Raw genomic sequence first — 57,671 nt, forward strand, 5'->3', positions numbered from 1 at the left:
TTTTTTCCCCCGCACCCCGCCATCCGCGATTGCGTCGTGTCTCGTGGGCTCGGAGAGGTGTAGAAGAGACAGCCATACGGCAGCCGTGGTAACATCCGATAGCTGGACCAGACCTTATAGCAGACAAAAGGCCGCCTACCCGCTGCCCTATATCCGCGAAGCGAAGTTCTGGCCTTCTGTAAGCCGCGTGGATAACGCTTACGGCGACAGAAACCTTGTCTGCAGCTGTCTTCCCATTGAAGAATACACCGGCAAACCCGAGCCGTTGTCTGTATAACTATAAAAGGATGACATCCTTCAAAAAGGATGTCATCCTTGAAATTCAATTACAATGAGAAAGCTTGCAGTACTGATATCGTGTGTCTTTTTATCCCTGGCGGTACACGCACAGAAGAATTCCTATAAAGGTTTTCCTTCCTTGGTCTGGCCGAAGCTTTATGACATTGAATTCGTGAAGTCCACTGACAAACTTGGCGAGTATGACAAGCCTGTGTTCAGCGCAGCCGCAAAATCGCTCAACGGCAAAACCGTCACATTACCCGGCTACATCGTTCCGTTCGAAAATGGTATGAAGAGCAGCCACCTCATGTTATCATCCATGCCGCTCAACGCCTGTTTCTTCTGCGGTGTGGGTGGCCCCGAATCGGTGATTGAGGTCTTTTTAACGAAAGAGATCGCTTACACAGATAAACCCATGGAGGTAAAAGGTGTGCTGAAGCTCAACGACAAAGATCCCGACAAGATGATCTATATCCTCGAAAAAGCCGAGATCACCGGTCCCGCCGAGTTATAAATACCTTCAACAAGGTGATGTTATTGTGTCGGCGTTGTTAGTTCCTTTGCCAGGATTTTACATAACACTCAAACCGATATGAAGTACGTTCTGAAAACCTGTATGTTCCTGTTACTGGGCATTGGCGTCTGTCATGCACAGGAGTTTTCAGATAAGGACCTGCAAAGCCTTGTCGAGGCAGAACGCACCTTCAGCCAGATGGCGAAAGAAAAAAATACCCGCGATGCCTTTATCACTTTTTTCAATGATGATGTGATCACCTCCGCTCCTGGTAAGGGCCCGATCAAAGGTAAAAAACACCTGGAAGAACAAGCTCCGAATGAAACCTGGCTGTATTGGTACCCCGTGTACTCAGACATTGCCGCCTCCGGCGATTTCGGATACAACACCGGGCCGTGGGAGTTCAGACCCAAGCGCACGGATGAAACGCCGGTGGCCTTTGGCGAGTTTGTCAGCATCTGGAAAAAGAATGCCCAGGGAGAATGGAAGGTAGCCGTTGACATCGGCATCTCGCACAAAGCACCGAAAACCACGCCGTCGTTAACAACCTCTGCCATCAAATTAAAGCCTTCGAAGCGCGTATCAAAAACGGGAAAAGATGAATTGCTGAAAGTTGAACAGAAGTTTATCAGCGACCTGGCCCAAAAAGGAAATGCTGCCTATGAGAAACAACTTTCTAACGAAGCACGACTCTATCGCGCAGGCCGGGAACCCATTACAACCAGCGCCGAAGTGCAACAATTTCTCCGCACGCAACAATCAAAAGTAACATACACTTTCGTGGATGGAGAGGCAGCATCATCCAATGACCTCGCCTATGTCTACGGTAAAGCCTCCGTGGAGCTTGTTGTGGATGGCGTCACCAAAACCAGGCAATGCAGCTACATGCGTTTCTGGAAGAAAGAAGACGGCAAACACTGGAAGATCGTACTCGACCTGCTCTCCGACTGATCTTCTCGAAGCCAGCAGCTCACAACTCAAAACTATTCCACTACTCCAGCCCCATCTGATCGATCAGGTAGGTCAGGGCAGCCATGGCGGCAGCACCCAGCTCCAGCTCGCGTTTGTTCACCTTGTCGAAAGTGTCTTCCACCGTGTGGTGATAAGAGAAGTACCGCTGTGAATCCGGGAGATAGCCGATGAGCGGAACATTCAGGTTGGCCAGCGGGCCAATGTCGGCGCCACCACCTTCCTGGTCGAAGTCTGTGAGTCCGTAGGGCTCGAGCCAGGGTTTCCAGCTTCTGATCTTTGCTTTCACATTTTCAGGTGCGCTCATGGTGAAACCTCTCGGTGTAAATCCGCCGCGGTCAGACTCCATGGCCGCAATGTGTTTTTGTTTTTTACCACCTTTCAGTGCCTGTGCCTTCTCGGCCTGCTTTGCATATTCCGTGCCGCCGCGCAAACCATTCTCCTCGTTCATGTACATCACCGCGCGGATGGTGCGTTTGGGTTTGTAGCCCAGCACTTTGAAAAGTCTCAATACTTCAATTGCCTGCACACAGCCGGCGCCATCGTCATGCGCACCCTGCCCCAGGTCCCACGAATCGAGATGGCCGCTCACCACAATGATCTCGTCAGGGTGCGTGCTTCCTTTTATTTCTCCGATCACGTTAAAGGAAGGCGCATCGTCAAGCGTTACACAGTGTGTTTCGAGATACAACTGCAGGTCTTTTTCTTCTTTCAGCAATCTGCTGAGCAGCTCCGCGTCTTTGGTGCTGATGGCTACTGCCGGAATTTTAGGAATGTTGGGAGCGTAACGCAGTCCCCCGGTATGAGGATAAGCTTCGATGCCGGAGCCCATAGACCGCACGATAGCACCCACGGCACCGTACTTCGCTGCTTCAGACGGTCCCGCAGCACGCTGATCTACGGCGCCCATATACGCTGAGAATGTATTGATACGGGTGGCATCGAAGGCCCTGTTGAAGAACACGATCTTGCCCTGCACCCGCGTACCCAGCTGCCTGAGCTCTTCGAAATTCTTTACCTCCACGATGCCTGCGGTAACACCCGAAGGTCCCGTTCCAACGGCACCGCCCAGCGCACACACTGAAAGTTCGAGGGTGCCCTGCTTTTTCGAGTTGATGACCCTGGCGATCTCCTGCTGTCCCCGTACCCAGTGCGGCACCATCACCGGCTGCAGCCAGACCGAGTCGACAAAATCTTCCATGGTATGACGCGACCACTCCACCGCGGCGGCGGCTCCGGGTGAGCCACTCAACCGGGCACCGATGCGCGTGGCAAGATATTCGAGCATGGAGTACGATTGCCCCTGCGTGAGCTCAAGGTCATACAGCGATTTGATGGTACCTTCATATTGCGATGAAGATTGGGCGCAGACTGAAAGACTGGAAGTTAAGACCAGCGCATACAGGAAGATTCTTTTCATGGTATCAGCGAAGCGGATTTTAAAATGTAAATATGATGATCGGGATCACGGTCGTTGAGGAACAGAACGCCTTCCATGACTATCTGTTTTGTAGTGAATTTGATGCTCTGCTGGATCTCCGTTTCCACCACCGTCTCAGGCCCTGCTGCTCCGCAGAAATAGCAGATGTTAAAAGGCAGGGCAGACAACATGAACTTTCCCTTGCCTCCTGTTTCCTCCAGCGGTATCATATATCCTTTCAACCTGACCTTTTTGCCTTGAAAAGACTTCAGGTATTTGCTGAAGACCGGCCTTTCCACACTATAACCGTTCTTGTCGGTCTCGTTCACAAAGTGTACTTCCGCCAGCACATGCCAGAAGTTCTGCGGCTGGCCGGAAGCGTGGGCAAACCAAAAGAAGAGTGCGGGCAGAAGCAGATTTTTCATGAAGCTTCAATAATAGCGATAAGGTTTTTGGCTGCGATCAGGTGAACTAAATATTTTATTCAATCGTTTGAACTGAAGCAAAAAGCTTGTTTGGAATATTTTAATGATCGTACTTCGCCCCTGTAAATCACTGAATTGTTATGGCCTTTCTGTTTGAATCGTTCGAGGATTGGAAAACCTACTGCCAGGAAAAGAACTTGTCGCTGTCGGCGGTGGTGATCGAGTATGAGCGCGAACAAAAGAACCGCACCGAAGCTGAGATCTGGGATGGCCTTGCCAAAGCCTGGGACGTGATGAAAGACGCTGTGCGCACGGGCCTTGAAGAAGACATGACCTCGCGCTCGGGTATGATCAACAACGGCGCAAAAAAAGTATTTCGTTATCCCACCCCGGTGTTGTCAAAAGAATTCCAGCAGCTGATCGCCAGGGCGCTGGCAGCCAAGGAAGTGAACTCCTGCATGGGACGGATCGTAGCCGCACCGACGGCAGGCGCCAGTGGAATCATGCCAGGTGTGCTTTACACGCTTCAGGATATTCACAAGATCGATGACCGTAAAATTCTCGAAGCCATGCTGATCTCCGCGGGCATTGCGTTGATCATGGAGCAGAAAGCTTCCATTGCAGGTGCTGTAGGCGGATGCCAGGCAGAGACCGGAACAGCCGCCGCCATGGGTTCGGGCGCCATCGTTCACTGCCTCGGCGGCAACACAGACCAGGTTTTTAATGCAGTGGCCATCACCGTGCAGTGTATGCTCGGCCTGGTGTGCGATCCCGTGGCGGGCCTGGTAGAAGTTCCTTGTGTGGTACGCAACGCCAGCGCTGCCGCCATTGCCAACAGCTCGGCACAAATAGCCCTCGCCGATGTGAGCAGCGTGATCCCCGTAGACGAAGTGATCGAAGCCATGGGAGAGATCGGCGCCAGCATGGAAACCCGTTATAAAGAAACTGCACTGGGTGGTCTCGCCGCGACGAAAACAGGTCAGGCCATCGCCAAAAAAGTACTGATCAGAGACATCGAAGTACTACCTGACGAAACAACACAGTAAAAAATCCAGGTTCCCGCAGATGCCGCAGTCCCGATAGCTATCGGGATACGCAGAAGCCTTTATTAAGTATGATCTGCGTTAATCAGCATGATCAGCGGGAAATGCATTTAAACTCACCCTGGTTTGATAAAATCAGGCAGCACCTCGTTGCCGAAAAAATAAATGGCCACGCTGAAAACCACTGACCAGACGGCCGCGCTGATGAACATATAAAAAATGATCTTTTCCTTGGGGCTTCCCGAGCTCACGGCCAGTAATGTACCTCCGATAGGTGTAAGAATGAGGGGAGTCAGGAACGCGACACCCGGCAGGCCATACTTCTTCCAGATGGCAGCAAAGCGCTGATTACTGGCAGCCGACCTGTTCTTTTTTTTGATAAACCTGTTGAGCACTTTTTCACGAAGCCAGTTTCCTGAATAGGTAAACAGGAACACCACCGTCATCATACCAAACACCGTAGTGAGAATAGTGGTAACAAGGTTCAACCCGGCAGCATATCCACCCGTGGGCCCGAGTATGAACTTGAGCATACAGAAAAAATAAATTGGTATCGCTTTGAGGATCTCTTCCCACATAAAAGTTCGTTAAAGCCAAACAAGACTTTTTACTTCTCAGAGTTTTGTTCCATAACTCAGATCACCTGCATCACCCAATCCCGGCACAATGTAATACTGGTCGTTCAGCTTCTCATCCACGGCACAGGTCCAGAGCGAGAACGGGAGCATGAGATGTTTCTTCAGGTAAGCAATGCCCTCCGGCGCCGCTACCAGTGAAACAATATGCAGGTGATAAGGTTTCCCGTTCCGCAAAATAGCGCTGACGCTGTCTGCAACTGACCGACCGGTGGCCAGCATCGGATCGATCAGGATCACGGTCTTACCTTCCAGTGAAGTAGTCGCAACATACTCCAGTTTTATTGTCAGGTGATTTTCATCTTCTTTCCTGAAAGCGCCGATAAATCCACTGTCGGCCTGATCAAAAAAATTCATGAATCCCTGAAAGAACGGGAGGCCTGCACGAAGAATGGTGATCATTACCGGCTGTTCCTTTAAAATGTTAATACGGCTTTTACCCAGTGGTGTAACAGCTTCGTGCGATGAATAGGTTAGTTTTTTTGACAGCTCGTACGCCATGATCTCTCCCAGCCTTTCCATGTTCTTTCTGAAGCGCATACGGTCTTGCTGCATACCGGCATCCCGCAATTGTAGCAGGAACTGGTTGGCGATCGTATCCTGGTCGTTGAGTATAAAGATCATGCAGTATCGTTTTTATAATAGAATTTTAATAAAGATAAAAAGAACCCCCTGCCGCAATCAAATTTTCGAAACATTGTTTGCATCAATAAGCGCAAAAAACAAGATTGCGCCGGTATGGAATTATTGAAACAGCTTTGCGAGATCCATGCGCCTTCCGGCGAAGAGTATCGCATGAAAGATTTTTTACTGAAATACATTCAGAAAGAAAAAAAACACTGGAAAGTGAAACCCGAGATCTATCACGGAGACGATTTCCAGGATTGTATCGTGCTGGCGTTTGGGAAACCACGCACGGCTGTGTTCGCGCACATAGACAGCATCGGATTCACGGTCCGTTATTTCAACCAACTATTGCCGGTAGGAAGCCCCGATGCCGAAACAGGCACCATGCTTGTTGGCGAAGACTCGCTGGGACCTATCGAGTGTGAGCTCGACTTCGACAAAGACAATCACGCATTTTATAAATTCGGAAGGCAGATCGAACGCGGCACAACCCTCACTTACAAGATCGATTTTCGCGAAGACAGATCCTTCATCCAAACACCTTACCTCGATAACCGCCTCGGTGTTTACATAGCGCTGAAGCTCGCCGAAACCCTGCAAGACGGTGTGATCGCCTTCAGTTGCTGGGAAGAGCATGGCGGAGGCTCCGTTCCTTACCTGGCCAAATTCATCTACGAAAAATGGCAGGTGAAACAAGCCCTCGTCTCGGACATCACCTGGGTTTCAGATGGTGTCGAGCACGGCAAGGGTGTTGCCATCTCCATGCGCGACCGCAATCTTCCCCGAAGACTTTTTGTGAACCGCATCATCGAGATCGCCAGGAAAAGAAAGGTCGACTTCCAGCTCGAAGTAGAAGGTATGGGCTCCAGCGATGGCCGCGAGCTGCAGCTGTCGCCTTATCCGATCGACTGGTGCTTCGTAGGCGCACCGCAGCACGGCGCACACACCCCCGATGAGAAAGTGCACAAGAAGGATATCAAAAGTATGCTGGAGCTCTACACCTGGCTGATGAAAGACCTCTGAGCCTGATACGCCTTCTTCTTAAATTGTGATTCAACGTCCTTAAAACCGTAAGCAACATGAAACCATCACGCAGATCGTTCCTCAAAACAACCGCCATGGCCGGTGCCGGTATTTCCATCATACCCTCCGGCGTTCTCTTCTCCAAAGACAAAGATCCCAAAGTGAAGCTCGGATTCATCGGCGTGGGCCTGCGCGGGCAAAGTCACCTGGAGCTTGCCCTGAGAAGAAGCGATACCGAAGTGGTGGCGATATGCGATGTACAGCAACGTATGATCGACATGAGCAAAGAGCTTGTGAAAAAATCAGGAAAGCCGATGCCGCAGATCATCATGGATGGACCTTACGGATACAAGAAGCTGCTGGAGAACAAGGATATCGATGCTGTGGTGATCGCCACTCCATGGGAATGGCACACCGTGATGTGTCTCGACTCCATGAACGCGGGAAAATATACAGCCTGCGAAGTGATCACCGGCATGACCGTGGAAGAATGCTGGCAGCTGGTGCATACCTCCGAGCGTACACGCAAGCCGTTGATGATGCTGGAGAATGTCTGCTACCGCCGCGATGTGATGGCTGTGCTGAACATGGTAAGACAAAATGTATTCGGTGAGATCATCCACCTGCAGGGCGGCTACCAGCACGATCTGCGCGAAGTGAAATTCAACGACGGCAACAAAGCTTACGGAGGCGGCGCCGAGTTCGGAGAGAAAGCGTTCTCCGAAGCACAGTGGCGCACACTGCACTCCGTAAACCGCAACGGAGACCTCTATCCTACCCATGGCATCGGGCCCATCGCCTCCATGATCAACATCAACCGCGGCAACCGTTTCACCGAGCTCGTTTCTTTTTCCACCAAAGCACGCGGCCTTCACAACTACGTGGTGAAAACCGCGGGCGAAGATCACCCCAACGCCAAAGTCAACTTCAAGCTCGGCGACATCGTCACCACCATGATCAAGTGCGCCAATGAAGAAACTATTTTACTGCAGCACGACACCAATCTTCCGCGGCCCTATTCGCTGGGCTTCCGCGTGCAGGGAACGAAGGGAATATGGATGGATGTGAATAAATCCATTTACGTTGAAGGCGAGAGCAAGGAAGCGCATCGCTGGGAAGACGCGAAGGCGTGGCTTGACAAGTACGATCACCCGCTCTGGAAAAAATACGGTAACGATGCTGCCGGCGCCGGCCATGGTGGCATGGATTGGTTTGTGCTGAACGCCTTCGTCGAAGCCGTGAAAAGGAAAGCGCCCACACCACAGGATGTCTACGATGCCGTGACCTGGAGCGTGATCACACCGCTGTCTGAGACCTCCATCCGGCTGGGCGGCGAAACTGTTGACTTTCCTGACTTCACGCAAGGCCAATGGATGTACAGGAAGAATGATTTCGCGTTGGACGACACGTATTGAAATTTCTGTTATTTTTGCGGCCCTGTCTGCCTGAAAGGCGGGCAGCATTAAAGTAAAAGGCGTCTATGAAGATCAGGGATCTGGAATTTCGGGAATTCATCAGCGAGCCTGAGACCTTGCGGAAAGTTCAATCGTTGGCAGAGCTGATCAGCAGGGACTATCAGGACAACCCGCCTGTATTTCTGCCGGTTCTCAATGGATCGTTCATATTTGCCGCCGACCTCATCAAAAGGATCACCATACCCTGCCGTGTTTCTTTTGTGAAAGTTTCCTCTTACGAGGGAACCAGCAGTTCGGGGCAGCTGAAGTCATTGATCGGTGTAGATGAAAGTCTTTTCAACCAGGATGTCGTTATCGTTGAAGACATCGTTGACACAGGCTTCACGCTACTGAAGCTTGTAGACGAGCTGAAAGGTCTGGGCGTGAGGTCTGTTGAAGTAGTGACCCTGTTGCGCAAGAGGCCGGCACGCGAAAAGAACATCAACGTCAGGTACGTTGGCTTTGATATAGACAATGAATTTGTGCTTGGCTATGGCCTCGATTACGATGGCCTGGGCCGGAACTACAAGGAGATCTATAAGGCAGACCTTTAAAAACCATGCATTGTAACCGTCATTTATTTATCTTCGTCAGCTTAACCAACAAAACCATTAACGCTATCACCCGATGATCAACCTCATTCTCTTTGGCCCTCCCGGTGCGGGCAAAGGCACACAAAGCCCGAAGCTTATTGAAAAATATTCTCTCATCCATATTTCCACCGGAGACCTTTTTCGCAAACATCTCAAGGAAGGAACACCGCTTGGCAAGCTCGCACAGGAGTTCATGAACAAAGGGAACCTCGTTCCTGATCAGCTCGTGATCGATATGGTTGATGAAAAGATCAGCGAGAGCGGAAATTCACAGGGTACCATTTTCGACGGTTTTCCCAGAACCATTCCGCAGGCAGAAGCGCTTGACAAGTTCCTCGCCAAAAAGAATGCGCCCATTAAGGTGCTCATCGAGCTGGTGGTTCCTGAGCCGGAGCTCCGGAAGCGGCTGGCCGAACGTGCGCTGAAAGAGAATCGGCCCGACGACGCAAAACCCGAAGTGATCGATAACCGCATCGCTGTATACAAAGCAGAAACAGTGGCCGTGGCGGAATATTACAAGCAGAAAAACAAATATGCATCCGTGATCGGCGTGGGAAATGTTGAAGAGATCTTTCAGAATATCTGCAGGGAGATTGATAAGAGTTTGTTGCTGTAACAGATAAGCGTGGCATCCCCTAATTTTATCGACTATGTGAAATTCCATTCCCGTTCCGGCCGCGGAGGCGCGGGATGTCTGCACTTTCACCGTGAAAAATTCATTCAGAAAGGTGGTCCTGACGGCGGCAATGGCGGCAGGGGCGGCCATGTGATCCTGAGAGGCAATGCCCAGCTTTGGACACTGCTGCACCTCAAGTACCGGAAGCACGTGATCGCCAGCAGCGGCGTACCCGGCGAAGCTGCGAACATGACCGGCGCCGATGGCAAAGACGAGATCCTGGAAGTGCCGCTGGGCACCGTAGCCCGGCGCGCCGAAACAGATGAAGTGCTGTGCGAGATCAATGAAGACGGCCAGGAGTTTATTCTCACACCGGGCGGACGTGGAGGAAAAGGGAACACCTTCTTCGCTACCTCCACCAACCAGGCGCCTCAATACGCGCAACCCGGCGAACCCGGCATTGAGGAGTGGATCATCCTCGAATTAAAGCTGCTGGCTGATGTAGGCCTCGTTGGCTTTCCCAATGCCGGCAAATCCACCTTACTTTCAGTGGTATCGGCTGCCAAGCCCAAGATCGCTGACTATGCATTCACCACGCTGACCCCTAACCTTGGCGTGGTCTCCTACCGCGACGACCGTTCCTTCGTTATGGCCGATATTCCCGGCATCATTGAAGGCGCAGCTGAAGGAAAAGGCCTGGGCATCCGTTTCCTTCGACATATCGAGCGAAATTCCCTGCTGCTGTTCCTGATCCCCGCCGATTCCAACGACATCAGAAAAGAATACGAGATCTTGCTGAACGAGCTGAGAAAATACAACCCGGAGCTATTGGATAAAAGACGACTGCTGGCTGTGTCAAAATCAGATATGCTGGACGACGAGCTGAAGGCTGAGCTCATGCGCGAGCTACCCGAAGAGCTGCCTTCGGTTTTTATCTCTGCGGTCACTAACCAGGGCCTGACCGAGCTCAAGGACCTGATCTGGAAAAATCTTCATTGATCAGCATTGGGATCCCGATAGCGATCGGGGCATCAGGCATTGGGGAAATATCAGAACTTTTTACAATCGATCGGAATTAATTTCCTAATGCCTGATAATTAATGCCTAATTGTACGTCAAAGTGGCACAAAAAGGGTATTTGGCAGAGTTATTGACAACTTGCGGTTTTTACTGGTAAACATTTAAGGCAACCATGGATAATACACAGATCAAGGAAGAGCTGGAGAACAAGGAAATGGTCTCTGAAAATACAGCCGCTTCGGCCGCTGCAGGCCAGCCGGCGGAGCAGCCGCAGCCGGATGAGGCAGGCAAACTGAAAGAAGAAGTTGCTTCGGCGAAAGACAAATACATCAGGTTATATTCCGAGTTTGAAAATTTCAGAAGGAGAACCGCCAAGGAAAAGCTCGAGATGGTGCAGTCTGCCAATGAGCAGCTCATCAAGGCCCTCCTGCCCGTAGCCGATGATTTTGAACGTGCCGAAAAATCCTTCAGGGAAAAAAATGACAAAGACGCTGAAGGATTCTTTTTGATCCAGAACAAGTTCAGGAAGGTGCTCGAGCTTTACGGCGTGAAGCCCATGGATGTTCAGTCCGGCTCAAGCTTCAATACCGACATGCACGAGGCCATCACGCAGATCCCGGCGCCGGACGAGTCACTGAAAGGAAAAATAGTTGACGTTGTAGAAAAAGGTTATTTGTTGAACGATAAAGTTGTACGCTTTGCCAAAGTGGTTGTGGGCAGCTGATGCCCCGTAACCAGCACATACGATCCACACACATGAGCACAAAAAGAGATTATTACGAGATACTGGGAGTAAACAAAACGGCCACACCCGAAGAGATCAAAAAGGCCTACCGGAAAGTGGCTATTCAGTTCCATCCCGATAAAAATCCCGGCAATAAAGAAGCGGAGGAAAAATTCAAGGAAGCAGCCGAAGCATATGAGATCCTGAGCGATGCAGAAAAACGCGCGCAGTACGACAGGTTCGGCCATGCACGCCAGGGGGCAGGCAGCTACGGCGGCCACACCATGAACATGGAAGATATCTTCAGCCAGTTTGGAGATATTTTCGGTGGCGGCAGCCCGTTCGACAGTTTCTTTGGAGGCGGCACCCGCAGTGGCGGAAGACGTCAGCGCAAGGGCTCCAACCTCCGGATCAAGCTCAAGCTCACGCTCGAAGAGATCGCTCATGGCGTGGAGAAAAAAATTAAAGTGCACCGGCTTACCCGGGCCGAAGGTGTGACATTTAAAACCTGCCCCACCTGCCAGGGATCTGGCCAGATCCGCAAAGTGGTGAACACCATGCTCGGTCAGATGGTATCTGCAACTACCTGCTCTGCATGCGACGGCTCAGGACAGATCGTTGATAAAAGACCTGCCGGCGTCGACAGCTCCGGCCTCGTATCGAAAGAGGAAGTGATCAACGTTAAGATCCCTGCCGGTGTAGCCGATGGCATGCAGCTTTCCATGAGCGGAAAAGGTAACGAAGCGCCCGGTGGAGGCGTTGCCGGCGACCTGCTCATTTTGGTGGAAGAGCAGGAAGACAAGCAGCTGAAACGCGATGGCAATAACCTGATCTATGACCTTTACATCAGCTTTATCGATGCCGCCCTCGGTACTACCGTGGAAGTGCCCTCTGTAGGCGGAAGGGTAAAGATCAAAATAGATCCCGGAACGCAGAGCGGAAAAGTGCTCCGCCTCCGTGGAAAGGGCCTGAAAGACATTCAGGGATACGAAACCGGAGACCAGCTGATCTATGTCAACGTCTGGACCCCCAAGAAGCTCACTCCAGAAGAGCGCGCCAAGCTGGAAAGCCTGCGGACGTCGCCTAACTTCGAACCGAGCCCCGATGCCAATGAAAAAGGCTTTTTTGAACGCATGAAGGAGTTCTTCAACTAAAACCTTTTTGCCGGCTGTTACGTATAAGTCCTACCGGAGGAGTTTTTTCTTTATTTTCTAGAGATAACCTTACACTTCGTAACTAAAAAGTAGCAGCTACGTAAATATTCAGCATGCAGAAGAGTTTTTGGTTAACCGTTTGCGGAATTGCGCTGGTGGGTGGAGCGATGGGACAGATCAAGAAGCAATTCACCGTGGAGAACACCCAGGCCTGCGAGAATATTAAGCTCCATTTGAGGGCTAATAGTGGTAATTGCTATATAAAACCCAGCCAGAATACTGAGATCCTCAATGTTTTCAGCAACCAGGACGAATCGTCCTACTCTCATAACTACCGTAAAGATATCCATGGAAAGACCTGCGAGGTCTATCTGAACCTGGAAGAAACCCAGACAGAAGGTATCGGTCAATCCATTTCCACTAAGATGTTCGGCAATACCGAAACCTCTTCCGCCAACCGGCTCTGGAAGATGTACCTCACGGATACCAAGCCGTACCTGCTGGAGCTTAACTATGGTATGGGCAATGCCCATGTAGACCTTTCCGGCCTGGCCATCAAAAAACTGAAGATCAGCACCGGCAGTGCAGACGTGAACGTGGGTTATATGTCGATGGAAAACCAGGTGGATATGGACACGTTCTCTGTGAAGGTAGACCTGGGCTCCCTGAACGTTAAAAATCTCAACCTTTCGCGCACCAAGTGTATGGTGGCTGATGTCGGTTTCGGCAACATGATGCTTGATTTCAGCAATACCCCCCTGATCACCAACAAGATCAAGGGAAGTGTAGGCGCCGGAAACCTGGTCATCATCCTGCCTTCCACGCAAACGCCCGTACTTGTCAAGATCCAGGATTCATGGCTCTGCAGCGTAAAAATGCCTGGAACCCTGAAAAAAGTAGGTGAAAATACCTTCGCTACTGCCTCCTACAGCAAAGACGCTAAAAACGCGCTGATCTTCGACCTCGATGTTTCTATGGGAAGCATCATTTTTAAAGAGGCCGGTCACTGATCCCTTTATTTCTCCCGATTTAAAATCACATCCTTGTAATTTCCGGGTTGCGGCGATACACTAATTTGCGGTATAAACGTAAACCCAGTGGAAGCATTACTAGCGAAAGACGTTACCAAGCGGTACACGAACCACACCGCCCTGGATAAAGTAAACCTGACGATCCCAGACAACAAGATCTTCGGCTTGCTCGGACCTAACGGTGCCGGCAAAACCACCTTCATCCGCATCATCAACCAGATCATCGCTGCCGATAGCGGCCAGATCAGCATCTTCGGCGAAAGCCTTCAGCCAAAGCACATCGGCAGCATCGGCTACCTGCCCGAAGAAAGAGGACTTTACAAAAAGTTGAAGGTAGGCGAACAGCTGATCTACCTCGCACGCCTGAAAGGCCTTTCGTACAAGGACGCAAGCGACAGAAGTAAAGTATGGATGCGGAAATTCGAGATCACCGACTGGTGGAACAAAAAAGTTGAGGACCTCAGCAAAGGTATGGCGCAGAAGGTGCAGTTCATCAGCACCGTGATGCACGAGCCACGGCTGATCATTCTCGACGAGCCGTTCTCAGGATTCGATCCGGTCAATGCACAACTGATCACGCAGGAGATCCTCGAGTTGAAAGAGAAAGGATCCACCATCATCTTCTCCACCCACCGCATGGAGACCGTGGAAGACCTTTGCGACCACATTGCCATGATAGACCGGTCGAAGACCATTCTCGAAGGCTCCAAAAAACAGGTAAAAGATGCTTATCGCAACAACACCTATGTGGTTGACCACCGGGGAACCTTCAGCCTTCCCGGCCAGCAATATGAGCTTACGAGCCAGAAGAGCATAGAAGAAGACCATTACCGCTCGGTGATCCGCATTACGGGTGATGCCACCGCGAACCAGCTGATCAGGGATCTGATCACGGTAACCGAGATCCACAACTTCAATGAAAAAATACCTACCATGAGCGAAATATTTATAACCCTGGTGAAAGGAGGAAATCATGAATAAGATATGGTTGATATTCCAGCGCGAGTTCCTCAACCGCGTGCAGAAAAAATCTTTCCTCATTGCCACCATCCTGATCCCGCTGGTCTTTCCGCTCATCATTGGCGTTATGATCTATGTGGCCGTTGAGCAGGAAAAGAGCGCCGGGGTACAGACCGTTGAAGTGCTCGATAAAAGTGGCAAGATCCAGCTTCAAAGCAACGACCGCTACAATTACGTTATCAAATCAGGCGAGCTGGACGATGCAAAAAATGCTTTCAGTAAATCGAAGAGCTTCGCCTTACTGTACATTCCACCCTTTGATCTTGCGAAGCCGGAAGGCATAACCTTATACACGAAAGAAAATCCCAGTATCCGCAAGATCGAAGAGCTTGAAGGCGTGCTCGAAACCAAGATCCACGACCTGAAGCTGGAGCAGTTCAACATCGACAAGGAGATCCTGAAGGGACTGAAAACCAACATAAGTCTGAACAACGTAAACCTGAGCGAATCGGGTGAGGAGAAAGAGAGCAACATCGGCATTCTCTACGGACTCGGTTTTTTCCTCGGCATCCTGATCTATATGTTCGTGCTCATCTACGGCATGCAGATCATGCTCGGCGTGATCGAAGAGAAAACGAGCAAGATCGTTGAGGTCATCGTCTCGTCCGTGAAACCGTTCCAGCTCATGATGGGCAAGATCCTGGGTATCGCGGCGGTAGGCCTGCTGCAGTTCACCATCTGGGTGATCCTGATCACTGTGCTCTCCACGGGCACCCTGGCACTGTTTGGATTGAAGATGCCGCAGCAACAGGCGATGGAGCAGGTAAGCAAACAAATGCAGCAGAACGAAGAAGTGGCACAGGAGATGCAGAACAGCAAGGTGGCGAAGCTGCTGAATTCAGCAGACCAGATTCCATTTGCCTCCATCATTTTCAACTTCGCGTTTTATTTCCTGGGCGGCTATTTACTGTATGGCGCATTGTTCGCGGCGGTAGGCTCTGCTGTAGATTCGCAGCAGGAGGCGCAGCAGTTCACTTTCCCGCTCACGCTTCCACTCATCATCGGTTATTTTGGATTGTTCATGTTCATCCTCAACGACCCCAATAGCCCGGCAAGCTTCTGGTTCTCGATAATCCCGTTCACATCGCCGGTGGCCATGGTCGGGCGCCTGGCATTCGGTGTTCCGCTCTGGCAGCTAATCCTCTCACAGGTGCTGCTGATAGGCGGTTTCATTTTCACCACCTGGATCGCCGCCAGGATCTACCGCGTGGGCATCCTCATGCACGGCTCCAAAGTGAATTACAAGGTGCTGGTAAAGTGGTTTATGCAGAAAGGCTAATCAGTAGACAATTGACAACAGGCAGTTGACAAGGCTGTAGCTCGTAATCGCATTTTTAATTGACAATGGCGTGGACTTCGGTTCAACCATTGTCAATTGTCTTTTTGTCAACTGTCAACTTTTTTTTACTACTTTTCCCAGCCAATGGCTAAGAAATCCGCGATACCCACTACTGATTTTTATCAGAACAATCCCAAGCTGAAGTGGGTGGTGCTGGCCGTTTCTTTCCTGATCAGCGTCGGCTCCATTTACTACACCAATGTGCTGGTAGATCAGCTGAAGCAAAGGGAACGGCAGCAGGTGCAGCTCTTTGCCAGGGCCATTGAATACACCCTTAACGAAAGCCTCAACAGCAACATCCTTTTTGTTTCGGAAGAGATCATCAACAAGAACAACTCGGTGCCAACGATCCTTGTGGATGAGAACGAAAAAGTGATGCACTTCCGCAACCTCGACATCGATTCAACACGTTCGGCGAAAGCCATCGACCTTCAGCTGAAACGCGAGCTGCAGTCCATGGCCGATACCTACGACCCTATCATCATCCCGCTGAAAGATCCCAACACCGACGAAGTGTTCGGCACTCAGAAAGTGTACTATAAAAATTCGTGGCTGCTCACACAACTCATTGCCTATCCTTACATCCAGCTTTCGGTGATTGCCATCTTCGGATTCATCAGCTACCTGGCCTTCAACTATTCGAAGGCTGCGGAGCAGAACCGTGTGTGGGTTGGCCTCGCCAAGGAAACAGCACACCAGCTTGGCACGCCCCTCTCTTCGCTCATGGCCTGGGTTGAAGTGATCCGTGAAGACCCGGAGATGAAGCAGAAAGGCATCATCGAAGAGCTTGAAAAAGATGTTCAGAAGCTGAAGATCGTGACCGAACGTTTTTCCAGCATCGGCTCTGCGCCCACGCTGAAAAAAGAAAATGTGGTAAGCCTCATCAACAACGTGGTGAGCTACCTGAGGCCTCGGGTGTCATCGAAGATCCGCATGGACATCTTTACATTGTCTGACAACATCCAGGTAATGGCCCACGCGCCGCTGTTTGAATGGGTGATCGAAAATCTCTGCAAGAACGGCGTGGATGCCATGGGCAGCTCGGGTACCATCGCCATCAAAATACTGCGGGGCAGCGAGGGCAAGGTGTTTATAGACGTGAGCGATACCGGCAAGGGCATTCCACGGTCAAAGATCGATATGGTGTTCAGGCCTGGATTTACCACCAAGCTGCGCGGCTGGGGGCTGGGGCTGACGCTGGCCAAACGTATTATCGAAACCTATCACAACGGCAAAATTTTCGTAAAATCGTCGGAAGAGAATCAGGGAACCACTTTCCGGATCGCGCTGGACGCCGCCTGATTCCAGGGATACCGGCGGGTTTCAGGGATGGTCCGCTTAAAAATTAAAAGAACTGTCGCCCGGCAGGAGTTATCAATAAAAAAAAGCCGGTTTTTTTTGAAAAAATTCAAGGCTAACGGACGTCATCCCCCTGACCTCGTATCCCCAAAAACTGCCGGAATAATTCCGAAATCACCCTTTGTACTTCGTACTTATCTGCATACTTTTGCGGTCGAATTTTCTGGACCTTAATCTCATAAACACATAACAATGGCAAATATTGGAAAGATCACCCAGGTAATTGGCCCTGTAGTAGACGTAGCCTTTGATGGCGAAGGAGCAAAATTACCCAATATCCTCGATTCTCTGGAGGTAACGAAAGCGGACGGAACCAAAGTGGTACTGGAGTGCCAGCAACACCTTGGCGAAGACCGTGTACGGACCATCTCCATGGAGGGTACTGAAGGGCTGGTTCGCGGAATGAAAGTGACCGACACCGGGTCGCCCATTAAAATGCCTATCGGAGATGATATTAAGGGACGTCTTTTCAACGTGATCGGTGAAGCCATTGACGGCATTAAACAACCCAAAGGCGCCCAGTCGCTTCCGATCCACAGGAATGCACCCGCTTTCGAAGACCTTTCAACTTCAACTGAAGTTCTCTATACAGGTATCAAAGTAATCGACCTCATCGAACCTTATTCAAAAGGTGGTAAGATCGGATTGTTCGGTGGTGCCGGTGTGGGTAAGACCGTATTGATCCAGGAGCTCATCAACAACATCGCGAAAGCATACTCCGGTCTTTCAGTATTTGCCGGTGTAGGCGAAAGAACACGTGAAGGAAATGACCTGCTGCGCGAGATGATCGAAGCCGGTATCGTAAACTATGGCGAAGACTTCCTGAAGTCGCTGCACGCAGGCGGATGGGACCTGAGCAAAGTAAATGAGAACGACCTGAAAGAATCGAAAGCAACCTTTGTGTTCGGACAGATGAACGAGCCTCCGGGAGCACGTGCACGTGTTGCCCTGTCTGGACTTACTGTTGCTGAATATTTCCGCGATGGCGACGGAAAAGGAAAAGGCCGCGACATTCTCTTCTTCATCGACAATATCTTCCGCTTCACACAGGCCGGTTCAGAAGTATCGGCGCTGTTGGGACGTATGCCTTCTGCCGTAGGTTATCAGCCTACCCTGGCCACTGAAATGGGTGCCATGCAGGAAAGGATCACGTCTACAAAGAATGGTTCGATCACTTCCGTACAGGCGGTATACGTGCCTGCTGACGACTTGACTGACCCTGCTCCGGCAACAACCTTCGCTCACCTTGACGCTACAACCGTATTGAGCCGTAAGATCTCCGAGCTTGGAATTTATCCGGCGGTAGATCCTTTGGATTCAACATCACGGATCCTCCGTCCTGAGATCGTGGGCGAAGAGCACTACAACTGCGCACAGCGTGTGAAGAACATCCTTCAGCGTTACAAAGAATTGCAAGATATCATCGCCATCCTCGGTATGGACGAATTGTCTGACGAAGATAAGCTGGTGGTAACGCGCGCAAGACGTGTACAGCGCTTCCTGTCACAACCTTTCCACGTGGCTGAAGCTTTCACAGGTCTGAAAGGGGTGCTCGTTGACATTAAAGACACCATCAAGGGCTTCAACGCCATTATGGATGGACAATATGACCACCTGCCTGAAATGGCCTTTAACCTCGTAGGCAGCATTGAACAGGCTGTTGAGAAAGGTGAAAAGATGCTGGCAGAAGCAAGGGGATAATTTGGTTTAAAGTTTCAGGTTACAAGTTCAAAGTTGAGGACTTGTCTAACGTAAACTTTAAGCTGCAAACTTTAAACTTTAAACTGAGCGAGTTTATGCATCTAGAAATATTAACGCCGGAGAAAAAGGTGTTTGAAGGAAATGTGAGCATTGCTACGTTTCCTGGCACTGACGGTTCGTTCCAGGTGATGGACCACCACGCACCCCTGATCAGCTTGCTGAAAGAAGGTGTTGTGGAATACAAATCCAAGGACACAAAAGAGAGCCTCAACATCACCGGCGGTGTGGTGGAAGTATTGAAGAACAAGGTGATCTTGCTGGCCGACGGTATCGTAGGCTGATCTTCGCCACCAGCGATATAAAAAAGAAAACCCCGGAACGAAGCCGGGGTTTTTTATTGTCATTTTTTCAGCGCAACTATTGTTCGGCGATCCACTTGACGAAGAAGACCACGCCGATCACCAGCGCCACTACGCTCAGCACCCAGAACACGGAGTTCACACCACCAAAGAAACTCAGCGTTAACGCCACGGCACCAAAGATGATGGCCATTTTAAGGTTATAATCGAGGGCCTTGGTATCTGCCCTTGAAGCGCCGTGGTCACCAGACTTCTTTGCCTTCATGTATTTCTTAACCTCGGTTTTCAGCGCTTTTCTGAATTCTTTTTTTTCAGCTTTTGTGAGGTCTGTATATTTCTTCCCTGCGGCGACCTTCTCCATAACCGGAGCTGTACTTTTCACCGGAGCCGGGGCATCATTTGTCGCGCTGGCAACAACGGTTTCTTCTTCAAGGATCAACGGACTTTCTCCGGTTTCAGGGGTTGCCTGCAGCGTATTGGCAGCGAGCTCGGTCTTCTCCGCCTGCGCTTTCTTTTTGCCGCTATTGTAGTCGTAATGGTCGAAGTAATAGGAATATTTGGGCGCAGAACATGCCGCCAGCAACAGCACGCTGGCCAGGAGCGTAATAAAGTTTTTCATACTGATTCTGATGGTTATTTGTGACGTCTGAACACGGAAAAAAATCGTTCCATAAACCTTTTCTCGAAGGCCCAGAAGAACGCAAACTGTCCAAATAAAAAACCATACCCGAGTAATAGTATGTTATAGAGGGGAAGGATGAAAATGTAGTACAAGACGGTGGCAAGCGTGGAGTTGCCTTCTTCGCCGGCGAGCCAGTTCAGCAATGGCTTTTTCAGGAACAATACGGTGAAGCCCGTGCAGGCAAACACAACCAGGATCACCACCACCTGCCAAACATTCTTAACATTCCAGCGTTGCCTAAGTTTTTCAATCCAGGAAGGGTTTTCCATAACACCGTCTATTCATTGATCAGGTTTGAAAAATACTTCCAATATTCTGTTTCAGGAAGCGGGGCTTCAAACTGCACGGATTCTTTTTTTACGGGATGAACAAACGCCAGCTTACGGGCATGCAGGCAGATGCTTCCATCCAGGTTGGCTTCGGCGAAACCGTACTTGACGTCGCCTTTGATCGGGCAGCCCATGGTGGCAAGCTGCACCCTGATCTGGTGCGGGCGTCCTGTTACCGGATTCACTTCCAGCAGAAAATGACCCTGATTGTATCCCAGCACCTGGTAGCGCAGCTCTGAGCGTAGGGCACCCGGTGTTTCGCGCAGGTATGCCGTGGTCTTGTTCTTTTTCTCGTCTTTCAGCAGCCAGTGTATCAGAACATCCTGATCATGAGGCGGTTTGTTTTTAATTACCGCCCAATACGTTTTCCTGGTTTCCTTTTCGCGAAAAAGCTCATTCATCCGTTCAAGGGCTTTGGATGTGCGGGCAAAAACCACAATACCGCTCACAGGACGGTCAATACGGTGCACAACACCTAAAAAGACCGCTCCGGGCTTGTTGTATTTTTCCTTGATGTAGCTTTTACACAGCTCTACCAGCGGAATATCGCCCGTTACGTCGCCCTGGACGAGAATTCCGGAAGATTTGTTCACCACCAACAAATGGTTGTCTTCATAGATCACGACAAAATCTTTCCCGGTTTTCACGCAAAAATTAATACAACAATGATACTTCAGAACCTTTTATAAAAAGACAAAACAGTTAATTTTAAATTCCTTAAACCTTACTTTTGTTTTTCTAACTTACGCATTCTATGCCTGCACGACTTACCCTACCTTTCTCTCTGTTTGTAGTTATCCTGTTATCGGCCTGTGGCTCAAAAGAAGAAAATGAGCGCCTGCGGGTAGAGAACGATTCGCTGAGGAACGAGCTCGAGACACGTCATGAAATGGTAGGCGTTATGCGCGACGTAAAAGGTTTGATCGACTCGATCGATGCAAGCCGCCACCTGCTTCGCACCGATCTGCATGAAGGCATGAGCTACAACACTTTCTCCGAGCGCCTGAAAGGCATTAACGACTACGTTAAGAAAACGGAGGCCAAGCTAAAGACCGTTGAAAAAGAGCTGCGCTCGTCGAACAAGAAGGTCAATTCATACCTGTTGATGATGGATGCGCTCAAAAGCGAACTGGAGATCCGTGTGCAGGAAGTGAACTCACTCGAAGCCGCTGTTGCGCAGTATAAAGCCGAGAACAAAGGGCTGCTGGAAACTGTCAAGCTCCAGCAAACCGAGATGGCCGAAATGCAAACCAAGATCACCGCCAAGCAGGAAGAGCTGAAGCTGCTGGAAGCCAAAGTGGGTGAGATGGTCGATAACTTCAAGGTAAGCGAAGCCGAAGCATTCTACGCCAGGGCCAAAGCGGTGGAAGAAGCTGCGAACAGAACCAGGCTGGCACCACGTAAGAAAAAGGAAACCTACAAAGAAGCCCTGGAGCTCTACAAAAAGTCGCTTTCGCTGGGCAAGAAAGAAGCAAGGGCAGACATCACCAAGCTGGAAAAGAAGATCAAATAACCTACACCTCAAATAACCTGCACCTTAACGGCGTAGGTTATTTGAACTCTGACGTGAAGTGGAATTCGATGTCGGGAAAATTATCCTGAACCATCTGCAGCCATGCGCGTGACTCTGCCATAAACACCAGCTTGTCGTCTTTATCGCGCGCGATGTGGCGCTGCTTCGAATCAATGAACTCTGCCAGCTTCTTCGGATCTTTTGAAGAGATCCAGCATGCTTTATAGATATTCTGCGGCTGGAACTGAACCGTGGCGCCGTATTCGTTCTTGAGGCGGAACTGGATCACCTCAAACTGGAGCGCACCCACCACACCCACAACTTTTCTTTTGCCGAGCTCATAGGTGAACAGCTGTGCCACACCTTCTTCCATCAGCTGAAGCAGACCTTTTTCGAGCTGCTTGGTTTTCATGGCGTCGAGATTGACCACTTCTTTGAAGATCTCCGGTGAGAAGCTGGGGATGCCGGTATACAGGATCTTCTCTCCTTCCGTGAGGGTATCGCCGATCTTCAGGTTTCCGGTGTCGTAGATACCCACAATATCACCAGGCCAGGCTTCGTCAACGGTCTCCCTGTCTTGCGCCATAAACGCTGTGGCGTTGGAGAACCTCACGCTTTTTTCGTGGCGTACATGGAAGTAGTTGCTGCCGCGTTCAAACTTTCCTGAACAGATCCTGAGAAAGGCAATGCGGTTACGGTGTTTCGGATCCATGTTGGCGTGGATCTTGAACACGAAGCCGGTGAACTTGTTCTCTTCAGGAGTTACGATCCGCAGGGTGGTTTCGCGCGGAATGGGCGGCGGCGCAACATTGATGAACGTATCCAGCAATTCTTTCACACCGAAGTTATTCACGGCGCTTCCGAAAAATACAGGCGCAACCTTGCCGGCCAGGTAATCCTTTACATCAAAATCAGGATACACACCTTCGATCAACTCTACATCTGCACGAAGTTGTTTGGCGTTGTTCTCGCCCACGTAATCGTCGAGCAGGCTGTCGTTGATATCTTTTATCTCGATGCCTTCCTCCACGGTGATCTTGCTGGGTGTGAAAAGGTGAAGGCTTTTCTCATAGAGACTGTAAACGCCCTTGAAGGTTTTACCCATGCTGATGGGCCAGCTCAGGGGACGCACCTTGATGTTCAGCTTTTCTTCGATCTCGTCGAGCAGGTCAAAGGGATCCCTTCCTTCACGGTCGAGCTTGTTGATGAAACAGATCACAGGTGTGTTGCGCATGCGGCAGACCTCCATCAGCTTTTCGGTCTGGATCTCCACACCCTTCACACAATCGATCACCATGATCACACTGTCTACTGCTGTGAGCGTACGGTAAGTGTCTTCGGCAAAATCCTGGTGACCGGGTGTATCGAGCAGGTTGATCTTCACATCGCGGTAATTGAAACCCATCACGGAAGTAGCCACGGAGATACCCCGTTGCTTTTCAATCTCCATCCAGTCTGACCGTGCGTGATCCTTGATCTTGCTCGACTTCACCGCGCCTGCTTTCTGAATCGCGCCGCCGAAGAGCAGAAGCTTTTCCGTGAGCGTGGTTTTTCCGGCATCGGGGTGACTGATGATCCCGAAAGTTCTGCGCTTCGCTATTTCCTGTTCCAAACTCATATGATTGTATGTCGGCTCTTGCGTTCTCAGTTTTGTTTTAGTCCACGGTCGACAGTCCACTGCTGTGACCAGTAACGATCACCTGATGTGTTGCACCTTATGGTTGTGGACTTTCCTCATTGCCTACTGCTTATTGTCAATTGCCTATTGTTTGCGGTCGCAAAAGTAGTAAAATGTATAGCTTTGGCTGCATTTTAGACGACGAATGCTAAATTGTATTTTTTAACACGAACAGAAATGCAATACAGAAGATTCGGACGAACAAACTGGAATGTAAGCGAAATGGGCTATGGCATGTGGGGCCTGGCGGGCTGGACAGGCTCGGACGCAGGCGAGGTGATGCAGGCCCTGGAACGATCGGTAGCGTTGGGCTGCAATTTTTTTGACACAGCCTGGGGCTACGGCGCCGGAAAAAGCGAGCAGATCCTCGGTGAACTCGTGAAGCGGCACTCCGGCAAACGTCTGTATTGCGCCACCAAGATCCCACCGAAGAATTTCAAATGGCCCAGCAGACCTACCTATACCCTCGAAGAGTGTTTTCCTGCCAGCCATATCGTAGAATACACAGAAAAAAGCCTGAAAAACCTGAACACCGACTGCATTGACCTGCAACAGTTCCATGTGTGGGAAGATGGCTGGGCAAACCATGATGAGTGGAAGAAAGCGATCGAGAAACTGAAGAAAGAAGGCAAGATCCGGTTCATCGGCATCAGCGTGAACCGCTGGGAACCTGACAACGTGCTCAATACACTGCAAACCGGACTCATCGACGCCGTGCAGGTGATCTATAACATCTTCGACCAGGCTCCGGAAGACAATCTGTTTCCCCTCTGCCGCAAGCTCGACATCGGTGTTATTGCCCGTGTTCCGTTCGATGAAGGAACCCTGACCGGCACGCTGACCAAGGATACCGTTTTTCCTAAAGACGACTGGCGCTCGACGTATTTTGTGCCCGAGAACCTGAATGCAAGCGTAGACCACGCCAATGCGCTCAGGCCCCTCATCCCCCAGGGAATGACCATGCCCGAAATGGCGCTTCGGTTCATCCTCGGCAACAAGGATGTTCATACCATCATCCCCGGCATGCGCAAAGTGAGGAACGTAGAGGCCAACATTGCCGCCAGCGATGGTAAAACCCTGGAGCGTTCGTTAATGGAGAAGCTGAAAGGCCACCGTTGGGACAGAACACCTACATCATGGTCTCAATAAATGCCCGGTCCCACCATTTGCATATCGGCGCATTGATCATTGATCCTTAAAAAAGTCCTGTCATTATGTCATTTTTAGCTCAAAAACGGGCGCTGGCATAACCATTGATAGTTGCAGGTATATAATTTTTAAAGAAACTGTTGAACTATTAATCATTATCAATAACATGGGCAAAATCATTGGAATTGACCTAGGTACTACCAACTCGTGCGTTGCGGTTATGGAGGGCAATGAGCCTGTCGTAATCCCTAACAGCGAGGGCCGTAGAACCACTCCTTCAGTCGTTGCATTTCTGGATGATGGGAAAGGAGAACGTAAAGTTGGCGATCCTGCCAAGCGCCAGGCTATCACAAATCCGAAGAATACCGTTTCCTCCATCAAACGTTTCATGGGCAAAAAATATGACGACGTTACCGGGGAAATGAAAATGGTCTCCTACCAGGTGGAGCGTGGCAGCAATGACACCGTACGCGTCAGGATAGGTGACCGTCATTATACGCCGCAGGAGATCTCTGCCATGATCCTTCAGAAAATGAAGTCTACCGCAGAAGATTACCTGGGCACAACCGTATCAGAAGCCGTGATCACTGTTCCGGCCTACTTCAACGATGCCGAACGTCAGGCTACCAAAGAAGCAGGACAGATCGCTGGTCTGGATGTAAAACGGATCATCAACGAGCCCACGGCCGCAGCGCTTGCTTACGGCATGGACAAGAAACACAAAGACATGAAGATCGCTGTGTACGACCTCGGTGGTGGTACCTTCGATATCTCCATTCTCGAGCTCGGCGACGGCGTGTTTGAAGTGAAATCAACCAACGGTGACGTTCACCTCGGTGGTGACGACTTCGATCAGCGCATCATCAACTGGCTGGCTGACGAATTCAAAAAAGACGAGAACGTAGATCTCCGCAAAGATCCGATGGCATTGCAGCGTTTGAAAGAAGCTGCTGAAAAAGCCAAGATCGAGCTGTCGAGCTCACAGGAAACGGAGGTCAATCTTCCTTATATCACTTCTATCGACGGTGTACCGAAGCACCTCGTGAAGAAACTGAGCCGCGCGAAGTTCGAGCAGCTCGTTGACGACCTCGTGCGCAGAACGCTGGAGCCTTGCCGCAAAGCCGTGCAGGATGCCGGTGTCAACGTTTCTGAGATCGACGAAGTGATCCTCGTGGGAGGTTCCACACGGATCCCCCGCATTCAGGATGAAGTAGAGAAATTCTTCGGCAAGAAACCTTCGAAAGGTGTGAACCCCGACGAGGTAGTGGCCATCGGTGCTGCTATCCAGGGTGGTGTGCTCACCGGTGAAGTGAAAGATGTGCTGCTGCTGGACGTTACACCGCTTTCGCTCGGTATCGAGACATTGGGTGGTGTGTTCACCAAGCTTATCGAATCGAACACTACTATTCCGAGCAAAAAATCGGAAGTGTTCTCTACCGCTGCAGACCATCAGCCTTCCGTAGAGATCCACGTGCTGCAGGGTGAAAGACCTATGGCGAAAGATAACCGTACGATCGGACGTTTCCACCTCGATGGAATTCCGCCGGCACCGCGCGGCATCCCGCAGATCGAAGTAACCTTCGACATCGACGCCAACGGTATCCTTCACGTATCGGCCAAAGACAAAGGCACCGGCAAGGAGCAGAAGATCAGGATCGAAGCTTCTTCAGGACTGACCGATGCCGAGATCCAGAAGATGAAGCAGGAAGCTCAGGCCAACGCCGAAGCCGACAAAAAAGCGAAAGAGCACATCGAGAAGATCAACCAGGCCGATTCGCTCATATTCCAGACTGAAAAACAAATGAAGGAGTATGGAGAAAAGCTCTCTGACGGCAATAAAACTGCTATCAACAGCGCCCTTGAAAAACTGAGGAACGCTCACAAGAACCAGGACATTGCTGCCATCGACATGGCCATGAATGAGCTTAACAATGCCTGGCAGGCTGCCGCAACAGAGATCTACCAGGCTGGCGCCGGCCAACCCGGAGCACAACCGAACGGAAATGCGGGAGCCAACCCTAATGCCTCAGCATCGGGCGGCACCAACAACGACGTATCGGATGTTGAATACGAAGAAGTGAATGACAACAAGAAGTAACATTCATTGACCCATAATGGAAGACCGCTGTTCACGCAGCGGTCTTTTTTATTTTTATATCCCCGACGCTTGTTCATCACAGGCATTTTTGAAAGGGCAAAAAAATACAAGCTTGCGGCAGGAGAAAGCTGTAACGTAGCTGATATGCAACACCCCTAACCTTTGAAAAAAGGTTAAAAATGGTATCTTTATAATAACTTTTCAGGGCATGAAAAGGTCAGCTTTATATGGCGCCGGCATCCTCACCTTCCTGTTAGCCATCACCTGTGGCTACGGTCAGGAGTCACGTTTGTATCGGCTGCACCTCGACCAGGATGTGCGCACCACAGACTGGCGCGACAGCATCTATCGTTTTTCCGAATTCACTCCTGGCAGGCTCACGTTTGTTGCGGGCAAATCGCAGGAGCGCAAATTCAATTACAATTTGTTCACAGGCAAAATGGATTTCATCGATGACCATGGAGACACCCTTACGCTCAACTACGCGCGCGAGCTCAGGCTGGTGACCATCGGCAGTCGTGTTTTTTATTTCGATCCGGCAGAAGGGTACATCGAGGTTATTTTGCAGATGCCGCTCTCGCTGGGTGTGAGAAAGGTATTTTTTGCTGCCATCAAAGAAACGGTTGCCGATGACGGCTACGGCGTTGCTTCTCATACCACTTCTTCAACAAGATCGTTCCGCGGCGCGGTAACCGCTGGCGTGATCAACGTAGACAACCTGTATAAAAAAGAAGCCTACTATTTTTTCATCGATCAGAAAAGCAATCTCTACCAGGCCAACAAGCTCTCGTTGCTGAGGCTATTCGATGATCACCGGAAAGAGATCAAAGCCTACCTGAAAAAGAATAACGTCGACTTCAAAAACGAACAGCATCTGACGGCGTTGGTGCGTTTCTGCAACCGCTTCTACTAGTTGCACCGCTTGCAACTGAACACTTGTTCGCTGAAATATTTTTGTCACCTGCAAGTGGAAATTCATTTTTTATTCTGGCGGGTTAATTAAATTTGCCCGCTTTTAAAAAATTCAAAATTTTATGCTGGTACTAAAATTCGGAGGAACGTCGGTCGGCAAGCCCGAACGCATGAAAAAGATCGCTAACCTTGTGATGGCATCTCCGGGTAAAAAGATCGTGGTACTGTCGGCTTTGTCGGGCACTACCAACACACTGGTTTCTATCGGTGACCATCTTACTGCCGGGCAGGCTGCCAAGGCGGAAGAAGAGATCTCAGCACTTGAAAAGCATTACCTCACTTTCATCAAAGAACTTTACGAAAGCGAAGCATTCCAGGCCATCGGTCAGGAGATCGTAAGCCGCTATTTTATTCTCATCAGGCTTCTCGCTGCCGGACAGTTCGACACCAAGAGCTACCGCGAGCTGTTGGCGCAAGGTGAATTGATCTCCACAGAACTTTTCTACCAGCACCTGCAGGAACGCAAGATCAGCTCACGGCTTCTGCCTGCCCTTCACTTCATGTCTATCGACGAGAATGAAGAGCCGGAGCTGCAGAAGATCTCGGCGCGACTGAAACCCCTGGTGAACTCACTCACCAACGTTGAGATCATTATCACGCAAGGATATATCTGCCGCAACCATCGCAATGAGATCGACAACCTGAAACGCGGTGGAAGCGACTATACAGCATCATTGATCGGCGCTGCCATTCAGGCAGAAGAAGTTCAGATCTGGACCGACATCGACGGCATGCATAACAACGATCCGCGCATCGTGAAGAAGACCGTGCCCATCTCTGAGCTCACGTTCGACGAAGCTTCAGAGCTTGCCTATTTCGGCGCCAAGATCCTACACCCGTCAACCATTGTGCCTGCGCAGAAATTCAACGTTCCTGTGCGACTGAAGAACACCATGGATGAAAAAGCCCCTGGCACCATCATCACCGGCAAAGGCACCGAAGGAAGCTTCAAGGCCATTGCGGCAAAAGACGGCATCACCGCTATCAAGATCAAGTCGTCGCGTATGCTGATGGCTTACGGATTTTTACGCCGTGTATTCGAGGTGTTCGAAAATCACAAAACACCGATCGACATGATCACCACTTCGGAGATCGCCGTGTCGCTTACCATTGACAACAACAGTCACCTGGCATCCATCGAGAATGAGCTGAAGAAATTCGGCTCGATCGAAGTGGACAATGATCAAACGATCATCTGTATTGTCGGTAACCGCATCATGGATCAGAAAGGCGTGCTCACCAAAGTATTCCAGTCGCTTACAGAGATCCCTGTGCGGATGGTATCGTGCGGCGGAAGCGCCAATAACGTATCCGTGCTGATCGACAAACAATACAAGGAAAAAGCGCTGAATGTTCTGAACGAAGGACTCTTCGGACTCAAATAGAAGCAAGGAGCAAGGAGTAAGTAGTAAGAATGGCCCGACTCAACATCGGAGCCCTTGCTCTGGATTTAAAATCCATGGAAGTATGTCTTTCCTCCTTACTACTTGCTTCTTACTCCTGACTCCTTTTCCTATCTTTCCATTATGGAAGGAGTTATTATCGCGGTATTTCTGCTGGGTTATATTCTGATAGCCTTCGAGCATCCCCTGAAGGTTAACAAGACCGCTACAGCCATCATTACAGGTGTGTTGTGCTGGACTTTGTTCATGTTCTCCACGCCAACGGACACCCTGCAGCAAAGCGCGCATTACAGCCTTTTTAAAACCGGGTTGAAGACCGAAATGGGGGAATCAGGGTTCGCAGCCCTTGACGCTTCACACCTGTTCCAGGAATTTGTTACGCACGAGCTCGGCAGGCATCTTGCCTCCATTGCTGAGATCCTTTTCTTCCTGCTGGGCGCGATGACCATCGTTGAGCTGATCGATGCACACCAGGGCTTCAGGTTCATCACTGAAAAGATCAGGACAAGAGATCCGCGGAAGCTGTTGTGGGTGATCTGCTGGGTAACGTTCTTCCTGTCGGCCATTCTCGATAACCTCACCACCACCATTGTGATGGTCTCGCTGATCCGGAAGCTCATTCCTGAAAAGCAGCTGCGCATGTTGTTCATCGGCATGATCGTGATTGCAGCCAATGCAGGAGGCGCATGGACCCCTATGGGCGACGTGACCACCACCATGCTTTGGATCGGAGGCCAGATCTCCACCCTGGCCGTGATGAAGAATCTTTTCATTCCCAGCGTGGTGTGTATGATCGTGCCGCTCACTTATCTGAGCTTTACGTTAAAGGGTGAGCTCGCAGGCAGAGACGACCATCCCATCAAAAATCAGGATGACATGATCCGCGGCGGAATGCTGATGCTGGTACTTGGCATTGGAGTGCTCATGGGCGTTCCGGCATTCAAGATCCTCACCCACCTGCCTCCCTATATCGGGATGCTATTGGGGCTGGGTATTATCTGGGTGGTGTCTGAGCTGATCCATCCCGAGATGGACGATGTCGTCAAAAAAAATTATACGGCCGCGGGAGCATTATCGCGTGTGGATGTTCCCAGCATTCTTTTTTTCCTCGGCATCCTGCTCGCCGTCAGTGCCCTTGAATCGATGCTCACGTTACAACGGTTCGCCTCCTGGCTGGATACCACCATCGGCAATCAAGGCATGATCATCACGCTGATCGGTGTGTTCTCGGCCATCGTGGACAATGTACCGCTGGTAGCTGCGAGCATGGGCATGTACAGCCTCGACACTTACCCGACCGATCATTTCATCTGGGAATACCTCGCCTATTGTGCCGGCACCGGTGGAAGCATGCTCATCATCGGCTCCGCCGCCGGCGTTGCTGCCATGGGCATGGAAAAAATAGATTTCATCTGGTACCTCAAAAAAATAAGCCTGCTCGCGCTAATGGGATACCTCGCGGGCGCAGGTGTTTATTTGATCACACACTGAGCATGTGAATGCGAGCTGTGCTGCGAAAAGTACGAGGTACGAGGTACGATTTACGAAGTACGATTATGGCGCTCACACTGCACTGCCGTGGACTGTGAACTATTCCCTCCTCACACCAACTGCTTCAATGCGATCTCGAAAGAAGACTGGGCGATGCCTGTTTTCTTTTGGTTGAGGGCGTGGGTTTTTACGAGGGCACTGCGGATGGTTTGGGAGATGTCGTTGAAGATCGAGGCGTCGTCCATCTTCACTTCATTCTCCATAAAGTACGCGAAGACCCGGGCCATGCCGCAGTTGGCGATGAAGTCTGGGATCACGGAGAATTTCTGATCGGCATACAATCCCGTAGGGCCAAAAAATATTTCGGGATCTGCAAACGGAACGTTCGCGCCACAAGAGAATACCTCAACGTTCGAGGCTATCATACGGTCTACCTGCTCTTTGGTGATGAGGCGTGATGCGGCTGCGGGAATAAAAATTTCAAAGTCAAGGTCCCAGATCTTTTTATTGGCGGTATCGAACGGCAGCAGCTCGTCTGACACCAGCTTGTTACCATTCCTGTTCACCACCAGCGACCTTACCTCTTCCTGTGAGTAACCTTTCTGATTGATCACACCACCCTCGTGGCTTACAACACCTACCAGCTTAACGCCAAGCTGCGACAGATAAAATCCGGCAGCAGCCCCTACGTTACCCCAACCCTGTACCACGGCGCGTTTTCCTTCGAGCGCGCCACCCCACAGCTCGTAATAATGTTTTACAGCCTGGGCCACGCCATACCCGGTGCACATATCGGCAATGGTATATTTCTTTTTCAGCGACGGAGAGAACTGCTCATCCTCGATCACTTTTACAACGCCCTGCCTGAGCTGTCCGATGCGGTTCACCTTCTGTGCTTCGGTGGGCTTATAATGTCCCGTGAAAACGCCTTCCTGCGGATGCCAGATGCCAACGTCTTCGGTGATGGGGATCACTTCATGAATTTCATCAACGTTCAGATCGCCACCGGTACCGTAATAATATTTCAGCAAGGGCATCACGGCAGCATACCAGCGCTGCAGCACACCTGACTTGCGCGGATCGGCCGGGTTAAAGTTGATGCCCGACTTGGCCCCTCCTATCGGCGGACCGGATACCGTGAACTTTACTTCCATGGTCTTCGCCAGCGACTCAACCTCACGTTTGTCCAGTCCCAGGCGCATGCGTGTTCCCCCACCGGCAGCGCCACCCCTGAGCGAATTGATCACCACCCATCCTTCGGCTTCGGTCTCCGTATCTTTCCACTCAAATACAACTTCGGGTCGCTTGGTCTCGAATTTTTGCAGCAGCTCTTTCATGTTGTTGAACAGGTGTTAAATTTTTTATGCGCGCAAATATATAGAACCCATCTCAAAGATACCTTTTGGAAATTTCCGGCGTCTTTGCCCATTCTGCTTCGTCGGCTTTTTTGCTCAGACTACCTCCCAAGGATCTGTTCTTAAAACCCCGTCATCACACCGCTGCTGCTGTCGCGACTGGCATGGGTAACACTTTTCAGGCAGTTTATGTCACCTTCGGCCCGAAGCACGCCGAGAAATGCAAACACCAGCGCCTCCTTGAACTTGATCACGTTCTCTTCCGGCACAATGAGGGCTGCATCGTCGCCGGCATAGTGAAGCATACGCGCGATGAGAAATGCATTGAATGCGCCTCCGCCAGTACAAAGAACACTGGCATTCTTCCTGGAGGGCAACGCCTGAATGATCTCAAAGGCGATAGATTCAGTGAAGGTGGCGAGTCGGTCGTTCAGGTCAATGTCTTCATTATCGAGCAATGGCTTGATCTGCTTTTCAAACATCTCCCTTCCCAGTGAAGGTCTCTTCTCACGAAGGGAAGCGTAGATCTTCTTCAGGCGGTTAAGCAGGGCTGAGTCAACCTCGCCGCTCGCAGCCATGTCGCCATCGGTATCAATTTCCTTTCCTGCCTTAGTGGCGAGGTAGTTCAGTCCCATGTTGCAAAAGCAGATATCGAACGCATGCCTTGCGCCCTTGACATCCATGGAAAGATTGGCAATGCCGCCGAGGTTGAGGCACACATCATATTCTTCGAATAAAAATTTATCGCCTGCAGGAACCAGGGGCGCTCCTTCGCCACCCAGCGCTACATCGAGGCTTCTGAAATCAGATATCACAGGCAGGCCTGTGACAGCGTGTATGGTATTTCCGTTGCCCAGCTGATAGGTGAAGCCCCGGGCAGGCTGATGGAAGATGGTGTGACCGTGCGAGGAGATGAAGTCGACGTTCAGCTTGTTCAGCGAAATAAATTTCGAACAGACATTCCCCAGGTATTTGCCGTACTCCGCATCGAGCGCCATTAGCGCCTCGCCTGAAAGAAGGTGTGCTTGTGACAGCTTGCTGTACCAGGCTGCCGGATACTTGACGGTGATGGCTTTATCGATGGTATAGTCCCACCCCGATGATTTTTTTCTGAAGGTACAACAGGCAACATCGAGGCCGTCGAGGGAAGTGCCTGACATCAGGCCAATGACTTTATACTTGTTTGCCATTTTCATGCGGCATCGGGAATTCGTTTGTTATGTGTTAATCTTTAATTTTGCCGTCACCACAACCCCGGATCCATGAACCTGGTAATCGACTACGGCAACAGCGCTGCGAAGGTAGGTATTTTCGATCATCAAAACCTGATGGAAAAACATACGCTGACTTCGTCGGAAGCGCTTCGGCAATTTTTGGAAAACGCTTCTGCTGACAACATCATCATCAGCTCGGTGAAAGCAGACGCGGCACAGGTAATATCATGGGCCACCCGGGCAAAGAAGAAGTTCATTCTCAACAACACGCTTCCGGTGCCTGTTACCAACCTGTATGCCACACCGGCTACGCTGGGGGTTGACCGTCTTGCCGGTGCCTGCGGAGCACAGCAGATCTTTCCGCTTCAGCATTGCCTGGTGATCGATGCCGGTACCTGTATCAATTATGATTTTCTGGATAAGGAAGGAAAATATTATGGCGGTGCTATTTCACCCGGGTTAAAGATGCGGTTCCAGGCGGTTCATACTTTTACGGCGAAATTGCCGTTAGTTACCCCTAAAGGGCAGGTGCCACTGATCGGCGACAGCACGGAAAGCTGCATTCAGAGCGGGGTGGTAAACGGCATCATTGCAGAAATCGAGGGTATTATCGACCAGTACAGCAAAAAATTTCAGGGTTTACGGGTGATTTTATGCGGGGGGGATGCCTTGTTTTTTGAAAACCAGTTGAAAGCCTCCATATTTGCGAGCCCTGAATTGGTACTCATCGGGCTAAACAGCATTTTGAACTACAATGTCAATCGTTAAAAAGTACGTTTTCCTACTGGCCTGCATCTTTTTTGCGGCACAGGCGTTCGGTCAGGCTGCCCGTTCGCCATTCACCACATTCGGTATCGGAGAACCGTATGGCAACGCGTTGATCAATACCCAGGGCATGGCAGGTGTTGGCGTGAGCCAGCCGCAATACTGGTTTGCCAACAACCAGAACCCCGCGTTGCTTATCTATAACAACCTTACCGTATTTCAGGCAGGCATGCTGGTGGAATCCAGAACCATCAAAGGCGATACCATCAGCGAAAAGAACGTGGGCGGCAATATGAATTACCTCGTTACGGCTTTTCCCATTAAACCTACAAAATGGACCACATCACTGGGCCTGATGCCCTACACTACGGTGAAGTATCAAATGCAGTATGAGGATAGTATTAACAACAGCACCGATAAGGTTGACGTCATCGAAGAAGGAAGCGGCGGCCTCACCCAGCTTTACTGGTCGAACGGCGTTCGTGTATATAAGGATCTGGCGTTAGGACTCAAAGTGTCTTACATCTTCAGCTCCATTATCAACACGTATCAGAACAGGCTGCAAAACTCAGCACAGCCACTGAATTATTTTGCAGGTGTTCAGGAAAGAACCTATGTAAAGGATTTCACTTTTACGGCCGGTGTTTCTTACAGCAAAGACTCGCTCTTCGCGCAGAAAAAATACCGGTTGAGCGTCGGTGCCGTATATAATTTTTCAGCTGACCTCAATACGCGTCAACGCAACATCCTTTACCGCACGCTGACCGGTGTTATCGATGATGACCCGAACCGCGATACCCTTTATACCACAAAAGGAAACATCTATATTCCTCCCGCTGTAACAGCAGGTATCTCCCTGAGCCGCGGTTCCAAGTGGACCATTGGTACGGAGTTCAGCTACCAGGACTGGTCAACTTTCAGAAGCGTAAGCCAGGATGATGAAGGCCTTGGCGAAGCATGGCGTGTGGCGCTGGGTGGCGAGATCACACCAGACGTATTGAGCGAGGGTTTGTTCAAACGAACTACTTACCGGCTAGGGGCCAGCATGGAGCAGTATCCATTTATGGCCAATAACAATACAGTAAAAGATGCTGGCATCAATTTTGGTCTTTCGCTGCCGGCAGGACGGTCGAGTCTTGACCTTGCCTTTAAACTCGGACGCCGTGGAAATAAAGCCGACAACATACTTGAAGAGACCTATTTCAAAGTCTATTTTGGAATCACTTTTAACGATCAGTGGTTTATTAAACGCAAATTTGATTAACGGCCTCACATCAGGTTCATTCCCATCATTCCGTTTTTTCAAAAGCTGGAGCTGGCTGGGCGTTGCATTGATCGCAGCCGCCTGCAATACCACAGAGCTGAAAGAGCCGCTCGAATACACCGGACCCCTGCGCAAAGTTGAGAACGTTGAGCTCTACTACACCGAGAAAGACCGCGTGAAGGTAAAGATGATCGCCGCTGAATTCCACGAGCTTGACGGAGGCGACCGCGATTTCCCGAAGGGGATCTACATGGAATTCTACGATGAGTTCGGCAAAATGGAATCGACACTGCGCGCCAACCAGGCATTCTTTTTCAAGAAGGACAATCTTTGGCGCGGCCGTGGAAAAGTTGAGGTGAAAAACATCGCCAAGAACGAGCAGCTCAATACCGAAGAGTTGTTCTGGAAGCAGACTGAGCAGCGCATCTACACCGATAAATTTGTCACCATCCGTCAGCAGAACGACGTGATCTATGGCGAAGGCCTCGAAGCCAAACAGGATATGTCTGACTACGTCATCAAAAAACCCACCGGCGACTTCGAAGTAGAAGAGCAGTAAGATCTACGATCAAAGATTTACAGTATCTTTGAAGCGGGCTTTGAAAGCCCCTTAATCCCGTTAATCCAGTTAATCATATATAAATCCTGGTCAAATCCTGTCAATCCTGCAAATCCTGTTATGAGGCTTCCCGATGTTATCCTGCTCTCGCTGGCTGTTGTTTTTCTGATCGTCGGCATCGACCAGGTTATCACCATAGGGTTTGGAAATGCCTATTGGGCGATCATGCTGGCGCTGATCTTCTTTTTTGTTTATAATTTACGGAGGCGAAAAAAATAGACATGGATTACGCGCTCCTTTCCGGCATCGTTATCTCGCTGATCTTTTCCGTTTTCTTCTCCGGAATAGAGATCGCTTTTTTATCGGCAGACAAGCTTCAGATCGAGCTGCAAAGCAAACAGGGCAAACTGGCAGGTCAGATCATGGCGTTCTTTACCGAACGCCCCACATGGTTCATCGGCACAACCCTGATCGGCAATATCGCATCGCTTATCCTCTTCGGCATTTTTACCACCGGCGCGCTGGTGCCCTGGCTTAAGCCGTTCTTTCCGTCGTTCATGGGCAGCGTGCTGCTTCCTGTCATCATCTTCTCTTGCCTGCTCACCGTCATGGTGCTGTACTCCGTGGAGCTTCTGTCGAAAGGTTTTTTTGTCATTCACTCCAACAGGATGATCTCGGCGCTCGCCATTCCTTTTGTGATCATCGCAGCAGTATTATTCCCGGTAGTTTACAGTGTTATTTCTCTTGCGCGGTTCTTCAGCGTGTATGTGTTCAGGATGAATTACTCCATGGACAAACCCGTATTCGGCCTTACCGATACCAATCAATACCTGAAGAGCATTCATCGCGTGAAGCCGGCGGAACAAAACATCGAGCTTGACAAAAAGATCTTCACCAATGCGCTCGAGTTCAAATCGGTGCGTGTGCGCGATTGTATGATCCCCCGAACTGAGATCATCTCCGTAGGCCTTGACAAAGGCATCGCAGGATTGCATGAAACCTTCATTGAAAGCGGCCACTCGAAGATCATTGTTTACAAGGATTCTCCTGACGATGTGATCGGGTACTGCCATTCTTCGGCGTTGTTCCGGAAACCGGCGCGCGTGGAAGACATCCTCACGCCCATTGTCACGGTGCCCGAGGCGATGCTGGCTAAAGACCTGATGGTGCGGTTCATCAACGAACGCAAGAGCCTAGCGGTGGTGGTGGATGAATTTGGCGGCACGTCAGGACTGGTGAGCATGGAAGATGTGATCGAAGAGATCTTCGGGGAAATCGAAGACGAGCATGACGAAGACGACCTCATCGAGCAGCGGCTGGACGACAAAACGTGGTTGCTGAGCGCCCGCCTGGAAGTGGAGTATCTGAACGAAGCCCATGGCTGGAACCTGCCTACGGGAGATTATGAGACTTTGGGAGGCCTGATCCTGTCCTACACGGAAGACCTTCCCCGCCAGGGCGATATCATCAAGATCCTGCCCTTTACCTTCATTATCCAGTCCACGTATGAGAACCGGATCAACACGGTGAAGCTCATTGTGGAGAACGAAAAAATTAAAGCCTGAGAATCAAATAGTTAACTGCCGTTCGGGTGGTTTAGTGCTGCCCGCTCACCCGCCTACTTTTTTCCAAGCTCCTATTTTTCTTTAGCGAGAACCCATTAACTTTGCGGGCTTTATCGTTTGTAATGGCAAACGATGTGGCCTTTTACCTAACCGCTGTCACTAAAATTTTATACTAGCAATATGGCATTGATTGGAACTCTGCGTAACAAGATGGGCACCTGGGTGGTGGTTTTTGTGTTTGTTGCGATCGCATGTTTTATCCTGAACGATCTTTTGGGTAACAACTCCGTTCTGTTTAACAACAACAACGTTGGCGAAATAGCCGGCACCACGATCTCGCTTGAGGAATATCAGGCAGCGATTCAGGAACGGGAAGCAAACTACATCCTGAACTTCGGCCGCAAGCCCGGCGACCGTGAAATGACCACCCTTCGCCAGCAGGCCTGGGAGATGCTCATTCTGCGCCATGCCATCCAGAAGCAGTATACCAAAGTTGGTGTTGCCGTGACCTTGGACGAAGTAGAAGACATGATCTGGGGCAAGAACGTGGATGAGAACATTAAATCTACGCCCCTGTTCACCAATCCTCAGACCGGCGCGTTTGAAAAAGCCAGGGTGGTACGTTACCTCAACGAGTTCAACTCACCTCCGCCGGCCGATCCGCAGTCGCAAGCCATGTGGCAGGAGCAGCGCACCCGTTGGGAGATCTTCCAGCGCGACCTGGGTCCCGGACGCGAGCGCATCAAATACGAGAACCTGATCCTGAAATCAAACTACGTTACCACCGCAGAAGCTGAACGCGAATACCACAACCAGACCGATGTTGCTGAAGTGAAGTACCTGTACGTTCCTTATTATGCCGTAAGCGATTCAGTAGCAGAAGTGACCGATGCCGACCTCAAGTCTTATTACGACAAGAACAAAGAGAAATACAAGACCGACGCCACCAGAGACCTGAAGTTCGTAAGCTTCCCGGTAACAGCTTCTTCGGCCGATACCCTCGCCATCGTAGACGAGATGAAACGGATCGCTACTGAGCTGACACAAACACAGGATGACTCGGCTTATGCCGCTTCCAACACCGATGGCCAGGCTCCTTACACCAAATACAATGGCGGTAATCTTCCTGCCTTTATCAAATCGGAAGACCTGAAAGCAGGCAACGTGATCGGTCCTTTCCTCGACGGAACCAGCTACAAGGTTGCTAAAGTATCTAAGGTTACAAAAGATACCGTGTACAGCGCCCGTGCAAGCCACATCCTTATCAAGTGGGATAATGAAACCGACGCCGCGAAAAAAGCAGCCAAGGAAAAGGCGCGCAACATTCTGAAAGACATCAAAGGCGGTGCAAGCTTCGCTGAAAAAGCGCGTGAGTTTGGCACTGACGGAACCGCACAACAAGGCGGCGACCTGGGTTGGTTCACCACCGGCCGCATGGTAAAACCTTTTGAAGACGCTGTATTCGGCGCCACCAAAACAGGTGTGCTGAACGACGTTGTAGAAACCGCTTTCGGATACCACATCATCAGCATTACCAACACCAAGAACAACGACGCGTATTACCTCGCCGTTGTTGAGCGCAGCATCACACCGAGCGACGCCACAACGAATGAAGCTTACCGCAAGGCCGAGAGCTTTGCATCAGATCTTTCAGGAACTGACGAATTTACTGCCAGGGCCAATGAGCAGGGACTGCAGGTGCAGGAAGCCAAAGGTCTGGGCGCTGGTGACAGAAGGGTAACTACCCTGGGCGACGCCCGCCAGATCATCCAGTGGCTGTTCCGTGACGCCTCTGAAGGTAAGGTTTCTGATGTGTTCGACCTGCAGGATGAATACGTAGTAGCGGTGATGACCAACGAAACATCGGAAGGCTATCGCCCGCTCGATCTCGTGAAAGAAGAGATCACGCCCCAGGTACGCAAGGAAGTGAAGAGCAAAGCCATCATCGAAAAATTGAAAGGCGCCACCGGAACACTGGAAGAAATTGCCCAGTCTTACGGTTCAGATGCCAATGTATACACCAGCAGCGACCTGAAATTGTCAGCCAATTCACTGCCTTCTGCCGGATTTGATCCCGCAGCGATCGGTGTGGCCTTCTCGCTTGAGAATGGCAAACGTTCAGCGCCGATTAGCGGCGAAAGCGGTGTGCTGATCATTGAAATGCAGAACAAGACCATCGCGCCTGCTGCAACAGATTACACGGCTTACAAGCAGCCTATTCAACAGAAACTTCAGAACAACAGCTACAACATTGGCGAAGCCATTAAAGAGAATGCCGACATTGTTGACAAGCGTTACAAGTTCTATTAACAATTGAACCCAGCATAAGCCGTCCCGTGCCTGGCGCGGGACGGCTCTTTTTTTATGGATAAAGAGTGGATCAGATCATTCCGTGAGAAGCTCGACCAGCATTACGCCTGGCCCTCTCTTTATATGTTCAAATTCATTGTGCCCACCGGCAAAGAAAGCCAGGTAAAGGAGCTTTTTCCCCTTCACACCACCACCGAAAAGCAATCGCGGCAGGGAAACTACACCAGCATCACCGTACAGATGATGATGCCCTCCAGCGAAGCGGTCATCGGCATCTACGAGCAGGCATCCGTCATAGAAGGTCTCATCGCTTTATAAGCAGAACTGCGGTTTTCCGTGGATTTCTTCCGGAAAAAATTGTAAATCGTATCCTTAACCAGGATCAGCCATGGCTTGGAAAGAAGAAAGCAACCGTTTAAAAAAGACCTTTACGTTCAAGGATTTTTCAGAAGCTTTCGCCTTTATGACGCGTGTGGCCCTCATCGCTGAAAAGATGAACCATCACCCTACCTGGACAAACACCTGGAATACCGTAAGTTTTGAGTTGTCTACCCACGATGCCGGCGATGTGGTGACTGAACGCGACCGCAAGCTGGCAGAGGCCATTGACAAGCTCCGGTAATGGACAAGGAAAGAAGAACTTCATTGTACCTTGTTCCCACTCCTATTGGCAATCTCGCAGACATCACACTCCGGGCACTGGATACGCTCAAATCAGTGGATGTTATTCTGGCGGAAGACACGCGCACTTCCGGCTTTTTACTGAAGCACTACGCCATTTCAAAGCCCCTGCAGAGCTTTCACAATTTCAACGAGCATAAAATACTGGACGGCCTCATTGAACGCATGGAGAAAGGTGAAGTGATGGCATTGGTGAGCGATGCCGGCACGCCAGGTATCTCAGATCCGGGTTTTCTGCTGGCACGGGCGTGCGTGGAAGCCAACCTCACCATCGAATGCCTGCCAGGCCCAACGGCTTTTGTTCCGGCATTGGTGAAGTCGGGTCTTCCCAGCGACAGGTTTGTGTTCGAAGGTTTTCTGCCGCATAAAAAGGGCCGGCAAACCATGCTGCGCAAGCTCGCGGAAGAAGAGCGCACCATGATCTTTTATGAATCGCCCTACAGGCTGGTAAAAACACTCGAGCAATTCATCGAATACTTTGGAGCAGACCGTAAAGGGTCGGTTTCCCGGGAACTCACCAAGATGTTCGAAGAAACCGTCAACGGCACATTATCGGAGATTGTGAACCACTTTAAAATCAAAGAAGTTAAAGGGGAGATAGTTATCGTGATCCACGGAAAAACGGAAGATTAAATGACAACCTCCCCTCGCCATACGCGTAAATCTTTATGGATATCGGCAGGTTGCCTGTTATCTTCACCAGGTATATAAATGCATCAGAACATGGATTTGCAAAAAATTGAAAAAGGCGTCATCGAAAGTTGTAAGCAGGTAAGTGAATTCATGCGCAGAGAAAGCGCTGCATTTGATCTCTCCCGCATCGAACAAAAAGACGGCGGGTTCAACAACCTGGTATCGTACGTCGACAAAGAATCAGAGAAGCTACTGGTTTCCGCGTTGCACAAGCTGCTGCCTTCTGCGGGATTCGTTACAGAAGAAGGCACTGTTGAACAATCGAAGAACCAGGAGTTCAGCTGGATCATCGATCCGCTTGACGGCACCACCAATTTCCTGCACGGCCTGCCCCTGTATGCCATCAGCATCGCGCTGGCGCAAAACAATCAGCCCATCCTTGGTGTAGTTTACAATGTGGTTCCTGATGAATGCTTTCACGCGATCAAAGGTGGAAAGGCGTACCTCAACAACCGTGAGATCCATGTCTCCCGCATCGCCCATTTAAGGGAGAGCCTGCTCGCCACCGGTTTCCCATATTATCACCTGGATAAAAGTGAAGTTTACCTCGACATCATCAAAGAATTCCTTGCCAAATCACATGGCATCCGCCGATTGGGAAGCGCCGCCATCGACCTCGCTTATGTTGCCTGCGGAAGACTGGAAGGTTTCTTTGAATACAATCTCAATGCCTGGGATGTAGCAGCCGGTGCATTTATTGTGCAACAGGCCGGTGGTAAGGTCACCGATTTTAAAGAGGGAAGCAACCATATCTTTGGTGGTGAGCTATGCGCATCCAATACAGCCATTCACAACGAAATGCTCGGGATCATCAAACCACAGTGGGGATATTAATCCTACCACGTTTGGGGTTTTTTAACTGAGCAATACTTTTTGTAGCTTAAGCGTTTTCGTTAACCCCAAACTGAACGTGCATGAAAACGCCCATGAAACATTTCACTGGCCTGCTGCTGGTAGCCTCCCTGGTATTGTCACAGGCTGGCCTTGCCCAGAACCGGCTGGCAGAAAAACTTCCAATCGATCCGCATGTCAAGATCGGAAAACTGTCGAACGGACTGACTTATTATATCCGTAAAAATATAAAGCCGGAAAAGAAAGTTGAGCTTCGCCTCATCGTCAATGCCGGCTCCATTCTTGAAGACGACGATCAGCAAGGCCTCGCGCACTTCACTGAGCACATGGCCTTCAATGGCTCGAAGAATTTTCAGAAAAACGACATTGTCTCTTTCCTGCAGTCTATTGGGGTTGAGTTTGGCGCAGACCTAAATGCCTACACGGGCTTCAATGAAACGGTCTATATTTTACCGATCCCTACGGAGAAAAAAGAAAATGTTGAAAAAGCGTTTCAGATCCTTGAAGACTGGGCCAGCACGGTAGCCTTCGATGGCGCCGAGATCGACAAAGAGCGGGGTGTAGTATTGGAAGAAGAAAGACTTGGCAAAGGTGCTGAAGACCGCATGTTCAGGGTCACCTATCCCAAAATGTTCGAGGGCTCACTATATGCCAACCGCCTGCCTATTGGTAAAGCGGAAGTGATCAAAAGTTTCAAGGCTGATGTGATCAAACGTTTTTATGCAGACTGGTACCGGCCCAACCTCATGGCTGTAGCCGTTGTGGGCGATATGGATCCTGCCGAAGCAGAGCGGCTGGTGAAGAAACACTTTGAAAAATTAAAGAACCCCGCAAAAGAAAAACCGCGTACGCTGGCAGACGTGCCCGCACGCAAAGCATCGGAAGGGCTGGTGGTCACCGATAAAGAAGCCACCAACCATGTTATCGAGATCTACTATGCTTACAAGAAAGCAAAAGAAGAAACCACGCTTGGCGATTACCGCGAGTATCTTGTGCGCAGGCTTTTCACTTCCATGCTGAGCCAGCGCATGCAGGAACTCACACAGAAGGCCAACCCGCCGTTTGTTTTTGGTGCCAGCAGCATCAGCAGCTGGGCCAGAGGTTTTGAAGCCTACAGCTCTTTTGCTTACATCAGCAAAGGCGGACCGGAGCCGGCGGTGCAGGCGCTGGTGCAGGAGAACGAGCGCGCCCGTAAATTCGGTTTCACCCCTGCCGAGCTTGACCGCACCAAAAAAATGCTGATGAAAAGCATCGAGCGCGCTTACAACGAACGCGACAAAACCGAATCGGCCAACCTGGTGAACGAATATGTGCAGCACTTCCTGGAGCAGGAACCTATGCCGGGCATCGAGAACGAGTTCAATTACTACAAAGAATTTTTGGAAGGTATCACGCTGGCCGAAGTGAACCAGTACACCGCCAAAACGATTCCTCCCGTTACTGATAACAAGCTGGTGATCCTGACAGGGCCTGACAAGGCTGATTTCAAGCTGCCTTCCAATGAAGAGCTGCTGACCATGACTGAAAATGCAGCGAAGGCCGATATCAAACCTTATGAGGAAAAAGCGATCGCTTCTTCGCTGATTGAAAAAGCTCCCGTTGCCGGAAAGATCGTGAGCGAAAAAAGCAGCAGCAACGCAAAAGATAACAAGTCGAAAGAGAATAATGCGCTTGGCATCACTGAGCTCACGCTGAGCAATGGTGTAAAAGTGATCCTGAAACCTACTGACTTCAAGAACGATCAGGTGGTGATGGTAGCATCTCGTTTCGGAGGTCAGTACCTGGCCGATCCCAAAGACCGTTTCAGCGCTGAGTTTGCCTCCACCATCGTATCGCAAATGGGTGCCGGTCAGTTCTCGCCCGTCGATATGCGCAAAGTGCTGGCCGGGAAAAATGCCACGGTTACACCCCGCATTGGTGCGATCTCCGAATCGGTGAGCGGCCAATGCAGCGCCACCGATCTTGAAAGCATGCTGCAGCTCACGTACCTGTATTTCACACAGCCGCGTGAAGATGGCGAGCTGTTCAACTCGTTCGTGACCAAGCAGCAGGCATTGTATCAGAACATGGCGTCAGATCCGCAGTTCACTTTCCAGGACTCGCTTTTCAAAATTATGTACAAGGATCATGTATGGGCACCGAAGCTGCCCAAGCCTGAAAATTTTGCAAAGATCGATCAGCAGAAAGCACTGCAGTTCTACAAAGAGCGCTTCGGAAATGCCAACGGATTTACATTTGTTATCGTGGGCAAATTCGATCTCAACACCATCAAACCCTTGCTGGCCACTTACCTCGGCAGCCTTCCGTCGTCAGCAAAAACTTCAACCTTCAAGGATGTGGGCCTGAGACCTGTAAAAGGTCCGTTGAAAAAAGAAGTAAGAAAAGGCAGCGAGCCCAAGAGCTTCATCAGGCTGGTTTGGAACGGAGAAACAACTTATTCTGACGCAGACCAGTTCAAGCTGCAGGCACTGGTGGAGCTGCTCAACATCAAGCTGATCGAAACACTGCGTGAAGAGCTGAGCGGAATGTATGGCGGTGGCATGTCAGGCAGCCTGGGCAAATATCCCTACGGGAACTACACCATCACTGCGTCGCTGCCCTGCGGTCCTGAGAATGTAGACAAGCTCATCGCTGCCACGCTTGCAGAGATCGACAAAGTGAAAACCAACGGTCCACAGGAAGCCGACCTCAACAAAGTGAAAGAAACCTGGAAACAGCAATACCTGGTGAACATCAAAGACAACGCCTTCTGGGCGCGCCAGCTGCTGCAAAGTGTAGAGATGGGTTCTGACCCCGCAGGCATCTTAGCATACGAGAAAAAAGTCGATGCGCTTACGTTAAAAGATCTCAAAGATACCGCGAACAAATACCTGGACACGAAGAACTACGTGCAGGTGGTGTTGAATCCGGAAAACAACTAGATTAGTAAGAGGATAGAAGCGTGAGGAGATTTGATCATGCTGGTAAACGAAACCAATGAATATTATAGACGGTTAACCCTGTTCTCGAAAGTGAACAGGGTTGCCGTTTCTTTTCATAACGCTAATCCAAGTCTCGAAGCAATGACGGCCATCGACCTTGAGAATGACGAGATCATTTCTTTTCTACGTGATCTGCACTCGGCAGACGTGAAGTATCTACTTGTGGGTGGATTTGCAGTTGCTTTCCACGGACTGGTTCGTGCCACGCATGATCTGGATCTCTGGATCAAATCAGAAGAAGAGAACCTTCGCAAGCTGAAAGAAATTTTGATCCGGCATGGCGTTCAGGGATTGACTAATGCCAGGTCGTTCGAGTTGATCCCAGGATTTACTCAGTTTCCGCTTGGAGACTCTGGCTTCCTGATAGACCCGATGAAAAGTTTGAAAGCATTCGGACTCTATGACTTTGATCAGTGCTACGAACGCGCTGCACAGGGAGAATACAAGGGAGTCTCATTTAAGGTGATCAGTAGAGGTGACCTTCTGAAAGAAAAAGAGGCCAACAACCGCGCAAAAGATCAGGGAGATATCGAATACCTCAGATCGATCGATAAAAAATAACAAACCCTTCAGGCGTCTCCTGAAGGGTTTATCGCAGAAAAGTATAAGAGAAGTTTTGGTCCCGATAGCTATCGGGATTATTCGTAACGAAGCGAGTTCACGGGATTGACAACGGCGGCCTTGAATGACTTGTAACCTACCGTGAGCACTGCGATGAACAGCGTAATGCCCAATCCCACGAAGAATACGCCTGCGCCTATGGTGATCTTATAGGCAAATCCGTTCAGCCATTCGTTCATGACAAACCATGCCAGTGGCGCTGCGACCACAAACCCGATCACGATCAGTTTTACATACTCGGCAGAGAAGCGAAGAATGATACCTTCAACCGAAGCGCCAAGCACCTTGCGCACACCGATCTCTTTTGTTTTCTGATTGGCCATGAATGTGGCGAGACCAAACAGACCGAGGCATCCGATAAAGATGGCCATGGACGTGAACACGCTCAGGAGAATAGACATCCTCTGCTCGCCTTCGTAAAACTCGCGGATCTGCTCATCGAGGAAGCTGTAATCAAAAATATATTCAGGGTAAGCGGCTTCCCATTTGGGCTTTACCTGGCCGATCACTTCCTGCACTTGCGCAGGATTTACCTTTAGCGACAGGGTTTGATATCCGCGGATCCTGTTCATGAGCACCACAGGGCCGATAGGGTCGCGCAATGAAACCGTGTGGAAATTCTTCACAACACCTACCACAGGCAGCGTTCTGCCCCAGAATCGAATACGCTTTCCGATAATATCTTTCGGATCATCGAAGCCCGCCACTTTTACCAGCTGCTCGTTCACAATGAAGTTGTGCGCCGTGTCGTAGTCACCTATGCCCGTTCCGGCTACGAGCTCAAGGCCATAGAGATCAAGGTAGTTTCCGTCGATCTGTTTGATAGCGGTATCCTTGCGTTTATCTTCTCCCTCACCTTCGAGCCTAAAGCTTGTGCCATTCACAGACCCTGATGACGGTGGCGTGCTGCTCAAGCTGGCCGTTTCAACACCCGCAAGCTTCGAAATTTCTTCGCGCAGCGTACGCATCTTGCTCACACCATCGCCAGCGGCCGGGTTCTCGGTTTCAGGTATGGGTATCGTGATCACGGCATCCTGTCGGAAGCCCAGCGACTTCTTCTGGAAATAATTCATTTGCGTGATCAGCACAATGGTGCCGATAATGAAGAACTGCGATATCACGAACTGAAGCACCACAAGACCTCGCCGCAGGTTGTAACCGGAAGTAGAACGGCTGCTGATCTTGTTCTTCAGCGCCAGCACGGGTTTGAATCCTGAAATAACAAACGAAGGATACAACCCCGAGAGTAACGATACCACGGCGGTCACTGAAATAATAAATGCCCACAGGAGTCTATCTGATGAGAAGTCAAGCGCCAGGTTCAGCTCCAGGAATGAATTGAGGAAGCCTAACAGAAGTTGTGTGATGCCGAGGGAAACGAGCATGGCCACAACAGTAACCAAAGTGGTCTCACCCAGGAACTGGCGTACCAGCTGGCCGCGCGAGCTGCCCAATGTTTTGCGGATGCCGACCTCTTTTGAACGTTTGATCGCTTCGGCGGTAGCCAGGTTGATAAAGTTGATACACGCTGTTACGATGAGAAATGCTGCGATCACACCCAACGTTATCAGCATTTCTTTGGGAGCTGTGTTGTAAGTATAAGTAGAGTAACGATCGTCAGAATGCAGCGTCGCCAATGGCTGGAACGTAAAGGTCTGATGAGCGTAATTTTCTTTGCCTATGTATTTTTCAACAAAAGCAGGCATGCGTTTTTCCAGGGTGGCAATGCTTTCGCCTTCTTTCAGCAGAAAGTAGCATTGCTCATCGCTCCAGATACTGCCCCATCCGTTTTCATCTCTCGCTTTTTTAATGGTGATGTACGAGAGCATCAGGTCGAAAGGAAAGTCTGTGTTGTCAGGGTAATCCGCCATCACAGCGGTGATCTTGTATTCCATGGTATCGAACTTCACCACTTCGCCAACAGCGTCTTCCTTACCGAAATATTTCAGCGCAAGGCGTTTGGAAATGATGGCTTCGTTCGGATCGTCAAGACCTTTCTCGGCACTGCCTATGATGATGGGCCTGTCGAAAATCTTGAAGAAGTTAGGCTGCGCGAAAACAACGCCGCGCTCCTCGTTATATTTTTTAGATTCCCCATTGGCCTGCGGCAGGGTGATCATGGAGTTTGCGCGGTACGATGTGAGCGTAACTTCTTCCGCTTCGGGAAAATCGCCCTGGAAAGCGTCTGGCAGTACTGTTGGAACACCCGGTGTATGAAATTTTCCGTCGTTGCCATCCGATTCTGTAGTGACCCTGTAAATCCTGTCGCGTTTTGTATGGTAATTATCGAAGCTCGAAAGGTGCTTCACCAATAAAAACAAAATGAGACTGCAGGTGATCCCCAGCGTAAGACCCGATATGTTGAGTAAAGTGCTGCCTTTTTCGCGGGAAAGCTTTCGCCAGGCGGTGATCAGATAATTCTTAAGCATAAGCGTTCGATTCAAATGGACTGCCACAGCCTGTCAATTGCAGTGCCATTTTAGGCCATCTTGCATTCTGAGCTAAAAACAGGGGTTTTGAAACGACCGCTTTGTAAAAAATGTTCAGAAATGAACGGTGCCGGACATCAGAATTATTTCCGAACATCCTGCGTTTACCGGGTGTATTCATTAATTTTGAAGCCATGATGCAGCAAATCATTATCGGATTGATCTTTATTGCCGCAGTGATCTACCTGGTCCGCCTGGTCTACAGGAACTTCCGGTCAGGATCGGCATGTGAAACGGGCTGCGGAAAATGCGGCGCGGTAGATTTCGCCAAGCTTGAAAAACAGCTGAAGGAAAAAGGCCTCTGAAACTACGCCCAGACCCGGGTGCCTTCCGTACAATTTTTACAGATCTCTATTTCACTTCGCGACCTCAGCAACGACTGGCGGAACTGCTGATACTTCTCTCCTCTCCAGATCTCTTCAAAAGAATTTTTAGCAAGGTCGCCCAGCACAAAATGCGCGTCCTTATCAAAGCAGCACGGCACCACCCTTCCGTCCCACGTGATCACGCAGCTGTGCCACATCTTCCAGCAATGGTCTGCCAGTGCATTTTTGATCGCGTAAGTACCATCGGCATTCTTGCGATACCGCGCGTACTTCTCCTGTTTAGGGATCAGATCAGAACCCTGCTCGTAGTCGTATATCTGTGCCGTTTTTAAAACAACCTGGTCTACGCCAAGTTTTTCTGCCAGCGCATAGACCTCGGGTATTTGGTGTTCGTTGGGCGCCACCACCAAAAACTGGAATACAACGTGTGGTGTTTTTGAGCGCAGCTTTTTTTTCCACGCCAGGATGTTTTGCGTTCCTTCGATCACCTTATCGAGCGCGCCGCCAACACGGTAGGCTTCATAGGTCTGCTGCGTGGTGCCATCGATGGAGATGATCAACCTGTCGAGTCCTGACTCCACTGTTCGCCTGGCTACATCATCTTTCAGATAATGCGCGTTGGTGGAAGTGGCCGTATAGATGCCACGGTCAGCGGCATACGTAGCCATATCTAAAAAACGTGGATGGAGATAGGGCTCGCCCTGAAAATAAAATGTGAGATAGCTCAACGTACCCGACAGCTGATCGATCACATTTTTGAACAGCGCCTGATCGAGCATACCGGTAGGCCGTGTAAATGACCGGAGGCCGCTGGGGCACTCAGGGCATCGCAGGTTGCACGATGTTGTGGGCTCGAATGAAATGCTGATGGGCATGCCCTTGATCGCAGGTTTTTTTACGGCCCTGGAATAATGATACGATGATAAAATGTTAGCAGCATTATACGCACGCTTCCACGTCACCTTCGAGAGCATGTTCACACTATCAGAAATACCGCCGATCATCTCCGCAAGATAGTTTGTAAAAGGCTCCGTTTCATCTTCAAAAGCTGCTTATATTTCGGGAATTTGCCCATGTTATGAAAAAAGCCGTATTCCTGCTTCTCATCATATCCACGGTCTGTCACGCCCAGGTAAAGCTGTCAGACAAAGCTGAGATCTCCGTGATCACCTTCGGCCCTGGACAGGGCGAGCTGTATTCAGCATTCGGGCACAGCGCCTTCAGGATCAACGATGCCGAGCTGGGTATCGACGAAGCATACGACTACGGTGTATTCGATTTCGATCAGCCGAACTTCTACCTCAACTTTGCCAGAGGATACCTCAACTACAAGATGGCTATCCGGAACTATAAACACTTCGAAGGATACTACATCTTCAACAACCGTTATGTTCATGAGCAAAAGCTGAACCTGAACCAGGCGCAGAAGCAACGGCTTTATGATTACCTGGAATGGAATGCCAAACCCGAAAATCAATACTACCGCTACGACTACTTCTATGATAACTGCGCCACCAAAATGCCCGCGGTGATCAAAAAAGTTTTCGGTGACAGTGTGGTCTTCGATGGCTCACACATCAAGACTAACTACACCATCCGTGAGCTCACGGACCTGTACCTGAAGTATCAACCCTGGGGCGACCTCGGCATCGATGTCTGCCTGGGACTGCCGATGGATAAAAAGGCCTCGCCTTATGAATACATGTTCCTGCCCGATTATGTGGAAGCGGGTTTTGCACATGCCACCATCAACCGCGATGGCGCCGTGCGGCCACTGGTAAAAGAACGCATCAGCATCTACGAATCGCGCGAAGAAGATATGCCGCACACAACCCTGACGCCACTTGTAGTATTCAGCATCGTATTTGTGATCCTGGCGGTGATCAGCTTCTTCGACATCAAGAGAAACAAACTTTCAAATGGTGTGGATGTGGTGCTGTTTACGGTGCTGGGATTGCTGGGGCTGCTGTTCCTGCTGTTGTGGGTTGCTACCGATCACAAGGCAGCGGCCAGGAACATGAATCTCTTATGGGCATTGCCTACGCATCTCGTTGCCGTGATCGCTTTCATCAAAAAACCGAAATGGCTTGAAAAATATTTCTTCGCGGTAGCGATCCTTTCTGTACTGCTGCTGCTCACGTGGCCGTTCTTACCACAGAAAATGCACTACGCGCTGATACCACTCGTGATGGGCATCGGTCTGCGCGCCTATATTCAACACCGGATCAGGAAGCAGTTACAGGCACCGTTATAAAGAACGAAGCCCCACGCCCGGCTTCCGATTGTACGGTGATGGTGCCCTTCATTTTCTCCACAGCCTGCTTCACGATGTAAAGTCCCAGGCCGGAGCCGGTGGATTGCAACGTGCCGCGGTAAAACATTTCGAAGATCCGCTGCTGATGCTCCTTGTGAATGCCGGTGCCATTGTCTGATACCACCAGCTTGATCTCACCCATGGAATCGCTCACCTTCACGTCGATCCACCTCTGCTCTTTGCGCATGTCGTGATACTTGATAGCGTTCGCGATGAGGTTGTTCAGCACAACGCTAAGCCTGGTCTTGTCCGCCAGCACCGGCTGATCGATGCTCACTTCGTTTTTGAATTCAATGGAGCTTGCGCCTTCGAAGTATTTCAGGTTGTCTGTTACCTCCGAGATCAGCGCGTTAAAATCAACCTTCTCGTGACGAAGCTCTGTGCGGGCATTTTTTGAATAATCGATGATGTCTTTGATAAAATTCTCAAGCCTTTCAACACGGTCGGTCATCATGTTAAAGTAGCCATGGATCTTTTTATCGTGCGTATCGTATCGCGCCACGTTGATCAGTCCTTTGATTGACGATAGCGGCGAACGAAGGTCATGCGACGTGCTGTATAAGAAACGGTCGAGCTCGAGGTTGGTGCGTTCCAGGTCATCGTTCTTGGCGTTGACCTCCTCGGCCAGCTGCTGCAGCTGCTGCTCTGAAGTGGCGTTCAGCTTCAGCATAAAATTGATACACATCACCAGAATGAAACCGCTGGACAGGCTATTGATCAGAAAAAATAATTTAGTCGTGCCTTCCGCAGGAAATGAATAATTGCCCAGCACCTGGAAATCGGTAAGGAACAACAGCACCAGGAAAAGGAACGGCATCATCATGAAAAAATAACGTTTGGAACGCTGCGCGGGACCGAACAACGCAGAGGATATGGCCATCAGCGGAAAGTAGTACAGGTACACGCCTACTTCTCTCGGAACCACACTCGAGTACAACCCGATGGCTACATTGATCAGGAACAGACCGATGAACGTTGCAGGCTGATAAAATCCCAAACGGTTGAGCAGGTAACAGCAAAAGATCATGGCGGCAATCACCAGATCAAACACTGCAGACTGGTAAAGCTCCTGGCCCAGGTCAAGAAAAAAATGAACGATGGCAAATAGCGTGCAGTATAAAGCGATCTTTTTCGACAGGATAATGCGTTTTCGGTCTACAATTAAAGCTTTATCCAGATTAATCTTTTCATTGACCATTACCAAAAATAAAGGGTAATAGCACCCAGGCCCTGCAGATGTAGGGCACGACTAAACGCGTGTAAGTTTTTGCGGGAAACTTAAGATGTGACAGCGTTTCTCAAAATGCTGCGTTGGCTCATTTCGGGAATTGTAGCAGGTAGCGCAATCGTAAAATTTAGTCCACGTGCCCGGTGTGGATTTGAGGTCGATAGATCCACGGCCTTTTTCAATGATTTTCTTTTACGATAATTCCTGGATTCCGGCTTTTTGACCGATTTGTTTCAGAAAGGATATAAGAGGATCCTGGGCAACACCCACCGGAATGTGTACCCGGCCGTTGCCGGCGATGTAAAGATTAAGGCTGTTCTCAAAAATTGAGTGCCTGTTTTTACCCAGGATCCTTGATATTTTATAAATGGATCGGCCTGTTGGCAGTCGCCGCAAGACATGCCTCCTTCACAGCCTCCATATAGGTAGGATGTGCGTGCGACATTCTGGCAACGTCTTCGGCTGAAGCACGGAATTCCATGGCTGTAACGCCTGCTGCGATCATATCCGCTGCGCGCGCACCAATGATGTGAACGCCCAGGATCTCGTCAGTCTGTTTGTCGGCAAGTATTTTTACAAGCCCATCGAGATCCATGCTGGCGCGAGCTCTTCCCAATGCTTTGTAAGGGAAGCTGCCGGTCTTGTAAGCACGGCCCGCGCTTTTCAATTGCTCTTCGGTATAACCAACACTCGCAACTTCCGGCCAGGTGTAAACAACGCCGGGGATGAGCAGGTAATTCACGTGAGGCTTCTGGCCCGCAAGCTGCTCGGCAACATAAACACCTTCTTCTTCTGCCTTGTGCGCCAGCATCGCTCCCTTCACCACATCGCCGATAGCGTAGATGTTGTCCACTTTTGTTTTCAGGTGATCGTCAACAGGGATCTGCCCTTTCACGGTTTCGATGCCAACCTTATCCAGTCCAAGGCCATCGGTATAAGGCCTCCTGCCGATGCTCACCAGGCAGTAATCGCCTTTCAGCTCGATCGCTTTTCCGTCTTTGGCTTCGGCTTTCACGATCACTTCTTTTCCTTTGTTCTCTACGGCAGTCACTTTGTGGCCCAGGTAGAAATCCATGCCGAGCTTTTTCGCGGAGCGCTGCAGCTCTTTGCCCATCGTGCCATCCATGGTGGGGATGAGGCTGTCAAGAAACTCTACCACCGTCACTTTCGAACCGATGCGCGCGTATACGGAGCCGAGCTCCATTCCGATCACACCACCGCCGATCACGATCAGGTGCTGCGGCACTTCTTTCAGCTCGAGCGCTTCCGTGCTGGAGATGATACGCTTCTTATCGAACGGCGCGAAAGGCAGCGGCGTGGGCTTGGAGCCTGTAGCGATGATCACTTTTTCTGTGGTGATGGTGGTTTCCTTTCCATCTTTAGCAGTGATCTTGATCGTATTCTTGTCGACAAAAGATCCTACGCCGGTGTGAACGTCGATCTTGTTCTTCTTCATCAGGAAAGCGATGCCATCAACATTGGCTTTTACCACATCACCTTTCCGTTTCACCATCTGTGTGAAATTCACTTTGGGCGCCGGAATGTCGATGCCGTGCTCTTTGAAATGCTCTTTGGCATTGTGAAAGTGCTCGGAAGAATCGAGCATTGCCTTGGAAGGGATACATCCCACATTGAGGCAGGTGCCACCCAGGGTATCGTATTTTTCGATGATGGCGGTTTTAAAACCAAGCTGTGCCGAACGGATGGCAGCAACATAGCCACCAGGCCCTGAGCCAATAACTACAACGTTGTATTGCATAATGTGAATTTAGAAGAAAAGGATCTCGTTGAAGATCCTTTCTGTGTGAATATATTTTTTTAAACACCTAAAATCAATCTTCCTGGATCTTCAAGCATCTCCTTCACGCGCACGAGGAAGCTCACGGATTCTCTTCCGTCTACAATGCGGTGATCGTATGACAGCGCCAGGTACATGATGGGCCTGATCACCACCTCGCCGTTCTTCGCCACGGGGCGCTCAACAATGTTGTGCATGCCCAATATGGCAGACTGCGGCGGGTTGATGATCGGTGTAGACAGCATGGAGCCGAACACACCACCATTGGTGATGGAGAAGGTTCCACCGGTCATCTCTTCGATGGAGAGCTTGCCGTCGCGCCCACGGGTAGCAAGCCTTACCACTTCACTTTCGATCTGTGCAAAGCTCAGCTTATCGGCATTGCGGATCACAGGCACCACCAGCCCGCGGGGGGTTGATACGGCGATGGAGATATCACAATAATCGTGGTATACGATCTCGTCTTTATCGATGGAAGCGTTCACCGCAGGGAAATCTTTCAGCGCTGTGCAAACCGCTTTGGCAAAGAACGACATGAAGCCGAGGCCCACGCCATATTTTTCTTTGAACTGATCTTTGTACTTGGAACGCATATCCATGATCGGCTTCATATCCACCTCGTTGAACGTGGTGAGCATGGCCGTTTCATTTTTCACCGATACCAGGCGCCTTGCGATGGTCTTGCGAAGCGAGGTCATTTTCTCCCTGCGCTCGTTGCGGCTGGTACCTTCAGAGATCACGGGAGGACCTGCCGGTGCTGCTTTCGATTCTGCGGGTTTGGCTGCGGGAGCCTGTGCCTTCTGGGCGTCGTCTTTGGTGATCCTGCCACCCACGCCCGAGCCTTGTACCTGGCCGGGAGCGATGCCTTTTTCGTCGAGGATCTTGGCCGCTGCCGGTGACGGATGTCCTGCGGCATATGACTTGTCTCCGGTGCTGGCAGGTGCTGCCGTTGCCGTGGGTTGTGCTGCTTTCGCTGTTGCGGCAGGTGCGCCTTCTGCGATCTCGATCCTGCAGATCAATCCGCCGATAGGCAAAGTGGTTTTCTCCTGCGCCACAATGCGGAGAATGCCGGTAGCTTCTGCCGGCAGCTCAAACGTTGCCTTGTCAGACTCTACTTCTGCGATCACATCATCGATCTGTACAAAGTCACCGTCTTTCTTCAGCCAGGTTGAGATGGTTACTTCCGTGATGGACTCACCTACTGCAGGAACTTTCATCTCTTTAACACCACCGGTTGCTTTCGGGGCCTGTGCCTGTGCTGCAGGAGCTGGCTGCGCCTTGGTCTCAGCCTTGGCAGCCGAAGCCTGTCCGTTGGGTTCAATCTCGCAGATCACATCACCGATCGGAACAGTCTCTCCTTTTTGTTTGATTATTTTCAGAACGCCTGCGCTCTGGGCGGTAAGCTCAAAAGTGGCTTTGTCAGACTCCAGCTCGGCAATCACTTCGTCGAGCTGAACCACATCGCCGTCTTTCTTTAACCAGTTGGCAATCGTTACTTCAGAAATGGATTCTCCCACGGTGGGGACTTTTATTTGGATTCCCATTCGGTATTAGTTTTATGTGAATGAACTTCAGTTAGGTCTGGTTATATTTCAAACGCCTGGTTGACGATCTTTTCCTGTTCTGCCTTGTGCACCTTCGAGTATCCGGTGGCAGGCGAAGCGCTTGCTTTCCGCGATACAAGCTCAACATCCTGCTTGGGCATCATGCGCTGAATGTATGACCAGGAGCCCATGTTGGCCGGTTCTTCCTGCACCCAGACAAGCTTCGCATTTTTATATTTCTTGAGCAAGGCATTCAATCCCTTTTCAGGGAAAGGATGCAGCTGCTCGATCCTGATAACAGCGGTATCTTTTACTTTTTTCTTCTGCTGTCCCTCCAGCAGATCGTAATACACCTTGCCGCTGCAGAGCACCACACGCTTCACGTCTTTTGCTGTAACGTTGGCATCGTCGATCACTTCGTTGAACACACCTTCGGTAAATTCCTTGATCGGGGAGATCACCGCCGGGTGCCTCAGCAAAGATTTAGGCGACAGCACAATACAAGGCTTGCGGAAAGGCCACGTCACCTGCCTGCGCAGCAAATGGAAGAAGTTGGCAGGTGTGGTGGGATTGGCCACGATCATGTTGTACTCTGCCGACAGCTGCAAGAACCTTTCAGGCCTGCAGCTGGAGTGTTCAGGTCCCTGACCTTCGTACCCGTGTGGCAGCAGCATTACCAGGCCGTTCATACGTTGCCACTTAGATTCGGCACTTGAAATGAACTGGTCGATCATCACCTGCGCGCCATTCACGAAGTCGCCGAACTGCGCCTCCCACAACACCAGTGCATGCGGTGAAGACATGGCGTATCCGTATTCGAAGCCGAGCACGCCGAATTCAGAGAGCAGTGAGTTGTAGATGTGGAATTTCTGCTGACCCTTCTCAATATTATCCAGCCCGCAATAAGGAGCGTTGGAATTCATGTCGAAGAAATAAGCGTGGCGATGCGAGAACGTACCCCGTTTCACATCCTGGCCCGACATCCTTACCGGTGTGCCTTCCACCAGCAGCGACCCGTAAGCCAGAAGCTCGGCCTCAGCCCAGCCCAACACTTTATCTTCAAAGAACGCGGTCTGGCGGTCTTTTAATAATTTTTCGATCTGCTTGATCGGCTTGAAGCCGTCAGGGATAGTAGACAACGCTTTGCCTACCTTATCGATAATAGCCTGCTTGATTCCCGTCTTGGGCGACTGATCAAAATCTTCGGGTGTGGCCCTGCGGAGTTTCTCCCACTCTGCTTCGATCTTCTGGGGCTTGTAAGGAAGCGGTTTCTGCTTCACTTCGTTGAGCCTGTCCTGCAGCTGGTTGCGGAAGCTCTTGTCCATCTCATCAGCCAGCGCCGCGTCAACATCGCCGCGTTCGATGAGCTTCTTCACATAGATCTCGCGGGGGTTGGGATGTTTGGCAATGAGGTTGTACAGTTTCGGCTGCGTGAATTTTGGCTCATCGCTTTCGTTATGTCCATGGCGGCGGTAGCACAGCAGGTCGATGAAAATATCTTTGCCGAATTTCTGACGGTATTCCACGGCGAGGTTCGCCACGAAGTTCACCGCTTCGGCATCGTCGCCATTCACGTGCAGCACAGGAGCGTCTACGATCTTGGCAATGTCTGTACAATAGATGCTGGTACGGGCATCGTCATAATCGGTAGTGAAACCTACCTGGTTGTTGATCACAAAGTGGATGGTGCCACCGGTGGTATATCCCGGAAGGCCCGACATCTGCACCACTTCATATACAATACCCTGTCCGGCAACAGCCGCATCGCCGTGGATGAGGATGGCCATTGCTTTGCTGAGCTCGCCACCGTATTCATCGTCGATCTGGCCGCGGGTGTAACCTGTTACGAGGGGATCAACCGCTTCAAGGTGCGAAGGGTTGGGTGTAAGCTTTACATAGATCTTTTTGCCTGAAGGCGATGTGATATGGCTGGTATAACCCAGGTGATATTTAACATCGCCGTCACCCATGGTGAGGTCAGGATTCACATTGCCTTCGAACTCGGTAAAGATCTGCTCGTACGTTTTGCCGAGGATATTGGAGAGCACGTTGAGGCGGCCGCGGTGGGCCATACCGATCACCACTTCTTTGATGTCGAGCTCGGCAGATTTATTAATGATGGTCTGCAGGGCAGGAATGGTGTTTTCTCCACCTTCCAGCGAAAAGCGTTTTTGTCCCAGGAATTTGGTATGCAGGAAGTTCTCGAACACAACCGCTTCGTTGAGCTTGGAGAGGATCCGTTTCTTCTCGTCGCCGCTGGGGTTATAAGTATAGTATTCTTTCTCGATCTTCTGGAAGAACCATTGACGAACATCGTCATCGCGGATGAAGTTGTATTCAAATCCGATAGGACCATGATAAAGGACCTTCAGTTTTTCGATGATCTTGCGGAGGGTGGAGCGGGGCATACCGATCTCGGCAGCCACGTCAAACTCCGTATCAAGGTCGGCGTCGGTGAGGCCTACGCTTTTATGGTCGAACTGAACATTGTG

53 protein-coding genes (1 of these 53 running past the window's edge) are annotated in these 57,671 nt (G+C 50.4%); 37 read left to right on the top strand and 16 right to left on the bottom strand.

Features of this window, described 5'->3' with window-relative positions:
* The 3 genes from KK083_RS18490 to KK083_RS18500 form a co-directional block, all read left to right on the top strand.
* On the top strand, nt 1-277 hold a 277-nt coding region (locus KK083_RS18490; protein WP_254165905.1), incomplete at its 5' end, for a hypothetical protein.
* 54 nt (nt 278-331) lie between these two features.
* Complete coding sequence (locus KK083_RS18495) at nt 332-793, top strand: DUF3299 domain-containing protein (protein WP_254165907.1); 462 nt, start codon at nt 332-334, stop codon at nt 791-793.
* 78 nt (nt 794-871) lie between these two features.
* The gene (locus KK083_RS18500; protein ID WP_254165909.1) at nt 872-1,744 is read left to right on the top strand and encodes a nuclear transport factor 2 family protein; all 873 of its coding nucleotides are present in this window, start codon (nt 872-874) and stop codon (nt 1,742-1,744) included.
* 40 nt (nt 1,745-1,784) lie between these two features.
* Here the strand turns inward: KK083_RS18500 and KK083_RS18505 are convergent, their stop codons facing one another.
* Together KK083_RS18505 and KK083_RS18510 are read right to left on the bottom strand one after the other, a co-directional pair.
* Nucleotides 1,785-3,182, bottom strand: a complete 1,398-nt coding sequence (locus KK083_RS18505) for a M28 family peptidase (RefSeq protein WP_254165911.1) — start codon at nt 3,180-3,182, stop codon at nt 1,785-1,787.
* Nucleotides 3,179-3,607 (bottom strand): hypothetical protein, encoded by a 429-nt coding sequence (locus tag KK083_RS18510; protein ID WP_254165913.1) that lies wholly within the window; start codon nt 3,605-3,607, stop codon nt 3,179-3,181. Before KK083_RS18510 ends, KK083_RS18505 begins: the two co-directional genes overlap by 4 nt.
* A gap of 140 nt (nt 3,608-3,747) precedes the next feature.
* On the opposite strand from KK083_RS18510, the gene sdaAA reads away from it, so the two are divergent.
* Nucleotides 3,748-4,653 carry an L-serine ammonia-lyase, iron-sulfur-dependent, subunit alpha gene (sdaAA, locus tag KK083_RS18515; RefSeq protein ID WP_254165923.1) on the top strand — a complete coding sequence of 302 codons (906 nt, stop codon included), beginning with the start codon at nt 3,748-3,750 and terminating at the stop codon, nt 4,651-4,653.
* Nucleotides 4,654-4,766: 113 nt separating this feature from the next.
* Here the strand turns inward: sdaAA and KK083_RS18520 are convergent, their stop codons facing one another.
* Complete coding sequence (locus KK083_RS18520) at nt 4,767-5,183, bottom strand: hypothetical protein (RefSeq protein ID WP_254165925.1); 417 nt, start codon at nt 5,181-5,183, stop codon at nt 4,767-4,769.
* A gap of 81 nt (nt 5,184-5,264) precedes the next feature.
* A complete protein-coding gene (gene upp / locus KK083_RS18525) occupies nt 5,265-5,909 on the bottom strand; it encodes a uracil phosphoribosyltransferase (RefSeq protein WP_262899567.1) in 645 nt (214 codons plus the stop codon).
* 114 nt (nt 5,910-6,023) lie between these two features.
* Between upp and KK083_RS18530 the strand changes: the two genes are divergently transcribed.
* The 13 genes from KK083_RS18530 (at nt 6,024) to atpC (ending at nt 19,287) form a co-directional block, all read left to right on the top strand.
* Nucleotides 6,024-6,935: a M20/M25/M40 family metallo-hydrolase gene (locus KK083_RS18530; protein WP_254165927.1), complete on the top strand. Its 912-nt coding sequence runs from the start codon at nt 6,024-6,026 to the stop codon at nt 6,933-6,935.
* A gap of 56 nt (nt 6,936-6,991) precedes the next feature.
* Entirely contained in the window at nt 6,992-8,350 is a 1,359-nt protein-coding gene (locus KK083_RS18535; protein WP_254165929.1) for a Gfo/Idh/MocA family oxidoreductase, read from the top strand.
* Between the two features lie 65 nt (nt 8,351-8,415).
* A complete protein-coding gene (hpt, locus tag KK083_RS18540) occupies nt 8,416-8,943 on the top strand; it encodes a hypoxanthine phosphoribosyltransferase (RefSeq protein WP_254165931.1) in 528 nt (175 codons plus the stop codon).
* 73 nt (nt 8,944-9,016) lie between these two features.
* Complete coding sequence (locus tag KK083_RS18545) at nt 9,017-9,598, top strand: adenylate kinase (protein ID WP_254165933.1); 582 nt, start codon at nt 9,017-9,019, stop codon at nt 9,596-9,598.
* A gap of 9 nt (nt 9,599-9,607) precedes the next feature.
* Nucleotides 9,608-10,597, top strand: coding sequence for a GTPase ObgE (obgE, locus tag KK083_RS18550; protein WP_254165935.1), 990 nt, complete (start codon nt 9,608-9,610; stop codon nt 10,595-10,597).
* Nucleotides 10,598-10,790: 193 nt separating this feature from the next.
* Nucleotides 10,791-11,342, top strand: a complete 552-nt coding sequence (locus KK083_RS18555) for a nucleotide exchange factor GrpE (RefSeq protein WP_254165937.1) — start codon at nt 10,791-10,793, stop codon at nt 11,340-11,342.
* Nucleotides 11,343-11,374: 32 nt separating this feature from the next.
* Nucleotides 11,375-12,496: a molecular chaperone DnaJ gene (gene dnaJ, locus KK083_RS18560; protein WP_254165939.1), complete on the top strand. Its 1,122-nt coding sequence runs from the start codon at nt 11,375-11,377 to the stop codon at nt 12,494-12,496.
* A 113-nt stretch (nt 12,497-12,609) separates the two neighbouring features.
* A complete protein-coding gene (locus tag KK083_RS18565) occupies nt 12,610-13,506 on the top strand; it encodes a toast rack family protein (RefSeq protein ID WP_254165941.1) in 897 nt (298 codons plus the stop codon).
* Between the two features lie 87 nt (nt 13,507-13,593).
* A complete protein-coding gene (locus KK083_RS18570; RefSeq protein WP_254165949.1) occupies nt 13,594-14,508 on the top strand; it encodes an ABC transporter ATP-binding protein in 915 nt (304 codons plus the stop codon).
* A complete protein-coding gene (locus KK083_RS18575) occupies nt 14,501-15,826 on the top strand; it encodes an ABC transporter permease (RefSeq protein ID WP_254165951.1) in 1,326 nt (441 codons plus the stop codon). The genes KK083_RS18570 and KK083_RS18575 overlap by 8 nt, the downstream gene beginning before the upstream one ends.
* Nucleotides 15,827-15,970: 144 nt before the next feature.
* Nucleotides 15,971-17,188: a sensor histidine kinase gene (locus tag KK083_RS18580; RefSeq protein ID WP_254165953.1), complete on the top strand. Its 1,218-nt coding sequence runs from the start codon at nt 15,971-15,973 to the stop codon at nt 17,186-17,188.
* Between the two features lie 249 nt (nt 17,189-17,437).
* A complete protein-coding gene (gene atpD / locus KK083_RS18585; protein ID WP_254165955.1) occupies nt 17,438-18,946 on the top strand; it encodes a F0F1 ATP synthase subunit beta in 1,509 nt (502 codons plus the stop codon).
* Nucleotides 18,947-19,041: 95 nt separating this feature from the next.
* Nucleotides 19,042-19,287 (top strand): ATP synthase F1 subunit epsilon, encoded by a 246-nt coding sequence (atpC, locus tag KK083_RS18590; protein ID WP_254165956.1) that lies wholly within the window; start codon nt 19,042-19,044, stop codon nt 19,285-19,287.
* A 76-nt stretch (nt 19,288-19,363) separates the two neighbouring features.
* Here atpC and KK083_RS18595 read toward each other — a convergent pair whose 3' ends face one another.
* From KK083_RS18595 to KK083_RS18605, 3 genes are read right to left on the bottom strand one after another with little or no spacing between them, the layout of a single operon-like run.
* A complete protein-coding gene (locus KK083_RS18595; RefSeq protein ID WP_254165958.1) occupies nt 19,364-19,924 on the bottom strand; it encodes a hypothetical protein in 561 nt (186 codons plus the stop codon).
* Between the two features lie 14 nt (nt 19,925-19,938).
* The gene (locus tag KK083_RS18600; protein WP_254165960.1) at nt 19,939-20,256 is read right to left on the bottom strand and encodes a DUF6787 family protein; all 318 of its coding nucleotides are present in this window, start codon (nt 20,254-20,256) and stop codon (nt 19,939-19,941) included.
* An 8-nt stretch (nt 20,257-20,264) separates the two neighbouring features.
* Nucleotides 20,265-20,963, bottom strand: coding sequence for an RluA family pseudouridine synthase (locus KK083_RS18605; protein ID WP_254165962.1), 699 nt, complete (start codon nt 20,961-20,963; stop codon nt 20,265-20,267).
* 107 nt (nt 20,964-21,070) lie between these two features.
* Here KK083_RS18605 and KK083_RS18610 point away from each other — a divergent pair, with 107 nt between their 5' ends.
* Nucleotides 21,071-21,829 carry a coiled-coil domain-containing protein gene (locus KK083_RS18610; RefSeq protein ID WP_254165964.1) on the top strand — a complete coding sequence of 253 codons (759 nt, stop codon included), beginning with the start codon at nt 21,071-21,073 and terminating at the stop codon, nt 21,827-21,829.
* 37 nt (nt 21,830-21,866) lie between these two features.
* On the opposite strand, the gene KK083_RS18615 is transcribed toward KK083_RS18610, so the two are convergent.
* Nucleotides 21,867-23,447, bottom strand: a complete 1,581-nt coding sequence (locus KK083_RS18615; protein ID WP_254165966.1) for a peptide chain release factor 3 — start codon at nt 23,445-23,447, stop codon at nt 21,867-21,869.
* A gap of 237 nt (nt 23,448-23,684) precedes the next feature.
* On the opposite strand from KK083_RS18615, the gene KK083_RS18620 reads away from it, so the two are divergent.
* The 5 genes from KK083_RS18620 (at nt 23,685) to nhaD (ending at nt 30,620) form a co-directional block, all read left to right on the top strand.
* Nucleotides 23,685-24,656 (top strand): aldo/keto reductase, encoded by a 972-nt coding sequence (locus KK083_RS18620; protein ID WP_254165968.1) that lies wholly within the window; start codon nt 23,685-23,687, stop codon nt 24,654-24,656.
* 166 nt (nt 24,657-24,822) lie between these two features.
* The gene (gene dnaK / locus KK083_RS18625; protein ID WP_254165978.1) at nt 24,823-26,754 is read left to right on the top strand and encodes a molecular chaperone DnaK; all 1,932 of its coding nucleotides are present in this window, start codon (nt 24,823-24,825) and stop codon (nt 26,752-26,754) included.
* Between the two features lie 208 nt (nt 26,755-26,962).
* Nucleotides 26,963-27,667 (top strand): hypothetical protein, encoded by a 705-nt coding sequence (locus tag KK083_RS18630; RefSeq protein ID WP_254165980.1) that lies wholly within the window; start codon nt 26,963-26,965, stop codon nt 27,665-27,667.
* Between the two features lie 121 nt (nt 27,668-27,788).
* Nucleotides 27,789-29,111: an aspartate kinase gene (locus tag KK083_RS18635; RefSeq protein ID WP_254165982.1), complete on the top strand. Its 1,323-nt coding sequence runs from the start codon at nt 27,789-27,791 to the stop codon at nt 29,109-29,111.
* Between the two features lie 141 nt (nt 29,112-29,252).
* Complete coding sequence (gene nhaD / locus KK083_RS18640; RefSeq protein WP_254165991.1) at nt 29,253-30,620, top strand: sodium:proton antiporter NhaD; 1,368 nt, start codon at nt 29,253-29,255, stop codon at nt 30,618-30,620.
* A 110-nt stretch (nt 30,621-30,730) separates the two neighbouring features.
* Here nhaD and KK083_RS18645 read toward each other — a convergent pair whose 3' ends face one another.
* Both KK083_RS18645 and KK083_RS18650 read right to left on the bottom strand, forming a co-directional pair.
* Nucleotides 30,731-31,957: a Glu/Leu/Phe/Val dehydrogenase dimerization domain-containing protein gene (locus tag KK083_RS18645; RefSeq protein ID WP_254165993.1), complete on the bottom strand. Its 1,227-nt coding sequence runs from the start codon at nt 31,955-31,957 to the stop codon at nt 30,731-30,733.
* Between the two features lie 140 nt (nt 31,958-32,097).
* Entirely contained in the window at nt 32,098-33,171 is a 1,074-nt protein-coding gene (locus tag KK083_RS18650; RefSeq protein WP_254165997.1) for an anhydro-N-acetylmuramic acid kinase, read from the bottom strand.
* A 66-nt stretch (nt 33,172-33,237) separates the two neighbouring features.
* On the opposite strand from KK083_RS18650, the gene KK083_RS18655 reads away from it, so the two are divergent.
* The 12 genes from KK083_RS18655 to KK083_RS18710 all read left to right on the top strand — a co-directional run bounded on the left by KK083_RS18655 (nt 33,238) and on the right by KK083_RS18710 (nt 45,420).
* Entirely contained in the window at nt 33,238-33,957 is a 720-nt protein-coding gene (locus KK083_RS18655; protein WP_254165999.1) for a type III pantothenate kinase, read from the top strand.
* Entirely contained in the window at nt 33,944-35,218 is a 1,275-nt protein-coding gene (gene bamG, locus KK083_RS18660; RefSeq protein ID WP_254166001.1) for a BamG family beta-barrel-assembly machinery protein, read from the top strand. Before KK083_RS18655 ends, bamG begins: the two co-directional genes overlap by 14 nt.
* Nucleotides 35,211-35,777 (top strand): LPS export ABC transporter periplasmic protein LptC, encoded by a 567-nt coding sequence (gene lptC, locus KK083_RS18665; protein ID WP_254166003.1) that lies wholly within the window; start codon nt 35,211-35,213, stop codon nt 35,775-35,777. The genes bamG and lptC overlap by 8 nt, the downstream gene beginning before the upstream one ends.
* A gap of 120 nt (nt 35,778-35,897) precedes the next feature.
* Nucleotides 35,898-36,056 (top strand): hypothetical protein, encoded by a 159-nt coding sequence (locus KK083_RS18670; RefSeq protein WP_254166005.1) that lies wholly within the window; start codon nt 35,898-35,900, stop codon nt 36,054-36,056.
* 2 nt (nt 36,057-36,058) lie between these two features.
* Nucleotides 36,059-37,342: a hemolysin family protein gene (locus KK083_RS18675; protein ID WP_254166007.1), complete on the top strand. Its 1,284-nt coding sequence runs from the start codon at nt 36,059-36,061 to the stop codon at nt 37,340-37,342.
* Between the two features lie 180 nt (nt 37,343-37,522).
* Nucleotides 37,523-39,652 (top strand): peptidylprolyl isomerase, encoded by a 2,130-nt coding sequence (locus KK083_RS18680; RefSeq protein ID WP_254166009.1) that lies wholly within the window; start codon nt 37,523-37,525, stop codon nt 39,650-39,652.
* A gap of 54 nt (nt 39,653-39,706) precedes the next feature.
* Nucleotides 39,707-39,970, top strand: a complete 264-nt coding sequence (locus tag KK083_RS18685) for a DUF493 family protein (protein WP_254166011.1) — start codon at nt 39,707-39,709, stop codon at nt 39,968-39,970.
* A gap of 70 nt (nt 39,971-40,040) precedes the next feature.
* Nucleotides 40,041-40,274: a 4a-hydroxytetrahydrobiopterin dehydratase gene (locus KK083_RS18690; protein WP_254166013.1), complete on the top strand. Its 234-nt coding sequence runs from the start codon at nt 40,041-40,043 to the stop codon at nt 40,272-40,274.
* Nucleotides 40,274-40,966 (top strand): 16S rRNA (cytidine(1402)-2'-O)-methyltransferase, encoded by a 693-nt coding sequence (gene rsmI / locus KK083_RS18695; RefSeq protein ID WP_254166015.1) that lies wholly within the window; start codon nt 40,274-40,276, stop codon nt 40,964-40,966. Before KK083_RS18690 ends, rsmI begins: the two co-directional genes overlap by 1 nt.
* Before the next feature lie 90 nt (nt 40,967-41,056).
* Nucleotides 41,057-41,860: an inositol monophosphatase family protein gene (locus KK083_RS18700; protein ID WP_254166017.1), complete on the top strand. Its 804-nt coding sequence runs from the start codon at nt 41,057-41,059 to the stop codon at nt 41,858-41,860.
* Between the two features lie 80 nt (nt 41,861-41,940).
* Nucleotides 41,941-44,799, top strand: a complete 2,859-nt coding sequence (locus tag KK083_RS18705) for a M16 family metallopeptidase (RefSeq protein WP_254166019.1) — start codon at nt 41,941-41,943, stop codon at nt 44,797-44,799.
* 36 nt (nt 44,800-44,835) lie between these two features.
* Nucleotides 44,836-45,420, top strand: coding sequence for a hypothetical protein (locus tag KK083_RS18710; protein ID WP_254166021.1), 585 nt, complete (start codon nt 44,836-44,838; stop codon nt 45,418-45,420).
* Between the two features lie 77 nt (nt 45,421-45,497).
* Here KK083_RS18710 and KK083_RS18715 read toward each other — a convergent pair whose 3' ends face one another.
* Nucleotides 45,498-47,909, bottom strand: a complete 2,412-nt coding sequence (locus KK083_RS18715; RefSeq protein ID WP_254166023.1) for an ABC transporter permease — start codon at nt 47,907-47,909, stop codon at nt 45,498-45,500.
* A gap of 194 nt (nt 47,910-48,103) precedes the next feature.
* Between KK083_RS18715 and KK083_RS18720 the strand changes: the two genes are divergently transcribed.
* On the top strand, nt 48,104-48,274 hold the full coding sequence (locus tag KK083_RS18720; protein WP_254166025.1) for a FeoB-associated Cys-rich membrane protein: 171 nt from the start codon (nt 48,104-48,106) through the stop codon (nt 48,272-48,274).
* A gap of 2 nt (nt 48,275-48,276) precedes the next feature.
* Here KK083_RS18720 and KK083_RS18725 read toward each other — a convergent pair whose 3' ends face one another.
* Complete coding sequence (locus KK083_RS18725; RefSeq protein WP_254166027.1) at nt 48,277-49,299, bottom strand: radical SAM/SPASM domain-containing protein; 1,023 nt, start codon at nt 49,297-49,299, stop codon at nt 48,277-48,279.
* A 74-nt stretch (nt 49,300-49,373) separates the two neighbouring features.
* Here KK083_RS18725 and KK083_RS18730 point away from each other — a divergent pair, with 74 nt between their 5' ends.
* Nucleotides 49,374-50,549, top strand: coding sequence for a lipoprotein N-acyltransferase Lnb domain-containing protein (locus KK083_RS18730; RefSeq protein WP_254166029.1), 1,176 nt, complete (start codon nt 49,374-49,376; stop codon nt 50,547-50,549).
* On the opposite strand, the gene KK083_RS18735 is transcribed toward KK083_RS18730, so the two are convergent.
* The 4 genes from KK083_RS18735 to KK083_RS18750 all read right to left on the bottom strand — a co-directional run.
* Nucleotides 50,521-51,807 (bottom strand): sensor histidine kinase, encoded by a 1,287-nt coding sequence (locus KK083_RS18735; protein ID WP_254166031.1) that lies wholly within the window; start codon nt 51,805-51,807, stop codon nt 50,521-50,523. The genes KK083_RS18730 and KK083_RS18735 overlap by 29 nt on opposite strands.
* Nucleotides 51,808-52,198: 391 nt before the next feature.
* Nucleotides 52,199-53,596 carry a dihydrolipoyl dehydrogenase gene (gene lpdA, locus KK083_RS18740; protein WP_254166033.1) on the bottom strand — a complete coding sequence of 466 codons (1,398 nt, stop codon included), beginning with the start codon at nt 53,594-53,596 and terminating at the stop codon, nt 52,199-52,201.
* Nucleotides 53,597-53,655: 59 nt separating this feature from the next.
* Nucleotides 53,656-55,179, bottom strand: coding sequence for a 2-oxoglutarate dehydrogenase complex dihydrolipoyllysine-residue succinyltransferase (odhB, locus tag KK083_RS18745; RefSeq protein ID WP_254166035.1), 1,524 nt, complete (start codon nt 55,177-55,179; stop codon nt 53,656-53,658).
* Nucleotides 55,180-55,220: 41 nt separating this feature from the next.
* Nucleotides 55,221-57,671, bottom strand: the 3' portion of a protein-coding gene (locus tag KK083_RS18750) for a 2-oxoglutarate dehydrogenase E1 component (protein ID WP_254166043.1). The gene runs 270 nt beyond the window's last position; only the last 2,451 of its 2,721 coding nucleotides appear in the window; its start codon lies off the right edge, out of view — the gene reads right to left on this strand; its stop codon occupies nt 55,221-55,223.

It is taken from the genome of Chryseosolibacter histidinae, from assembly GCF_018598225.1.
GTDB lineage: Bacteria > Bacteroidota > Bacteroidia > Cytophagales > Cyclobacteriaceae > Chryseosolibacter > Chryseosolibacter histidini.

Excerpts from the sequence above, each read along its gene's own strand:
- KK083_RS18495 (WP_254165907.1), top strand. The coding sequence starts at position 332 with ATGAGAAAGCTTGCAGTACTGATATCGTGTGTCTTTTTATCCCTGGCG.
- KK083_RS18500 (WP_254165909.1), top strand. The coding sequence starts at position 872 with ATGAAGTACGTTCTGAAAACCTGTATGTTCCTGTTACTGGGCATTGGC.
- KK083_RS18505 (WP_254165911.1), bottom strand. The coding sequence starts at position 3,182 with ATGAAAAGAATCTTCCTGTATGCGCTGGTCTTAACTTCCAGTCTTTCA.
- KK083_RS18510 (WP_254165913.1), bottom strand. The coding sequence starts at position 3,607 with ATGAAAAATCTGCTTCTGCCCGCACTCTTCTTTTGGTTTGCCCACGCT.
- sdaAA (WP_254165923.1), top strand. The coding sequence starts at position 3,748 with ATGGCCTTTCTGTTTGAATCGTTCGAGGATTGGAAAACCTACTGCCAG.
- KK083_RS18520 (WP_254165925.1), bottom strand. The coding sequence starts at position 5,183 with ATGCTCAAGTTCATACTCGGGCCCACGGGTGGATATGCTGCCGGGTTG.
- upp (WP_262899567.1), bottom strand. The coding sequence starts at position 5,909 with ATGATCTTTATACTCAACGACCAGGATACGATCGCCAACCAGTTCCTG.
- KK083_RS18530 (WP_254165927.1), top strand. The coding sequence starts at position 6,024 with ATGGAATTATTGAAACAGCTTTGCGAGATCCATGCGCCTTCCGGCGAA.
- KK083_RS18535 (WP_254165929.1), top strand. The coding sequence starts at position 6,992 with ATGAAACCATCACGCAGATCGTTCCTCAAAACAACCGCCATGGCCGGT.
- hpt (WP_254165931.1), top strand. The coding sequence starts at position 8,416 with ATGAAGATCAGGGATCTGGAATTTCGGGAATTCATCAGCGAGCCTGAG.
- KK083_RS18545 (WP_254165933.1), top strand. The coding sequence starts at position 9,017 with ATGATCAACCTCATTCTCTTTGGCCCTCCCGGTGCGGGCAAAGGCACA.
- KK083_RS18555 (WP_254165937.1), top strand. The coding sequence starts at position 10,791 with ATGGATAATACACAGATCAAGGAAGAGCTGGAGAACAAGGAAATGGTC.
- dnaJ (WP_254165939.1), top strand. The coding sequence starts at position 11,375 with ATGAGCACAAAAAGAGATTATTACGAGATACTGGGAGTAAACAAAACG.
- KK083_RS18565 (WP_254165941.1), top strand. The coding sequence starts at position 12,610 with ATGCAGAAGAGTTTTTGGTTAACCGTTTGCGGAATTGCGCTGGTGGGT.
- KK083_RS18575 (WP_254165951.1), top strand. The coding sequence starts at position 14,501 with ATGAATAAGATATGGTTGATATTCCAGCGCGAGTTCCTCAACCGCGTG.
- KK083_RS18580 (WP_254165953.1), top strand. The coding sequence starts at position 15,971 with ATGGCTAAGAAATCCGCGATACCCACTACTGATTTTTATCAGAACAAT.
- atpD (WP_254165955.1), top strand. The coding sequence starts at position 17,438 with ATGGCAAATATTGGAAAGATCACCCAGGTAATTGGCCCTGTAGTAGAC.
- atpC (WP_254165956.1), top strand. The coding sequence starts at position 19,042 with ATGCATCTAGAAATATTAACGCCGGAGAAAAAGGTGTTTGAAGGAAAT.
- KK083_RS18595 (WP_254165958.1), bottom strand. The coding sequence starts at position 19,924 with ATGAAAAACTTTATTACGCTCCTGGCCAGCGTGCTGTTGCTGGCGGCA.
- KK083_RS18600 (WP_254165960.1), bottom strand. The coding sequence starts at position 20,256 with ATGGAAAACCCTTCCTGGATTGAAAAACTTAGGCAACGCTGGAATGTT.
- KK083_RS18610 (WP_254165964.1), top strand. The coding sequence starts at position 21,071 with ATGCCTGCACGACTTACCCTACCTTTCTCTCTGTTTGTAGTTATCCTG.
- KK083_RS18615 (WP_254165966.1), bottom strand. The coding sequence starts at position 23,447 with ATGAGTTTGGAACAGGAAATAGCGAAGCGCAGAACTTTCGGGATCATC.
- KK083_RS18620 (WP_254165968.1), top strand. The coding sequence starts at position 23,685 with ATGCAATACAGAAGATTCGGACGAACAAACTGGAATGTAAGCGAAATG.
- dnaK (WP_254165978.1), top strand. The coding sequence starts at position 24,823 with ATGGGCAAAATCATTGGAATTGACCTAGGTACTACCAACTCGTGCGTT.
- KK083_RS18630 (WP_254165980.1), top strand. The coding sequence starts at position 26,963 with ATGAAAAGGTCAGCTTTATATGGCGCCGGCATCCTCACCTTCCTGTTA.
- KK083_RS18635 (WP_254165982.1), top strand. The coding sequence starts at position 27,789 with ATGCTGGTACTAAAATTCGGAGGAACGTCGGTCGGCAAGCCCGAACGC.
- nhaD (WP_254165991.1), top strand. The coding sequence starts at position 29,253 with ATGGAAGGAGTTATTATCGCGGTATTTCTGCTGGGTTATATTCTGATA.
- KK083_RS18645 (WP_254165993.1), bottom strand. The coding sequence starts at position 31,957 with ATGAAAGAGCTGCTGCAAAAATTCGAGACCAAGCGACCCGAAGTTGTA.
- KK083_RS18650 (WP_254165997.1), bottom strand. The coding sequence starts at position 33,171 with ATGAAAATGGCAAACAAGTATAAAGTCATTGGCCTGATGTCAGGCACT.
- KK083_RS18655 (WP_254165999.1), top strand. The coding sequence starts at position 33,238 with ATGAACCTGGTAATCGACTACGGCAACAGCGCTGCGAAGGTAGGTATT.
- bamG (WP_254166001.1), top strand. The coding sequence starts at position 33,944 with ATGTCAATCGTTAAAAAGTACGTTTTCCTACTGGCCTGCATCTTTTTT.
- KK083_RS18670 (WP_254166005.1), top strand. The coding sequence starts at position 35,898 with ATGAGGCTTCCCGATGTTATCCTGCTCTCGCTGGCTGTTGTTTTTCTG.
- KK083_RS18675 (WP_254166007.1), top strand. The coding sequence starts at position 36,059 with ATGGATTACGCGCTCCTTTCCGGCATCGTTATCTCGCTGATCTTTTCC.
- KK083_RS18680 (WP_254166009.1), top strand. The coding sequence starts at position 37,523 with ATGGCATTGATTGGAACTCTGCGTAACAAGATGGGCACCTGGGTGGTG.
- KK083_RS18685 (WP_254166011.1), top strand. The coding sequence starts at position 39,707 with ATGGATAAAGAGTGGATCAGATCATTCCGTGAGAAGCTCGACCAGCAT.
- KK083_RS18690 (WP_254166013.1), top strand. The coding sequence starts at position 40,041 with ATGGCTTGGAAAGAAGAAAGCAACCGTTTAAAAAAGACCTTTACGTTC.
- rsmI (WP_254166015.1), top strand. The coding sequence starts at position 40,274 with ATGGACAAGGAAAGAAGAACTTCATTGTACCTTGTTCCCACTCCTATT.
- KK083_RS18700 (WP_254166017.1), top strand. The coding sequence starts at position 41,057 with ATGGATTTGCAAAAAATTGAAAAAGGCGTCATCGAAAGTTGTAAGCAG.
- KK083_RS18705 (WP_254166019.1), top strand. The coding sequence starts at position 41,941 with ATGAAAACGCCCATGAAACATTTCACTGGCCTGCTGCTGGTAGCCTCC.
- KK083_RS18710 (WP_254166021.1), top strand. The coding sequence starts at position 44,836 with ATGCTGGTAAACGAAACCAATGAATATTATAGACGGTTAACCCTGTTC.
- KK083_RS18715 (WP_254166023.1), bottom strand. The coding sequence starts at position 47,909 with ATGCTTAAGAATTATCTGATCACCGCCTGGCGAAAGCTTTCCCGCGAA.
- KK083_RS18720 (WP_254166025.1), top strand. The coding sequence starts at position 48,104 with ATGATGCAGCAAATCATTATCGGATTGATCTTTATTGCCGCAGTGATC.
- KK083_RS18725 (WP_254166027.1), bottom strand. The coding sequence starts at position 49,299 with ATGATCGGCGGTATTTCTGATAGTGTGAACATGCTCTCGAAGGTGACG.
- KK083_RS18730 (WP_254166029.1), top strand. The coding sequence starts at position 49,374 with ATGAAAAAAGCCGTATTCCTGCTTCTCATCATATCCACGGTCTGTCAC.
- KK083_RS18735 (WP_254166031.1), bottom strand. The coding sequence starts at position 51,807 with ATGGTCAATGAAAAGATTAATCTGGATAAAGCTTTAATTGTAGACCGA.
- lpdA (WP_254166033.1), bottom strand. The coding sequence starts at position 53,596 with ATGCAATACAACGTTGTAGTTATTGGCTCAGGGCCTGGTGGCTATGTT.
- odhB (WP_254166035.1), bottom strand. The coding sequence starts at position 55,179 with ATGGGAATCCAAATAAAAGTCCCCACCGTGGGAGAATCCATTTCTGAA.